Origin of the sequence: Lentibacillus daqui (assembly GCF_027186265.1) — a bacterium.
Classification (GTDB): Bacteria; Bacillota; Bacilli; order Bacillales; family Amphibacillaceae; genus Lentibacillus_C; species Lentibacillus_C daqui.
Window position 1 is genome coordinate 1,844,696 of the sequence record NZ_CP114176.1, and the last position, 57,671, is coordinate 1,902,366.

The 57,671-nt window shown below is 40.3% G+C and carries 63 protein-coding genes and 1 other RNA gene (2 of these 64 running past the window's edge); 44 read left to right on the plus strand and 20 right to left on the minus strand.

All coding sequences use genetic code 11. The features are described from left to right. Positions 1–337: the start of a YitT family protein gene (locus tag O2S85_RS09340; RefSeq protein WP_269412375.1), read on the minus strand. 536 nt of this gene lie to the left of the window's left edge; 337 of the gene's 873 nt are visible here — the first part of the coding sequence; it begins with the start codon at positions 335–337; the stop codon falls past the left edge of the window. 176 nt (positions 338–513) lie between these two features. On the opposite strand from O2S85_RS09340, the gene O2S85_RS09345 reads away from it, so the two are divergent. From O2S85_RS09345 to nth, 12 genes are all read left to right on the plus strand, one after another. Further along, positions 514–852 (plus strand): nucleotide pyrophosphohydrolase, encoded by a 339-nt coding sequence (locus tag O2S85_RS09345; protein WP_269412376.1) that lies wholly within the window; start codon positions 514–516, stop codon positions 850–852. A 20-nt stretch (positions 853–872) separates the two neighbouring features. Then, positions 873–1,670 (plus strand): 4-hydroxy-tetrahydrodipicolinate reductase, encoded by a 798-nt coding sequence (gene dapB / locus O2S85_RS09350; RefSeq protein WP_269412377.1) that lies wholly within the window; start codon positions 873–875, stop codon positions 1,668–1,670. 9 nt (positions 1,671–1,679) lie between these two features. Beyond that, complete coding sequence (gene mgsA / locus O2S85_RS09355) at positions 1,680–2,096, plus strand: methylglyoxal synthase (protein ID WP_269412378.1); 417 nt, start codon at positions 1,680–1,682, stop codon at positions 2,094–2,096. After that, positions 2,093–3,250 (plus strand): N-acetyl-alpha-D-glucosaminyl L-malate synthase BshA, encoded by a 1,158-nt coding sequence (gene bshA, locus O2S85_RS09360; protein WP_269412379.1) that lies wholly within the window; start codon positions 2,093–2,095, stop codon positions 3,248–3,250. Before mgsA ends, bshA begins: the two co-directional genes overlap by 4 nt. Further along, positions 3,174–4,433: a CCA tRNA nucleotidyltransferase gene (locus tag O2S85_RS09365; RefSeq protein ID WP_269412380.1), complete on the plus strand. Its 1,260-nt coding sequence runs from the start codon at positions 3,174–3,176 to the stop codon at positions 4,431–4,433. Before bshA ends, O2S85_RS09365 begins: the two co-directional genes overlap by 77 nt. Next, complete coding sequence (locus O2S85_RS09370) at positions 4,409–5,386, plus strand: biotin--[acetyl-CoA-carboxylase] ligase (RefSeq protein ID WP_269412381.1); 978 nt, start codon at positions 4,409–4,411, stop codon at positions 5,384–5,386. Before O2S85_RS09365 ends, O2S85_RS09370 begins: the two co-directional genes overlap by 25 nt. A gap of 139 nt (positions 5,387–5,525) precedes the next feature. Beyond that, positions 5,526–8,327, plus strand: coding sequence for an ATP-dependent DNA helicase DinG (gene dinG, locus O2S85_RS09375; RefSeq protein ID WP_269412382.1), 2,802 nt, complete (start codon positions 5,526–5,528; stop codon positions 8,325–8,327). A 446-nt stretch (positions 8,328–8,773) separates the two neighbouring features. Beyond that, positions 8,774–9,319 (plus strand): cell wall elongation regulator TseB-like domain-containing protein, encoded by a 546-nt coding sequence (locus O2S85_RS09380; RefSeq protein WP_269412383.1) that lies wholly within the window; start codon positions 8,774–8,776, stop codon positions 9,317–9,319. Between the two features lie 14 nt (positions 9,320–9,333). Beyond that, positions 9,334–10,518: a pyridoxal phosphate-dependent aminotransferase gene (locus tag O2S85_RS09385; protein WP_269412384.1), complete on the plus strand. Its 1,185-nt coding sequence runs from the start codon at positions 9,334–9,336 to the stop codon at positions 10,516–10,518. Positions 10,519–10,522: 4 nt separating this feature from the next. After that, the gene (asnS, locus tag O2S85_RS09390) at positions 10,523–11,815 is read left to right on the plus strand and encodes an asparagine--tRNA ligase (protein ID WP_269412385.1); all 1,293 of its coding nucleotides are present in this window, start codon (positions 10,523–10,525) and stop codon (positions 11,813–11,815) included. 121 nt (positions 11,816–11,936) lie between these two features. Beyond that, entirely contained in the window at positions 11,937–12,617 is a 681-nt protein-coding gene (locus O2S85_RS09395) for a DnaD domain-containing protein (RefSeq protein WP_269412386.1), read from the plus strand. 1 nt (position 12,618) lies between these two features. Continuing rightward, positions 12,619–13,266 carry an endonuclease III gene (gene nth / locus O2S85_RS09400; RefSeq protein ID WP_269412387.1) on the plus strand — a complete coding sequence of 216 codons (648 nt, stop codon included), beginning with the start codon at positions 12,619–12,621 and terminating at the stop codon, positions 13,264–13,266. A gap of 46 nt (positions 13,267–13,312) precedes the next feature. Here nth and O2S85_RS09405 read toward each other — a convergent pair whose 3' ends face one another. Together O2S85_RS09405 and recU are read right to left on the minus strand one after the other, a co-directional pair. Continuing rightward, positions 13,313–16,162, minus strand: a complete 2,850-nt coding sequence (locus O2S85_RS09405) for a PBP1A family penicillin-binding protein (RefSeq protein WP_269412388.1) — start codon at positions 16,160–16,162, stop codon at positions 13,313–13,315. 17 nt (positions 16,163–16,179) lie between these two features. Beyond that, positions 16,180–16,770 carry a Holliday junction resolvase RecU gene (gene recU, locus O2S85_RS09410; RefSeq protein ID WP_269412536.1) on the minus strand — a complete coding sequence of 197 codons (591 nt, stop codon included), beginning with the start codon at positions 16,768–16,770 and terminating at the stop codon, positions 16,180–16,182. 709 nt (positions 16,771–17,479) lie between these two features. Here recU and O2S85_RS09415 point away from each other — a divergent pair. From O2S85_RS09415 to O2S85_RS09440, 6 genes are all read left to right on the plus strand, one after another. Next, positions 17,480–17,695 (plus strand): hypothetical protein, encoded by a 216-nt coding sequence (locus O2S85_RS09415; protein ID WP_269412389.1) that lies wholly within the window; start codon positions 17,480–17,482, stop codon positions 17,693–17,695. A 173-nt stretch (positions 17,696–17,868) separates the two neighbouring features. Next, positions 17,869–18,219, plus strand: a complete 351-nt coding sequence (locus O2S85_RS09420; RefSeq protein ID WP_269412390.1) for a DUF1798 family protein — start codon at positions 17,869–17,871, stop codon at positions 18,217–18,219. 310 nt (positions 18,220–18,529) lie between these two features. Then, entirely contained in the window at positions 18,530–18,934 is a 405-nt protein-coding gene (locus O2S85_RS09425) for a cytidine deaminase (protein ID WP_269412391.1), read from the plus strand. A gap of 288 nt (positions 18,935–19,222) precedes the next feature. After that, positions 19,223–19,528 carry a cell division regulator GpsB gene (gene gpsB, locus O2S85_RS09430; RefSeq protein WP_269412392.1) on the plus strand — a complete coding sequence of 102 codons (306 nt, stop codon included), beginning with the start codon at positions 19,223–19,225 and terminating at the stop codon, positions 19,526–19,528. Between the two features lie 99 nt (positions 19,529–19,627). Continuing rightward, positions 19,628–20,004: RNase P RNA component class B (rnpB, locus tag O2S85_RS09435), an RNA gene on the plus strand. A gap of 150 nt (positions 20,005–20,154) precedes the next feature. After that, positions 20,155–21,282, plus strand: a complete 1,128-nt coding sequence (locus O2S85_RS09440) for a THUMP domain-containing class I SAM-dependent RNA methyltransferase (protein ID WP_269412393.1) — start codon at positions 20,155–20,157, stop codon at positions 21,280–21,282. 238 nt (positions 21,283–21,520) lie between these two features. Here the strand turns inward: O2S85_RS09440 and O2S85_RS09445 are convergent, their stop codons facing one another. From O2S85_RS09445 to O2S85_RS09455, 3 genes are read right to left on the minus strand one after another with little or no spacing between them, the layout of a single operon-like run. After that, entirely contained in the window at positions 21,521–23,170 is a 1,650-nt protein-coding gene (locus O2S85_RS09445; RefSeq protein WP_269412394.1) for a b(o/a)3-type cytochrome-c oxidase subunit 1, read from the minus strand. Then, positions 23,170–23,652 (minus strand): cytochrome c oxidase subunit II, encoded by a 483-nt coding sequence (locus O2S85_RS09450; RefSeq protein ID WP_269412537.1) that lies wholly within the window; start codon positions 23,650–23,652, stop codon positions 23,170–23,172. Before O2S85_RS09450 ends, O2S85_RS09445 begins: the two co-directional genes overlap by 1 nt. 39 nt (positions 23,653–23,691) lie before the next feature. After that, complete coding sequence (locus O2S85_RS09455; protein ID WP_269412395.1) at positions 23,692–23,841, minus strand: cytochrome c oxidase subunit 2A; 150 nt, start codon at positions 23,839–23,841, stop codon at positions 23,692–23,694. A 261-nt stretch (positions 23,842–24,102) separates the two neighbouring features. Between O2S85_RS09455 and O2S85_RS09460 the strand changes: the two genes are divergently transcribed. Together O2S85_RS09460 and O2S85_RS09465 are read left to right on the plus strand one after the other, a co-directional pair. Then, a complete protein-coding gene (locus O2S85_RS09460) occupies positions 24,103–25,191 on the plus strand; it encodes a type III polyketide synthase (protein WP_269412396.1) in 1,089 nt (362 codons plus the stop codon). Next, a complete protein-coding gene (locus O2S85_RS09465; protein WP_269412397.1) occupies positions 25,188–25,694 on the plus strand; it encodes an isoprenylcysteine carboxyl methyltransferase family protein in 507 nt (168 codons plus the stop codon). Before O2S85_RS09460 ends, O2S85_RS09465 begins: the two co-directional genes overlap by 4 nt. A 121-nt stretch (positions 25,695–25,815) precedes the next feature. Here the strand turns inward: O2S85_RS09465 and O2S85_RS09470 are convergent, their stop codons facing one another. Then, positions 25,816–26,016, minus strand: a complete 201-nt coding sequence (locus tag O2S85_RS09470) for a cold-shock protein (protein WP_088050414.1) — start codon at positions 26,014–26,016, stop codon at positions 25,816–25,818. 335 nt (positions 26,017–26,351) lie between these two features. On the opposite strand from O2S85_RS09470, the gene O2S85_RS09475 reads away from it, so the two are divergent. Then, entirely contained in the window at positions 26,352–28,028 is a 1,677-nt protein-coding gene (locus O2S85_RS09475; RefSeq protein WP_269412398.1) for a formate--tetrahydrofolate ligase, read from the plus strand. Positions 28,029–28,160: 132 nt separating this feature from the next. Here O2S85_RS09475 and O2S85_RS09480 read toward each other — a convergent pair whose 3' ends face one another. Next, positions 28,161–28,526 (minus strand): DUF2512 family protein, encoded by a 366-nt coding sequence (locus tag O2S85_RS09480; RefSeq protein ID WP_269412399.1) that lies wholly within the window; start codon positions 28,524–28,526, stop codon positions 28,161–28,163. A gap of 241 nt (positions 28,527–28,767) precedes the next feature. On the opposite strand from O2S85_RS09480, the gene O2S85_RS09485 reads away from it, so the two are divergent. The 11 genes from O2S85_RS09485 (at position 28,768) to O2S85_RS09535 (ending at position 35,823) form a co-directional block, all read left to right on the plus strand. After that, positions 28,768–29,724 (plus strand): thymidylate synthase, encoded by a 957-nt coding sequence (locus O2S85_RS09485; RefSeq protein ID WP_269412400.1) that lies wholly within the window; start codon positions 28,768–28,770, stop codon positions 29,722–29,724. Positions 29,725–29,754: 30 nt separating this feature from the next. Further along, a complete protein-coding gene (locus O2S85_RS09490; RefSeq protein WP_269412401.1) occupies positions 29,755–30,246 on the plus strand; it encodes a dihydrofolate reductase in 492 nt (163 codons plus the stop codon). Between the two features lie 9 nt (positions 30,247–30,255). Then, a complete protein-coding gene (gene mobA / locus O2S85_RS09495) occupies positions 30,256–30,831 on the plus strand; it encodes a molybdenum cofactor guanylyltransferase (protein ID WP_269412402.1) in 576 nt (191 codons plus the stop codon). 99 nt (positions 30,832–30,930) lie between these two features. Beyond that, the gene (gene tatA / locus O2S85_RS09500) at positions 30,931–31,137 is read left to right on the plus strand and encodes a twin-arginine translocase TatA/TatE family subunit (protein WP_269412403.1); all 207 of its coding nucleotides are present in this window, start codon (positions 30,931–30,933) and stop codon (positions 31,135–31,137) included. A gap of 20 nt (positions 31,138–31,157) precedes the next feature. Beyond that, positions 31,158–31,334 (plus strand): twin-arginine translocase TatA/TatE family subunit, encoded by a 177-nt coding sequence (locus O2S85_RS09505; protein WP_269412404.1) that lies wholly within the window; start codon positions 31,158–31,160, stop codon positions 31,332–31,334. An 86-nt stretch (positions 31,335–31,420) separates the two neighbouring features. Then, the gene (tatC, locus tag O2S85_RS09510; protein ID WP_269412405.1) at positions 31,421–32,185 is read left to right on the plus strand and encodes a twin-arginine translocase subunit TatC; all 765 of its coding nucleotides are present in this window, start codon (positions 31,421–31,423) and stop codon (positions 32,183–32,185) included. Positions 32,186–32,202: 17 nt separating this feature from the next. After that, entirely contained in the window at positions 32,203–32,415 is a 213-nt protein-coding gene (locus O2S85_RS09515; RefSeq protein WP_269409116.1) for a YozE family protein, read from the plus strand. Positions 32,416–32,911: 496 nt separating this feature from the next. Beyond that, positions 32,912–33,415: a VrrA/YqfQ family protein gene (gene vrrA, locus O2S85_RS09520; protein ID WP_269412538.1), complete on the plus strand. Its 504-nt coding sequence runs from the start codon at positions 32,912–32,914 to the stop codon at positions 33,413–33,415. Between the two features lie 375 nt (positions 33,416–33,790). Next, a complete protein-coding gene (gene msrB, locus O2S85_RS09525; protein ID WP_269409117.1) occupies positions 33,791–34,750 on the plus strand; it encodes a peptide-methionine (R)-S-oxide reductase MsrB in 960 nt (319 codons plus the stop codon). Positions 34,751–34,804: 54 nt separating this feature from the next. Continuing rightward, the gene (locus tag O2S85_RS09530; protein WP_269409118.1) at positions 34,805–35,011 is read left to right on the plus strand and encodes a DUF6501 family protein; all 207 of its coding nucleotides are present in this window, start codon (positions 34,805–34,807) and stop codon (positions 35,009–35,011) included. 254 nt (positions 35,012–35,265) lie between these two features. Next, positions 35,266–35,823 carry a histidine phosphatase family protein gene (locus O2S85_RS09535; protein ID WP_269409119.1) on the plus strand — a complete coding sequence of 186 codons (558 nt, stop codon included), beginning with the start codon at positions 35,266–35,268 and terminating at the stop codon, positions 35,821–35,823. A gap of 40 nt (positions 35,824–35,863) precedes the next feature. Here the strand turns inward: O2S85_RS09535 and O2S85_RS09540 are convergent, their stop codons facing one another. Continuing rightward, complete coding sequence (locus O2S85_RS09540) at positions 35,864–37,060, minus strand: M14 family metallopeptidase (RefSeq protein ID WP_269409120.1); 1,197 nt, start codon at positions 37,058–37,060, stop codon at positions 35,864–35,866. A 212-nt stretch (positions 37,061–37,272) separates the two neighbouring features. Here O2S85_RS09540 and fdxA point away from each other — a divergent pair, with 212 nt between their 5' ends. Further along, entirely contained in the window at positions 37,273–37,512 is a 240-nt protein-coding gene (fdxA, locus tag O2S85_RS09545; protein ID WP_269409121.1) for a 4Fe-4S ferredoxin, read from the plus strand. 111 nt (positions 37,513–37,623) lie between these two features. On the opposite strand, the gene O2S85_RS09550 is transcribed toward fdxA, so the two are convergent. Beyond that, entirely contained in the window at positions 37,624–37,899 is a 276-nt protein-coding gene (locus O2S85_RS09550) for an acylphosphatase (RefSeq protein ID WP_269409122.1), read from the minus strand. Positions 37,900–38,418: 519 nt separating this feature from the next. On the opposite strand from O2S85_RS09550, the gene O2S85_RS09555 reads away from it, so the two are divergent. The 7 genes from O2S85_RS09555 to narI all read left to right on the plus strand — a co-directional run bounded on the left by O2S85_RS09555 (position 38,419) and on the right by narI (position 46,136). Then, positions 38,419–38,835, plus strand: a complete 417-nt coding sequence (locus tag O2S85_RS09555; RefSeq protein ID WP_269409123.1) for a hemerythrin domain-containing protein — start codon at positions 38,419–38,421, stop codon at positions 38,833–38,835. A gap of 2 nt (positions 38,836–38,837) precedes the next feature. Beyond that, the gene (locus O2S85_RS09560) at positions 38,838–39,179 is read left to right on the plus strand and encodes a hypothetical protein (RefSeq protein ID WP_269409124.1); all 342 of its coding nucleotides are present in this window, start codon (positions 38,838–38,840) and stop codon (positions 39,177–39,179) included. A 41-nt stretch (positions 39,180–39,220) separates the two neighbouring features. After that, positions 39,221–39,490, plus strand: coding sequence for a hypothetical protein (locus O2S85_RS09565; protein ID WP_269409125.1), 270 nt, complete (start codon positions 39,221–39,223; stop codon positions 39,488–39,490). A 6-nt stretch (positions 39,491–39,496) separates the two neighbouring features. Further along, positions 39,497–43,177 (plus strand): nitrate reductase subunit alpha, encoded by a 3,681-nt coding sequence (locus O2S85_RS09570; RefSeq protein WP_269409126.1) that lies wholly within the window; start codon positions 39,497–39,499, stop codon positions 43,175–43,177. After that, positions 43,167–44,726 (plus strand): nitrate reductase subunit beta, encoded by a 1,560-nt coding sequence (narH, locus tag O2S85_RS09575; protein ID WP_269409127.1) that lies wholly within the window; start codon positions 43,167–43,169, stop codon positions 44,724–44,726. The genes O2S85_RS09570 and narH overlap by 11 nt, the downstream gene beginning before the upstream one ends. Before the next feature lie 4 nt (positions 44,727–44,730). Beyond that, a complete protein-coding gene (gene narJ, locus O2S85_RS09580) occupies positions 44,731–45,333 on the plus strand; it encodes a nitrate reductase molybdenum cofactor assembly chaperone (RefSeq protein ID WP_269409128.1) in 603 nt (200 codons plus the stop codon). A 101-nt stretch (positions 45,334–45,434) separates the two neighbouring features. Further along, complete coding sequence (narI, locus tag O2S85_RS09585) at positions 45,435–46,136, plus strand: respiratory nitrate reductase subunit gamma (RefSeq protein WP_269409129.1); 702 nt, start codon at positions 45,435–45,437, stop codon at positions 46,134–46,136. A 484-nt stretch (positions 46,137–46,620) separates the two neighbouring features. Here the strand turns inward: narI and O2S85_RS09590 are convergent, their stop codons facing one another. The 6 genes from O2S85_RS09590 to O2S85_RS09615 all read right to left on the minus strand — a co-directional run bounded on the left by O2S85_RS09590 (position 46,621) and on the right by O2S85_RS09615 (position 53,009). Continuing rightward, complete coding sequence (locus tag O2S85_RS09590) at positions 46,621–48,156, minus strand: solute symporter family protein (RefSeq protein WP_269409130.1); 1,536 nt, start codon at positions 48,154–48,156, stop codon at positions 46,621–46,623. After that, positions 48,153–48,503 (minus strand): DUF485 domain-containing protein, encoded by a 351-nt coding sequence (locus O2S85_RS09595; protein WP_269409131.1) that lies wholly within the window; start codon positions 48,501–48,503, stop codon positions 48,153–48,155. The genes O2S85_RS09590 and O2S85_RS09595 overlap by 4 nt, the downstream gene beginning before the upstream one ends. Positions 48,504–48,655: 152 nt before the next feature. Beyond that, positions 48,656–49,423, minus strand: coding sequence for a LytR/AlgR family response regulator transcription factor (locus tag O2S85_RS09600; RefSeq protein WP_269409132.1), 768 nt, complete (start codon positions 49,421–49,423; stop codon positions 48,656–48,658). Beyond that, on the minus strand, positions 49,420–51,177 hold the full coding sequence (locus O2S85_RS09605) for a LytS/YhcK type 5TM receptor domain-containing protein (RefSeq protein ID WP_269409133.1): 1,758 nt from the start codon (positions 51,175–51,177) through the stop codon (positions 49,420–49,422). The genes O2S85_RS09600 and O2S85_RS09605 overlap by 4 nt, the downstream gene beginning before the upstream one ends. A gap of 3 nt (positions 51,178–51,180) precedes the next feature. Further along, positions 51,181–52,716 carry a solute symporter family protein gene (locus O2S85_RS09610; protein ID WP_269409134.1) on the minus strand — a complete coding sequence of 512 codons (1,536 nt, stop codon included), beginning with the start codon at positions 52,714–52,716 and terminating at the stop codon, positions 51,181–51,183. Beyond that, positions 52,713–53,009 carry a DUF485 domain-containing protein gene (locus O2S85_RS09615; RefSeq protein WP_269409135.1) on the minus strand — a complete coding sequence of 99 codons (297 nt, stop codon included), beginning with the start codon at positions 53,007–53,009 and terminating at the stop codon, positions 52,713–52,715. Before O2S85_RS09615 ends, O2S85_RS09610 begins: the two co-directional genes overlap by 4 nt. Before the next feature lie 232 nt (positions 53,010–53,241). Here O2S85_RS09615 and O2S85_RS09620 point away from each other — a divergent pair, with 232 nt between their 5' ends. Next, positions 53,242–53,817, plus strand: coding sequence for a Uma2 family endonuclease (locus O2S85_RS09620; protein ID WP_269409136.1), 576 nt, complete (start codon positions 53,242–53,244; stop codon positions 53,815–53,817). A gap of 16 nt (positions 53,818–53,833) precedes the next feature. Here O2S85_RS09620 and O2S85_RS09625 read toward each other — a convergent pair whose 3' ends face one another. The 3 genes from O2S85_RS09625 to O2S85_RS18790 are packed head-to-tail and all read right to left on the minus strand — an operon-like array spanning position 53,834 to position 55,524. Continuing rightward, the gene (locus O2S85_RS09625) at positions 53,834–54,685 is read right to left on the minus strand and encodes a deoxyribonuclease IV (protein WP_269409137.1); all 852 of its coding nucleotides are present in this window, start codon (positions 54,683–54,685) and stop codon (positions 53,834–53,836) included. A 33-nt stretch (positions 54,686–54,718) separates the two neighbouring features. Further along, positions 54,719–55,201 (minus strand): zinc finger domain-containing protein, encoded by a 483-nt coding sequence (locus tag O2S85_RS18785; protein WP_369419358.1) that lies wholly within the window; start codon positions 55,199–55,201, stop codon positions 54,719–54,721. Positions 55,202–55,233: 32 nt separating this feature from the next. Continuing rightward, complete coding sequence (locus tag O2S85_RS18790) at positions 55,234–55,524, minus strand: DNA-formamidopyrimidine glycosylase family protein (protein WP_369419359.1); 291 nt, start codon at positions 55,522–55,524, stop codon at positions 55,234–55,236. Between the two features lie 175 nt (positions 55,525–55,699). On the opposite strand from O2S85_RS18790, the gene O2S85_RS09635 reads away from it, so the two are divergent. The 3 genes from O2S85_RS09635 to O2S85_RS09645 all read left to right on the plus strand — a co-directional run bounded on the left by O2S85_RS09635 (position 55,700) and on the right by O2S85_RS09645 (position 56,940). Then, positions 55,700–56,149, plus strand: coding sequence for a DUF2512 family protein (locus O2S85_RS09635; protein ID WP_269409138.1), 450 nt, complete (start codon positions 55,700–55,702; stop codon positions 56,147–56,149). A gap of 160 nt (positions 56,150–56,309) precedes the next feature. Next, positions 56,310–56,411 (plus strand): YjcZ family sporulation protein, encoded by a 102-nt coding sequence (locus O2S85_RS09640; protein WP_269409139.1) that lies wholly within the window; start codon positions 56,310–56,312, stop codon positions 56,409–56,411. Between the two features lie 253 nt (positions 56,412–56,664). Beyond that, the gene (locus O2S85_RS09645) at positions 56,665–56,940 is read left to right on the plus strand and encodes a YqhV family protein (RefSeq protein ID WP_369419360.1); all 276 of its coding nucleotides are present in this window, start codon (positions 56,665–56,667) and stop codon (positions 56,938–56,940) included. A gap of 21 nt (positions 56,941–56,961) precedes the next feature. Here the strand turns inward: O2S85_RS09645 and O2S85_RS09650 are convergent, their stop codons facing one another. Next, positions 56,962–57,671: the 3' portion of an ATP-binding cassette domain-containing protein gene (locus O2S85_RS09650; protein WP_439649391.1), read on the minus strand. The gene runs 46 nt beyond the window's last position; 710 of the gene's 756 nt are visible here — the last part of the coding sequence; its start codon lies off the right edge, out of view; it ends in the stop codon at positions 56,962–56,964.

A 57,671-nucleotide genomic window follows, 5' to 3' on the forward strand; every position in this document is an offset into this window, starting at 1 on the left:
AAAGGGCTGCTAATGTCATATCATTTTGAAGGTGAACAGCAAAAGGATGAATCTGAAATATGCTTAGGAATAGTGAAACTGCTACAGTTCCAATAATTGTATATAAAAATGTGTTCCTGCCAAGAAACCTCCACCCGATAAGAAATACAGGGACATTCAATACTAGGTTCATGATAGCCGGGTCCCAATTCCACAAAAAATAAAAAAGTAATGTTACTCCGGTAAACCCGCCTTCACTCAGGTTGTTTTGCATATTAAAATGGACAATGCCAAATGCGTAAATTGCCGAACCAACCAAAATTAACAAGATATTTTTCAATCTTAGCCCGAAAATCATCGAAAAACCTCCCATCTATAGCCTTCTAACAAAAAACGATCCCATACTTTTTTATTATAGTTAAATTCTGCCTCTTGAACAAACTTCAGTGTACGAAATAAATAATTTGTCAAATCCGCACCTTTTAGCTAACATAAATAGAGATGAATCTATATTAAAGGAGTGCGGCAATATACATGTCTTCGGAAACTGTTTTTACCACAAAGGAAATTCAAAAACGAGTGGATTCCTACATATCGCAATTTAAAGAAGGCTATTTCTCGCCATTAGGGTTGCTGGCGCGTCTTACTGAGGAAGTTGGCGAGATGGCGCGGGAAGTAAACCATTACTATGGAGAAAAGCCGAAAAAAACCACGGAACAAGAAAAAACAATGGAAGAAGAACTTGGTGATGTTATATTTGTGTTGACGTGTTTTGCAAATTCACTGGGGATTGACTTGTCCGAAGCATTTGAACGGTCGATCAGTAAAATCGAAACCAGAGATAAGGATCGCTGGACTAAAAAAGAGAACTAAATGACACAGGAGGGGAATTGATGAGTATAAAAGTAGTTATTGCAGGGCCAAGAGGAAGAATGGGATCGGAAGCCGTTCAAATGGTGCTACAGGAGGAAGCATTTGAGTTAGTTGCTTGTATTGACCGGATAAATGGTGGAAAACAGGTGAAGGATGTCGAGGGAATGCCAGATTTGACGACACCTATTTTTGAGCAGGCAGGTATGTGTTTTGATCAGGTTGAGGCAGATGTATTTGTTGATTTAACAGTACCAAACGCAGCATTTGAACATGCTAAACAGGCTTTGAATCATCTTGTACGTCCTGTTATCGGCACATCTGGTCTTACCGATGAACAAATTGACATTTTATCACAAATTTCCAGAGAGGTGAATACCGGCTGTCTGATCGCCCCCAATTTTGCTATCGGTGCCGTTTTAATGATGCAATTCGCGAAAATGGCGGCAAAACACTTTCCAGATGTAGAAATTATCGAAAAGCATCATGATCAGAAGCTGGATGCGCCATCTGGATCCGCGATCAAAACAGCACAACTGATTTCTGAAACAAGACAGGAAAAACAACAAGGTCATCCGGACGAAACGGAAACGATGACAGGAGCACGTGGGGCAACGAAGGACGGGATGCATATCCATAGTGTCCGTTTACCTGGGCTCATCGCCCATCAAGAGGTGATATTCGGTGGATCAGGGCAGTCACTGACCATTAAACATGATTCGTTTAACCGAGCATCTTTCATGGATGGTGTTCGTTATTCCATTCATCAGGTCACGAACCTAAATGAATTGGTTTATGGATTGGAAAACATTTTAGAGTAGGTGACCAATATGAATATTGCTTTAATTGCCCATGACAAAAAGAAACAAGATATGATCCGTTTTAGTATTGCCTATCAAAATATCCTATGTAAACATACCCTGTATGCGACAGGGACAACAGGTAAATTGATCAGTGAAGCAACCGGCATGTCTGTCCACCGGTTCCAATCCGGTCCTCTTGGCGGGGATCAGCAAATCGGGGCAATGATCGCCAGTAATGACATGGATGTGGTGATATTTTTCCGTGACCCGCTCACTGCGCAACCGCATGAACCTGATGTTAGCGCGCTAATGCGTTTGTGTGACGTGCATTTAATTCCGTTAGCAACCAATATCGCCGCGGCGGAAATTACGATCTTTGCCCTGGAACGCGGTGATTTTCACTGGCGGGAGATTGTCCGACAGAAGAAGGAACCAAAATCATGAAAAAGATAGGCATTACTTGTTATCCAACAGTAGGGGGTTCGGGGATCATTGCAACGGAACTAGGCATGTTGCTCGCTGAAGCAGGAAACGAGATTCATTTTATTACATCAAGTTTACCGTTTCGCCTTGATCACGTTCATCCCAGAATTTACTATCACGAAGTTGAACTTAATCACTATCCGGTATTTCAATATCCACCATATGATCTGGCACTTGCCAGCAAAATGGCCGAAGTCATCGATCAGGAAAAATTGGATATATTACATGTGCACTACGCGATGCCACACGCCATTTGTGCACTGCTGGCGAAACAAATCGCAAATCGTGATGTGAAAATCGTGACAACATTACACGGGACTGATATTACCGTTTTGGGAATCGATCGCACATTCAAGAATATGATCAAGCATGGAATTGAAGGATCTGATGCGGTAACTGCGGTCTCCCATAGTTTGGTCAGACAGACGATTGATATGCTGGGTGTGCATAAGGACATTTCGGTTATTTATAATTTCGTTAATGAACAGGAATACCATAAACGAAAATCAATGAATGTTAGACAACAATACGGGATTGAACCTGATGAAAAAGTGTTAATACACATCTCCAATTTCCGTAAAGTCAAACGAGTTCCAGATGTGATTCGTACATTCCATATAATTCAAAAGCACGTGAAATCAAAATTATTGCTGGTTGGTGATGGGCCTGAGTACTCCGATTGTCGACAATTGGTTGATCAATTACATCTGCAGGATCAGGTTTTGTTTCTTGGCAAACAAAAAAACGTTAGTGAACTGTTGTCGATCTCTGATTTAAAGCTGCTATTATCGGAAAAAGAAAGCTTTGGCCTGGTTTTATTAGAGGCAATGTCATGCGAGGTACCTGCCATTGGTACGAACGTTGGCGGCATACCGGAAGTAATTACACATGGTGAAACAGGTTATATTGTTGAACCAGGGGATTTGGAACAAGCTGCAGTATACGCGATTTCGCTATTGCAGGATGAATCCATGTTACAGGATTTTTCTGTAAAAGCACTCAACCGTGCGCGGACGGTATTTCATTCGCGTAAAATCGTTGACGAATACACCAGGTTATATGATCGTATCCTGGCAAATGAAAATGGTGATCAGTATGCAGACAAGCCCATTTAAAGAAGCCAAACCAATACTCAAACGGTTAGCAGAACACGGACACCAGGCATATTTTGTTGGTGGCTGTGTTCGGGATATGTTGCTTGACAGAGCAATTGGCGATGTCGATATTGCCACATCAGCCAAACCCGTTGAGGTACAACAGATTTTTGAAAAGGTTATTCCAGTTGGTATTGAGCATGGAACCGTAATTGTTCGCCACCAGCATGAATCGTATGAAGTGACCACCTTTCGTTTGGAAGGAACGTATAGTGATAACCGCCACCCGGATCAGGTTGAATTTATTCAGACGATTGAGCAGGATCTACAACGCCGAGATTTCACCATGAATGCATTAGCAATGGATATTGACGGAAATATTATAGATCCATTTAATGGAAAACAAGATCTGAAATATAAGCGAATTTGTACGGTTGGGAAAGCGGCAGAACGGTTTCAGGAAGATCCGTTACGAATGATTCGGGCAGTAAGATTTGTTAGTCAATTGGGGTTTTCGATAGAGCCTGTAACGCAAGCAAACATGATTAAGTTTCAACAACAAATAAAGGGACTTGCTGTTGAGCGAATTACCACTGAAATAGCAAAAATGTTTGCTGGAAAATTTATTCAACAAGGGATTGATTGTTTACGAAGCACGGGAATTTATCGACAGCTTCCTGTCATGGAGAAATACCCGGGGATTCTTTCCTTACTTCCTCCATCCATTCGCCCGTTACATTCGTTTGCTGAAGTGATTGCGTTATTTCATATTGTGAAACCAGCCATAACGATTGATACCTGGGTGAAACATTGGAAGTGTTCGAACAAGCAAAAACAGGAAGCAGTCCAATTGGTGAATGCCTGGCTCCATTATCAATCACTTGGACTTGACCAATGGCTGGTATATCGATTGGATAGGAACTATTTTTCCGGATTTGTCCGGTTGGGGAAAAACCTTAAAAATCCATTTGCAATATCTATAGACGATCTGGAGCGCAAAAGAAAATCTCTTCCAATTACCTCATTAAAAGAATTGGCAGTAAACGGCAATGATATTATCCAGTTGTTTCCAAATAGACAAAAGGGTTCCTGGATCAAGCGTTATTTATCCATTTTAGAGCGTAAAGTAGTGTACGGTACATTAAAAAATAATAAAAATGAATTGAAGGAGTGGATAATATGGAATCCACCCGAAACAAATTAATCAAGTTGCTAGCTGAAAACAAGGACAGTTATATTTCCGGTCAATTATTATCAGAAAAATTATCGATCTCCAGAGCAGCGATTTGGAAACATATGAAGGAATTAGAAAAAGACGGGTACCAAATTGAGGGCAAGTCCAAAAAAGGCTATCGAATTCTAACCTTTCCTGATAAGTTGAGTGAAAACACAATTCAGTGGGGACTTGATACATTTTGGTTGGGAAAAAAAGTGGTACATAAGGAAGTAACCGCGTCGACACAGCATATTGCCCACCAGTTGGCAAGGGAAGGGGCGGATCATGGTACTATTGTTGTTGCCGATGAACAGACAAGCGGGAAAGGCAGAGCGGATCATACATGGCACTCGGCAAAACAAAAGGGAATTTGGATGAGTATTATTTTGCGCCCTGCTATTTTACCGTATCTGGCACCACAACTTACCTTATTGACGGCTACCGTTATCGCGGATGTTCTAACAAATTATCAAATGACTCCAAAGATCAAATGGCCGAATGATCTGTTGTTAAATGGGAAAAAGACTGCCGGTATCCTTACTGAAATGCAAGCGGAACAGGATAAAATACAATACATTGTGATCGGGATCGGTATGAATGTGAACCAATCTGAAGAAGATTTGCCCACAGAAATACAGGATAGAGCAACCTCGCTGTTTTTGGAAAGCCATCAACACTGGAATATTAGACAGCTTATCCAAACGATCCTGCAAACATTTGAACTTGCATATAGCGAATACATGGACAATGGGTTTCCAGATGTAAAACATAAATGGGAGAGTTATGGTTTTAAAATAGGCCAGGCAATTCGGATCAAAACAATGAAGGAATGCTATGATGCAACATTTATGGGCATTGCTGAAGATGGTGCACTATTAACAAAAACCTCCAATGAAAAAATAAAAAAACTGTATTCAGCAGAAATAGATTGGTTTGGATAGTGGAAAACCTCTTTACGTAACTGAGCAAATTCAATAGTTGACGGTATGAAAAATCCTGCTATTATTGAAAAGAGGTTAGCGAGATAAGATTGGAGAAGACTTTTTTAGTTTTCTTTTCGTATCTGAGAAGGTGAAATAAATGGATAAATACGTCGTTATCGATCTGGAAACAACTGGTCATACACCGATACAGAATGATAAAATCATTGAAGTCGGAATTGTCACGATTGAAAACAATGAAATCACAAATACTTTTTCGACCTTTTTCAATCCGGAACGCAAAATTCCGACATTTATAACAAACTTAACGGGAATATCGGATGATGATGTTGCAGAAGCACCGATATTTAAAGATAAAGCGGATGAGATAGCCAATATGTTTGCAGATGGTTACTTGATAGCACATAATGTACCGTTTGATTTAGGCTTCTTGAATGAAGAATTGGCTGCACAAAACAAACCAAGGTTAACCAATCCAGTACTTGATACGGTGGAGCTTGCGCGTATCTTGTATCCACAAGCACCAAGCTTTAAATTAGGTCAAATCAGTCATTATCTGAACATTTATCATGATGATCCACATCGGGCTTTATCTGATGCATATGTGACGGCAAAATTATTTTTGAAACTGAAGCAAAAACTTGAATCATTACCTTATGAAACCATCGATGGGTTGTTGAAATTAGAAAAAACGCTAAAATCGGATATTTATCCGTTATTGTATAAACAGCATAAAAAGTTAGCATTTTCAACTGAAATTGACGATGATATAATGATTTTTCAAGGATTGGCATTCAAGAAGTTTTCCGACAAAAAAAGTGAACAAACCAAAGTCAATGTTTCTTTTGGGGAGTATCTGGACGCAATATACGAAGAAAACGGTACACTCCCATTGCAAATGGAGCATTATGAAAAAAGAGCTGAACAACGGGAAATGTCTGAGGCTATTTTTGATGCTTTTCAATCACACAAGCACGCACTAATGGAGGCGGAGACAGGAACAGGGAAATCGTTGGCATATCTGCTCCCTGCTGTTTATGAAGCAGTGAATCAGAAACAACGTATTGTCATAAGTACCTATACAACACAATTACAGTCACAGTTGCTCGATGAAGAGATCCCGCTAATTCAGCAACTGGTTCCTTTTCCTTTTAAGGTAGCACTCCTAAAGGGAAAAAGACACTACATAAGCCTTGAAAAATTCGCGCATGAGATGTCTTTGGAACAAACGGATAATTATGATGTCACCCTAACCAAAGCAATGATCCTTGTTTGGCTGACGGAAACCAATTCTGGAGACATAGACGAGATTCAATTGCCTTCAAGTGGGTATTTATTTTTTAAGCGTGTTTGTGTAGATGCAGAAGGTTATGCTGACCCTGCTTCACCATGGTTCCAAAAATCTTTTTATCAGCATGCAAGAAGACAGGCGCAAAAGGCGAACCTGATCATTACCAATCATTCGTTGTTATGTACCGATATATTTAACGATTATCAATTTCTTCCGAGTTACGATAAAGCGATCATTGATGAAGCACATCACTTTGAAGAAACGGCTTCCAAACATTATGGTCTAAAGCTTGATTATGCTAGTATTCATTATCGTTTAAATCAGATTGGTTCAACTGAAGAGAATAATTGGCTCGGAGGATTGCTGGCTCAATACCCTGTCGATCCAAATGAATCATTTTTGCTGAACTGGAATACCATTTTTCAGCAGACAAAGTATGAGGTGGATGATTTATTTCGCTTTTTGTTTCAATATGTTCTGGATCAGCAGCGAAAACAAAAATCATACAGTGATATTGGGAGGATCCAATACCGCTTTGAAAACGGAAAAGAACAAGCTGGACATTGGAAAGTAGTAAAAGAAATGACAACCAGATTGACCTTTTATTTCCGTGACTTAATTCATATATTGGCACAATTGGAGCAAATGATTGAATCCCGGGAAGGACTGGATAAAAACGATAAAGAGGCGATCCAATCTGTGATGGAAACCATTCAGCATTTGATTGATCAGCTTGAACAATTGTTTTTACTTGAAGATGACAGTCAGGATGTCAAATGGATCGAAATCGATGCAAATGGAGCGAAGAATGCTGTTTATTTGTATAGTGAGCCGGTTGCGATCGCCGGGTCGCTGGCCAAGGATTTTTTTGACCGGAAACAAAGTGTTGTGTTAACAAGTGCGACATTGACGATGAAGCAATCTTTTTCATTTATCCAAAATCGGTTGGGATTAACAGACGAGCGGTTAATCACTAAAAAAATTCAGTCTCCGTTTGCTTATGGAGATCAGGTACAACTAATGGTTCCGAATGATTTTCCTGATGTACGGATGGGAAATAGCGAGGATTATATTTATTCCGTATGTGAGTCGATCCTGTCACTGGCAGAAATTACCCAGGGCAGGATGCTTGTCCTGTTTACGTCCTATGACATGCTTAGAAAATCATACAATGTATTAAAAGAAACCATGGATTTATCAACATTCATGTTAATTGCGCAGGGTATATCCAGTGGAAGCAGATCAAGATTAAAGAAAAACTTTGTTCATTATGATCGAACCATTTTGCTTGGTACCAGCTCATTTTGGGAAGGTGTTGACATTCCTGGTGAGGATTTATCATGCCTTGTTATTGTCCGACTTCCATTTGAGCCACCGGATCATCCAATTGTTCAGGCGAAATCTGACCGTTTAAAAAATGATGGCAAGAATGCATTTATGGAACTTTCTTTACCAAATGCTGTGATTCGATTTAAACAAGGGTTTGGCCGTCTCATCCGCTCGGCAAATGATCGAGGGATTGTTTTTGTTTGTGATGCTCGTTTAATCAAAGCCAGATACGGTAAATATTTTACTGATTCCATCCCGGATGTACCAATTACATTTGATTCGACCATAAACTTAATTGAAAAAGCGAATGAGTGGTTTTAATATAAGATAACGACCAAAAGCTGGGCATGGCTTTTTCACTAAAAAAATGCTGATGCAAGGGCACATGCATCAGCAAAGATAAAAGGTATGGGCAAGGGAAATTTTTGTTGAAATAAATACAAACAAACACAAGCTTGTTATACTGAATAAGGAAATCCTTGATATTTATCTTCAACCGTACCATTATTTTTAGCTTGTTTTACGTTACTATGTGTAGCAAATATTGATAATAGAGGATGTTCAAAAAGTCCGGTAAAAATCACGCTTCAGGATAAGGGGATCTTCTGCTAAAGTCACCCACGTCCTGTAGGTAATGCAGAAGTCACCACATCCTGTAGAAGCTTTGGAGGGAACGCGATTGCAGGGGATCAGGATAACAGCAAAGGATTCAAAAGAACTGGTAATAAATTGTCGACCAATTATTATTAAAGGAAGGCTTGCTTTAGATGATAACAAGATATACGAAAGTTAAGCCTTATTCACATGCTGGTGTACCGACCTGGCTAAAGTGGGTTGTTATTATTGTATGTCTTGTTATTCTTATTAGTTTGATCTATTTCACCTATTTGTATCATACGATTTTGCAGGATAAAACAGACGGATTTGCGGAAACACAAGCTTATGTGCTGAAGAATACGAACATAACTGAAATTGAGGACATTACCCGTTTTCAAGCTGATCAGGGCTATACGATCGTTTTGGGTAAGGCCAAGGATCAAAAGGAGCAATACGTGTTTGTTCCGGAAAAAAAAGGTGCAAAAACGGTTGTCATTGATGCGAAAAAGACAAAAGAGAAACAGGACATCATTAACCAGTGGCAGAAGCAATGCGATCAATGTAAATTAGTTAAAGTTACCCCGGCAATGATTGATGAAAAGCCATTGTGGGAAGTCACATATTGGCAGGGTTCAGACAACTATATAATGGATTATTTATCGATTTACGATGGAGATCGATTTGAACAGATTCGCTTAAAAAGTATGTTTAATTAGAGGAAGGTGACAACATGGACTTAGCAAACCGGGTAAAAACAATAACACCATCATCAACATTGGCGATTACGGCAAAAGCAAAAGCATTAAAAGCCCAAGGGCACGATGTCATTGGCTTAGGAGCCGGTGAACCGGATTTTAATACACCAGAATATATTCTTGATGCGGCTGAAAAAGCAATGCGTGAAGGTTTTACCAAATATACTCCTTCAGGCGGAACAGCAGCGCTTAAGGATGCCATCATTAATAAATTTGCCAAGGACAATAAACTAACTTATCAATCGCAGCAAATTATCGTGACAACCGGGGCGAAACATGCGCTTTATACGTTATTTCAAGTATTATTAAACCCGGATGATGAAGTAATTGTCCCGGCTCCGTATTGGGTAAGCTATCCGGAACAGATTAAATTGGCCGCTGGTAAACCGGTGATTGTTGAGGCGAAGGAGAGTAATGATTTTAAAATAACTCCTGATCAACTGAAGGCAGCATTAACCGAAAAAACAAAGGCCATCGTCATTAACTCACCTAGCAATCCAACGGGAACGGTTTACAATAAAGATGAATTGAAAGCAATTGGTGAAATTTGTCTAAAACATGACATACTAATTGTTTCCGATGAAATTTACGAGAAATTGATTTATACAAGGAATGAACATGTTTCCATCGCGCAGTTGTCGGATGCATTGAAACAGCAAACGATTATCATCAATGGCGTGTCCAAATCACATGCCATGACCGGATGGCGCATTGGCTATGCGGCCGGGGATGAACAAATCATTAAAGCAATGACAAATCTTGCTTCCCACTCAACATCTAATCCAACGTCAATTGCTCAATATGCAGCGCTTGCAGCGTATACAGGCAATGATTCGACAACTAAAGAAATGAGAAAAATATTTCAGGAACGACTTAATACCTGTTACCGTTTATTAACTGAGATACCGGGCATTACTTGTAATAAGCCAAAGGGAGCCTTTTATTTATTTCCAAATGTAAAAGATGCTGTTGCAAGGAATGGCTTTGCAACAACGGACGAGTGGGTAACTGCATTATTGGAAGAAGAAAAAGTCGCTCTCGTCCCGGGATCCGGATTTGGTGCCGATGAAAATGTGCGTTTATCTTATGCAACTTCACTTGAATTATTAACAGATGCAATGACAAGAATCAATCGTTTTGTTCATCGCCATAGGAGGTAATTTTTTGAAAACAACAATCGCAGAAGTACCAGAACATGAAGGGCAAACTGTTACCATTGGTGCATGGCTTGCCAATAAGCGCTCAAGCGGAAAAATCGCTTTTTTACAGCTTCGTGATGGCACAGGTTTTATTCAAGGTGTCGTCGTAAAAAATGATGTAACGGAAGAAGTATTTCAGTTAGCTAAAACAATGACACAAGAAACATCGATGTATATTACTGGGAAAATTGTTGAAGATAAACGTTCGCCGTTCGGTTATGAAATGCAGGTCGAGCAGATTGAAGTGATCCATGAGGCAATGGATTACCCGATTACACCAAAAGAACACGGGACGGAGTTTTTAATGGATCACCGACACCTGTGGTTGCGTTCCAAACGACAGCATGCAGTAATGAAAATCCGAAATGAAATCATTCGTGCGACGTATCAGTTTTTTAATGAAAATGGCTATGTTAAAATCGATCCGCCAATTTTAACTGGTTCATCAGCTGAAGGGACAACCGAACTGTTCCATACAAAATATTTTGATGAGGAAGCATATCTTTCCCAAAGTGGACAGCTCTATATGGAAGCCGCAGCCATGGCATTTGGAAAAGTGTTTTCATTTGGACCGACTTTCCGGGCAGAAAAATCAAAAACAAGAAGGCATTTAATTGAATTCTGGATGATTGAACCGGAAATGGCCTTTGTTGACCATGAAGAAAGCTTAGAGATTCAGGAACAGTATGTAAGTTTTGTTGTGCAATCGGTGCTAACCAATTGCAAACTGGAGTTAGCGACACTTGAACGCGATACTTCGAAACTGGAAGCGATCAAGGCACCATTTCCAAGGATCTCATATGATAAAGCTGTTGAACTGCTAAAAGAAAAAGGCTTTGATGATATCGAATGGGGGGAGGATTTCGGAGCCCCGCATGAAACAGCAATTGCCGAAAGCTTTAATAAGCCAGTATTCATTACCAATTATCCAAAAGATATTAAAGCCTTCTATATGAAACCAGATCCAAATCGGGAAGAGGTTGTATTATGCGCCGATTTGATTGCACCTGAAGGTTATGGTGAAATCATCGGCGGGTCGCAGCGTATCGATGATTTGGCATTAATGGAGCAGCGTTATAAAGAACATAACTTGACCGGTGACGCGTATGAATGGTATTTGGAGCTACGTAAATATGGTAGTGTGCCACATTCGGGCTTTGGGCTTGGACTGGAACGAACAGTGGCATGGCTTGCCGGAGTTGATCATGTACGTGAAACCATCCCATTCCCACGTCTGCTAAATAGGCTCTATCCATAAAGAAAGACGCAAATATATTGACCGCTGCGACGTTGTTTTAAAAATCCCTTGTTCATACAGGGGATTTTTAAAATGGGCACAATAGGTTTGCTTTGCTATACTATGTATGGGGTGCATGATAATGGAGAGATCGATTCAAATTCAACAAATTTTACTGAACCAGCTGCAAATTCCGACTAGACTGTTAACCAATTACAAGTCGCTAGGGCTTAACGAAACAGAGGTAATGCTCCTTTTACAAATTTACCGTTTCATTTTTGATGAGAATGACTTTCCAACACCTGCAGAGTTAACATCATTTTTAACAATAAGTGAACAAGAATGCTCTGCCATGTTGCGAAAACTGATTCAAAAAGGTTTTTTGTCGATTGAACAAACGAAAGACGAGCAGGGAATTTGGAGTGAAATTTATTCGTTGGATCCACTTTGGGAAAAAATATTCTCAACAACAAAATCCGAAAAAGAGCCTGAAGAGGGTACGATATTTATTTTGTTTGAACAGGAATTTGGTCGTCCGCTTTCCCCTTTTGAAATTGAAACAGTGAATGTTTGGCTGGATGAGGACAGGCTTAGCATATCATTAATTAAAGCAGCATTAAGAGAAGCTGTTTTAATGGGGAAACTAAACTTTAAATATATTGACCGTATTTTGCGAGAGTGGAAAAAGAAGGGGATTCACACCGTTGAACAGGCGAGGGAAGCTACGCAATCATTTCATGACAAACAAATCCATAGCCAAACAAAAACAGCAACAAAACGGGATACATCCTTTTATTATAACTGGTTAGAGGGGGAAGAGTAACTTGCTATCCAAAAAACAGGTACAGTATTGTCTGGATGTCATGCGTGAGATGTTCCCTGAGGCAAAATGTGAATTAAACCATGATAATCCGTTTGAACTGGTTATTGCCGTGTTACTTTCCGCACAATGTACCGATACATTGGTGAATAAAGTAACAAAGGAATTATTTCAAAAATATAAGGAACCTGAGGATTATTTAGCCGTTTCATTAGAGGAATTACAACAGGATATTCGCTCGATCGGACTTTATCGTAACAAGGCAAAAAACATTCGCAAACTTTGTCAAATGTTAATTGATGACTATAATGGTGAGGTTCCAAGAACAAGGGAAGAACTGATGAAGCTGGCCGGGGTAGGGAGAAAAACTGCGAATGTGGTGGCATCAGTTGCCTTTAATGAGCCAGCCATTGCTGTTGACACACATGTGGAACGAGTAGCGAAACGATTGGCGATTTGCCGTTGGAAAGATTCTGTGTTGGAAGTAGAACATACTTTAATGCGAAAGGTTCCAAAAGAGGAATGGAGCCAAACCCATCACCGAATGATATTTTTCGGCCGTTACCATTGCCGTGCCAAAAACCCCAATTGCCCCGAATGTCCATTGTTGGATATTTGCAGAGAAGGGCAGAAACGGATGAAAAACAAATAAAAGAAGAGGCAACTCATGCTTGAGCTGCCTCTTCTTTTTATTGTCTCTATTCGTCTGTCTGGTTATCTCCATCGCTTTGATCCTGGTCTTGTTCCTCATCTTGATTTTGGTCGTTCTCATCTTGATGATCATTATTATCTTCATCGTCTTGAGGCTGATCTTGTTCCTCAGTTTGTCCTTGTTCTTCCTGGTCATCACTCTGTTGATCCGTATTATCATCTGCTTGATTGTCTTCATCAGCAGGTGAGTCATTTTCTTCGCCAGGAATGGTAACAGTTGTACGCTGGGTATCTCCTCGTTCACCCTCTGTGTCGCCATTTTTTCCAATCGGTGTTACCGCGATAGTGTATGTTGATCCTTCCTTGGCATTGTCAATCTTGATTCCATTTGAGTTGACTGTTTGCTGCTGTGATGCTCCATTATCAGATGTGACATTTACCTCAAATGCAGCAGCAGGCCCGTCATACTTCCATGACACATCAATGGTGCCATTATTATACGATGCGTTTAATCCGCTAACTGGCTTCATATCTTCATTCTTATCTTCGTCATCATCATTATCATCACCGCCAGGCACTTTTACCGTGGTTGTTTTCGCATCACTTGTTTCATCACCACTAACAGCGACAACTTGGATTTTATATTCGCTGCCTGGATCAACCTTGGAGATCTCCATTGATTTATCTTTTGTTGTAGATAATTCTTTCATATCCCCACCATCGACACTGGCACTTACTCGGTAGGAAACATCCTTGTCCCCATTATAGTCCCAATTAATCTTGATCTTCTTGCCATCATTACCGTAGTTTGCGGCTAAGTTACTGACTGGATCAAGCTTATCAAATTTCACGGATTGCTTTGATGGTTCGTTTCCTTTAACAAATAATTCGGTAATGACTTGCGAATCCGGTGTATTGCTGCTTGGTAATCGTGCAGGGTTTGATCCATTTTCCACACCCATCTCGACCACGGAGTTTGGCTGCTTAAAGTCTTTTGTATCGATGTTTTTCGAGATATAGGACATTGTATCCTTAAATATTGCAAGTGGAACCTTTGTATCAGAAATACCAATATTATCGTTATCATAACCAGTCCATATGGATATCGTATAATTGGTTGAATAACCCGTAAACCAGGAATCTGGACTGCCTTCCACATCTGTTTTGTTAGTAGTTCCGGTTTTACCGGCAACAGGAAGCCCGGGAATATTAGCCATTTCACCTGTACCACTGGACATGACGGTTTTTAACATATCTGTAATCATGTATGCAGTATAATCGGATATGACTGGTTTTTGTTTCGGTTTAAGCTTAACAGTCCGTCCATTTGGATATTCCACTTTTGTAACCGAATAAGAGTCGCTTGATACACCTTCATTGGCAAAGGCACGAAAGGCGGTTGCAATTTCAAGTGGGTTGGTTGTAAATGATCCACCGCCAATGGCATCTCCAACGGTCATATTGTTATCACCAAAATCGAGCCCTAAATCTTCGCCGAATTTTTGTGCTTTCGTATTACCGATTTCCTCGGCTGTTTTCAGGGCGGGAACATTTAAGGACTCCGCCAACGCCTTACGCATCGTAATCCAGCCTTGATATTGACCATTCCAGTTACCAGCTTTTTTATCTGTACCGGGATATTGGTATGGCTTGTCATCATTGATCTGGTGATAGGTTGACCAGTTTTCATTTTCAATCGCTGGGCCGTATGCCAAAACTGGTTTCATCGTTGAACCACCTTGACGGTTGATTTGAAGCGCGTAGTTAAACCCATCGTTTTCAAGTCCCCGGCCGCCACCGATGGCACGAATGGCCCCGTTTTGTGTATCCAATACTACCGCTCCGGCTTGTAGATCAACCATTTCATGGGTATTTGGATCTTCCACTTTTTCCGGATAATTAATCGGATTGTTATCGTCATCCGATAGCAGCAATTCAACATGTTCCTGAATATCCGGATCGAGTGTTGTGTAAATCTTAAGCCCATCGGTATAAATATCAGCATTCAGTTTATCTTTCACTTCTTTGCGCACTTTTTGTAAAAATGCTTCATAAGGTGTTTTGGATTCTGGCACCTTATCGGTTAATAGGGACTTTATATCTGTGTCTAGCGCCTTGTCAGCCTGTTCTTTCGTTATTTTTCCGTGCTTGACCATCAAGTGTAGTACTGTTTTCATCCGATCCTTTGTTAAGTCCGGGTGCTGTTTTGGGTTATATGCAGTAGGTCGTTGTGGCAGCCCGGCTAAAATGGCCGCTTCAGGCAATGTCAAATCTTTCAAATCAGTTTTTCCAAAATAAATTTGCGAGGCTTTTGCAACCCCATAAGCACCACTGCCGTAATATACTTTGTTCAAATACATTTCCAATATTTCTTCCTTGGAATATTTCCGCTCTATCTTTAAGGCAAGCCACATTTCCTGTACTTTTAAACCGATTTTTTTCTCATGAGATAAAAAAGATTTTTCCGCCAATTGTTGTGTAAGCGTACTGGCTCCCTGTGAACCAAAGCCATTTGTAATGTTGCCAACCACTGCACCGCCAACCCGTTTTAGATCAATTCCGTGATGCTTGAAAAAACGGGCGTCCTCTGTGGCTGTAACAGCATCTATTAATACTTGCGGAAGATCGTCATAACTAACCCTGGTCCGTTTTTCCGACCCCATATCAGCAAATAAGTCTCCATTTTTATCATAAATTTTTGAGGAGAAGGCATCCTGCAGTTTTGCTGCATCCAGTTTGGGTGCTGTAGCAATAAAGTATGTGAATGTGCCTCCAATGCCAATGACCATGGCCAAAACAATAATACCGACGATGAGAAATATTCGTTTCCACAATGGTTTCTTTTTTGTCTTTTTTTGCTTTCTTCTAGCTATACGAGATTGGCCATTATCTGCCATTACTTATTCCTCCATCTCTAAAAATAAAGCCTGTCGATTATCTGCAAATAGTCCACCCGTTTTTGCAAATGAAAAGGGATATAATACCCATCTTCTTTGACGGCTTCATAGGGAATCGATTGTCGCCCACCATTACATTTGGTGTTCCAGAATGAAAAAAGCTTTTCCGCTTGTAAATAATAAGTTTCATTCAAAATGGCAAATCGGATAATCAAAAAACAAATTCCGCCATGCTCGACAATCGATTGCATATGTTTGATTTGATGATCGTGAATATTCGCTAGTGGAAACCGTGTTTTATGCTTTGTTTCCTTTGCTTCAAAATCGACATATTTTCCGCGATATAAGCCATTATAATCAGTAGTTGATGCCTGTTTGAAATATCCTTCTGTTATAACCGCTGCACTTCTTTTGGGATAATGTACATCAACAATTTGAACTGGCGTTGGCTTTTTATGAATAACTGCTTTATTGGACTGCAAATAATATGAATTCGTGACGTTTATATCTTCTTCGAGTGTCATTCCCCGATTACCAAAACTTTCTTTTTTGTTTGTACCAATCTGTTGATTTGGGGTACTGTATTTTCTCCCATTCGGATAATGCATCATATCCCCCCTTGCACATAGGTATCATATCAAAAAAGTATAGGGCTTGATAACTATTAATACATTATTGGCCGTTGCATCAATTCTAAAACAAGGGTTGTATCTCTCGTTATGATTCATGCAAACAAGTGATGCGAGATCACCTTTATTATACAATAAAGTACAGAAAAGAACATGATTAACGGATATTCTTCAAATAAAATACATCATTGCTTGTACAGGAGGCACGGACTTCTGCGTTGCCCACAGGACATGGGTGGTTTAAGCAGAAAATCCTTATACTATTCGTATGTCTTGTGGGAAATAAGGGGGGAATAGATGGAAGCAGAGGGCTGCCCTTCTTTACGATTAGGAAAAAGGAGTAGGGGAACAAAATCGGCATAAAGCCGATTTTGTTACGTGGATGGTCGATTTGGTCCATCCAGTTTCTTATTACCATACCCACGTTGTTCCTTTTTTTGTTTATCTGCGGCTTGTTTCCGCTGTTCTTTTTTCATCATCATGCCTCCTTGTTATATCCGCCTCCGGCGCAAGAGGTACTGCCTCTTAACCTGCTACCTCCGCCATTCCTTAGCATGTCTAATTTGATAAAAAAAATCAGTTCCGCAACTATTTTTAGCTCATTTCTTCTAGTTTTGTCGAACAGGAAGGTCATTTCCCTTCTTTCGCGAATTAAGTTAATACCATAACTAAACAAGGAGTGAAGGACATGACCAGTACTGCCCGAAATCTTTATTATCAAAATGATGGAATGAAAACAGCTGATTTTAATCATTCTTTGCAGCACCTTTCCGATCAAATAAGGTTGATCGAACAAAAGTTGACGATGAGAGTGGACGAAAATATCTCATATATGTATCACTTCCAGCATACGATGATTGAAAAAATCCAAACCAATATTGATTTAGTGAATCCCGGACGGTAACCATTTTACGGACTGGTCCCCGCAAAAATATCTTGACAGAATATTTCTTAGTTCAGCGTACCTACAATTCTGCCAGCTCTACTTATGGCAATTGTAAATTTCGTGAAATTGATCCGTATCAATGATAAAGTAAAGGTGAGAGAAAGATGAAATATTGAGGAGCAGGGATTACTTTGACAGATTTGAAACAGCAAACAGAACTACTGAAAGAACATTTGGATCAACTTAAGAAACGATATGAAAAAAGTCAGCCACCCGAAGATAAGCGTGATAAAGCTTTTTTTCTATTTGTTAAAGAAACAACTGAGCCAATTTATGGGATGCTTGCAACATGGGAACAAACAGCCCTCCAAGCAGTAAAGAACCGAACCCTTAACATTCATCCACACCAGATAACATCAACAAGGGAAAACATGGAATTATTATTAATGCACAGTTTTTTTGTTGATGTAAAACGAAAACGATATATGGAGTTGAACAAATCCGTTCATTATATTTTTGATCAAGTATTGCGGGATCTGTAAGTTGAATGCGGAAAATAACACTGTATAAGTGCGTGTTCAAAAAGGAGGATAAAAACGACCGAGAAGTTCTAGGCGGCGTAGCTTTGAGCACCGGAGTGTACATAAAAGGTACATGAGGAGCGGAAAAGCAAGCCAACGAACTTCTTCAAAGGAAGGCCGACTAAAAACGGGCTTGCGCTCAGGCGTCGGCATACCCCTTTTGCAGGGGCACGTCATTTTTACCGGACTTTTTGAACATCCTCTATAAGCTTTACAATCGGTGAATTGTTACGTATAATAACATTCAACTTTGAAAGGGGCTGCGTGTGCAATGGAAGGAATAAAATTGGTTGACAAGGCAAAAGCAATAAGGGATAAAGCCTATGTTCCTTATTCAAATTTCCCGGTTGGAGCGGCACTATTAACCAAATCAGGGAAAATATATACCGGTTGTAACATCGAAAACGCAGCATACCCTGTGACATGTTGTGCGGAGCGAGTTGCGATTTTTAAAGCCATTGCTGATGGGGAAAGAGAGTTTAAGGAAATGGCTGTAGTAGCCGATACGCCAAGACCTGTGCCTCCATGTGGTTCCTGTCGCCAAGTGATGAGCGAGTTTTTCGACCAGTCAATGCTTATTTCGTTGGCTAATTTACACAATGAAACAAAAACCATTACGGTTAAAGACTTATTACCGTTCTCATTTCAACCTGAAGATATGACCAACGCGGAATAATAACGCATAAAACCAGTGCAAAAGGTTGTTTTTTAAAAATATTTCGCTCTATTCTGCCGTTATCAGGAAAACTTCAGGATTCTTACTGTGATAAGCCAACATTGGCAAGCAGGGAGGTTGTGCAATACAATGCCTGGCGCGGCAACATCGAGCCTCATGTGTTTACAGACGCAGTTTATCGGCTGTTAATTCTGGTCGCTTTTCGCTTTTGCACAATAAAAATTGACATTTGCGTGTTTATTTGAAAAAATATAAGTGTGTATTTTGTCCAAAATATGGGGTGATGAAATGAACTCAAATCGTATTCAACTTACTGGGAAAGAGATTCTTGAAAAAAACTTTAAGACAGCGATGCGCGGCTATAATCAAGAGGAGGTAGATGAATTCCTCGACACAATTATACAAGATTATGATGCCTTTCAACAAGAAATCGAACGGCTTGAACAAGAAAATGAGCGATTACAACAGCAAACAGATCAACCGAAAACGCGGACGCAAACACCGAACCATCAAGTTAACTACGATATTCTCAAGCGTGTGTCGAATTTGGAAAAGGCAGTGTTTGGTAAAAAATATGTAGAGTCGGAAGGGTAAAATGTCAAAAAAGATATGGTAATTTGATTTTTCGAGATGTCTTTTTTTACCAGTGCAATCAAACAATAAATATGGTATAATCCTAATAATTGATATTGAATACTGACGTAATCGCTGCATAACACATGCAGAGGAAAGTCCATGCTCACACAAACTGCGATGTTTGTAGTGTTCGTGCTTGACGAAATCATAAGTCAAGGTAACCATTACGGTTAACGGCAGGGGAAATTCCTAAGTCAATCAGATATGGAATGCGATCCTTGAAAGTGCCACAGTGACGTAGTCTGAGTGGAAACACTTGGAATGGAACGAGGTAAACCCCACGAGTGAGCAACCCAAATAATGGTAGGGGCATCCTTGATTAGGGAAATGAACCGAAAAAGGGACAAGTCTTTGGCTTGCAGATAGATGATTACGCCCAATGTACGAGGCTGACCACCGTTTGAGTACAAGGGAACAGAACATGGCTTATGACGTATTCAATGGTCAAGGAAATCAAACCTTTCTATTGCGTAATTGCTTTAGGTAAGGTTTTTTTATTTTATCATAGGACTATCTTTTTCATTTCTTTGATAGTTTTGGTAAACTTAATGGTATCTACATAAAGGAAACGAGGACGTAAAAGAATGCAACAACAAGTAAATTTAATCGCTACCGCAGCAATGGGACTGGAGTCTGTTGTTGCAAGTGAAGTAAAAAAACTTGGCTATGAGGTAGCAGTTGAAAACGGGAAAGTACAATTTAAAGCACCTGTTTCCGCCATCCCACGGTGTAATTTATGGTTGCGCACAGCGGATCGGGTACGACTGCTTGTGGGGGAGTTTGCGGCAACAACATTTGATGAGTTGTTTGAAAAGACAAAGGCATTGCCGTGGGAAGATTTTATCACGGAGGATGGAAAATTCCCGGTAGCTGGCAAATCTTTTAAATCTGTATTGCATAGTGTTCCAGATTGTCAAGCCATCGTCAAAAAAGCTATTGCTGAACGGCTCAAATTGAAATACGGACTTGCAACCAACATGCCAGAAACCGGTGCACCATACAAAATTGAGATCGCCATCCACAAAGATACCGCAACGCTAACCATCGATACGTCCGGAACAGGCTTGCATAAGCGTGGATACCGGGTAGGACAGGGCGAGGCTCCTTTAAAGGAAACCATGGCCGCAGCTCTTGTCAAATTAACGAATTGGTATCCTGACAAGCCATTTATTGACCCATTTTGCGGCTCAGGTACTATACCAATCGAAGCCGCATTAATCGGCCAAAATATCGCTCCAGGTTTCAACCGTGAATTTGCTTGTGAGCAGTGGGGATTTATTAACCAGAATGATTGGGTTCGAGCATTTGAAGAAGCAGAAGATCTGGCAAATTATGATCAAAAGCTGGATATTACCGGTTCTGATATTGATCATAACATGGTGAAAATCAGCAAAGATAATGCAACAGAAGCTGGATTGGGTGACTTAATTTCATGGAAACAAATGCAAGTGAAAGATCTTTTTATCCGAAAAAAAGACGGTTATCTTGTTGGTAACCCGCCGTATGGGCAGCGAATCGGAGATAAGGATTCCATCGCCCGAATATACAAGGATCTTGGCATGGTTATGAACAGTCATCCAAGCTGGAGCGTCTATATACTGACTGCTTTTGAGGATTTTGAAAAACATTACGGTAAAAAGGCAACAAAAAAGCGCAAACTATTTAATGGGTTTATCCGTACAGATTATTACCAATACTTTGCGAGCCGCTAGAGAGAAACAGACCAAAAATAAAAGAGAGGGTGCTGATTTCCTCTCTTTTAGTACCAAATCCTTATTCAACTAATCGTATATATAATTCGTTTGTAAACGCGATCCTGGTCAAAACCTTGTCCCATCGGAAATTGCTCAACTAAATTGTTATTTTGATCCAGGAAATACGTAAATGTGGAATGAATGATATCACCTGTACCCGGATCCCGATATAGGAAACCAAGTGATATCTCTTTTTTTACCAGAACTTATACCCGGGCGATCCTGGTGGTGCGTTCTGAATAATATCGATGAATGGAATCGTGTATGCAAAAAGAATCAATGCGCACGTTACGCCGATCCATAACTTCCAGTTTTCCAAAATCTTCGGAGTTGGACTTGCGGCATCGGCAACAGTCGCGACCGGAAATTCTTCTTTTCCTTTCGGTGCAAAGAATGCCAGATTGATAAAAATAACCAACATAATAATCATCCCGATAAATAAGATGGATCCACCAATGGCTTGGGCAATTTGATATGCGCCAAATCCTGCTGTATCCGCATTACCTGCATATTCGGAATATGCTGATCGGCGTGGTCCCCCGAGTAAACCTTCCCAGTGCATGGCCCCGGACATAATTGCCATACCGACTGACCAAAATATGGTTTGGATAATCCCCAGTTTATTCATTTTGGCGGTTAATTTTCGGCCAGTAATCGAAGGGATGAGCCAATAAGCAATCCCGAAAAATGTTAAAATAACCGATGTTGCTGCTGTCAAATGAAAATGTCCGGTTACCCAAATGGTATTATGGATGACTTGATTCATCTGATTGGATGCGTTAATAATTCCACCTGTCCCTGCAGGAATGAACCAAACCATACCAATGAATGGTGCCAAGAAACGAACGTCTTTCCATGGCATTTTTTTAAGCCACCCAAACAGGCCTTTTGCCCCTAATTCCCGTCCGCGCATTTCAAAGGAAGCAAAAACTGAGAACGCAGTCATCAACGAAGGAATTACCACCATAAATGTCAGAACCACTTGCAAGTATTTCCAAAACGGATCGATACCAGGTTCGGTCAACTGATGGTGAAAACCAACCGGAATCGAGAATAATAATAGCAGGATAAAGGTCAAACGCGCTAACGAGTCCGAGAATATTTTCCCGCCAATAATTTTTGGGATAATGGCATACCAGCACATGTAAGCGGGCAATAGCCAAAAATAAACAAGCGGATGGCCGAAATACCAGAACAATGTCCGGCTTACCAGTACGTCAATCGTATCTGTAAACCCTAGTGACCATGGGATAAATTGAATTAACGCGGCTGCCGCAACCCCAAGTGTTGCGATCTGCCATAACAACATCGTCACGACACCCATGTAACTTAATAGTGGTGTCCGTTTACCACGATTTTCTTTTCGCCATCGTGCATGACGATGAAAGATTATAAATCCCTCAATCCAGCTTCCGATAATAACCAATACAAGGCCAATGTAAAAAGCGGGATGCGCCTGCAATGGAGCATAAAACGTATAAAGTACCGAAGCTTCATTTAATAAAATAACTGTTGCCGTACAGCAAACTCCGATGACCATCATAAAGAAACCAATCCAGGCCAATTTTCGCTCATTCAAGCTATATGCGCCCGCTGTCTTGCTTTGCGTTGCAATTACAAAACCTATAATAAAGAAAGTTGTCAGTACAAGTCCTAATATGACTCCATGTAATGTTAGAATCTGATAATAGTCAATTCCAGCTGGTAATGTTACTTTTCCCGATCGAACCAGAGTTTGAAGCAATCCTGCTGTAGCGCCAATCAATAACGCTGAAAAAGCGACAAACATATGGGCCATCGTTAATCTGGCATCAGGTGCTGTAATACTTCTGATTGATTTGATCATTATTCCATCACCTCAATTGTTGCGGTCATATAATGGTGTCCCGTACCGCAATATTCGTTACAGAGCAGTGTGTATTTTCCGGGTTTATCAAACGTATTGGTGTAAGTGCTGATATATCCCGGTTCGAGCATCATGTTTACGTTTGTGCCGACTAATTCAAATCCGTGGACAACGTCTTTCGTAGTGACATTAAAATGAACTGTCGATCCTTTGGGGATTTGTACCAGCTTTTCATTATTGCCGACGTCATAATTAAATGCAGAGGCAACAATGGTAAGCTCGTATTCATTGTCACCAATTTGCTTCAGTCCAGGTTTATTAAATGGCGCTTTTTCATCAACTTTTTCCGGATCAATGGTAACAGCATAGCTTGGGGGTTGATTACCCAAATAAAATGCACTAATGCCAATGGTAATAAGAAAAATGAGTAATGTTGCTGTTCCGAATAAAAGCCAGATTTTTTCATATTTGTGCATATCCATGGTATTTATCGACTCCTTTCTCGACATGTAACCTTCCTTCTAACGGGACTGAAATACTATCCAAACGCCAATCCAGGACACAATAATGAATGCACCCAACAGCATTACGGATGTAAAGGTACCTTTTAAAGAGCTGTTTTCGTCGGTTTTGAGTTTCTCAACCTTTTTTTGCTGTAGCTGATTTGTCATTGCTAATCCCTCCTTGTAGCTTCATAGTGAACCGTTACCATTATTTTCACGAAAAGGTGGATTACTTTCTGTGACAAACATCACAAATAAGTCAAAAGTCACAAAACTGACACGTAGCTGGAAGAAAAAGAGACCTTATTCAAGGAATTTGTCATAATTTCATTAAAACAACACAACCTATAAATAAGACCTTTATGTTACAAAATTGATACATTTGGTCGTATTTTGGTATTAAGTTGATAGAGGATAAAAGGTGATTGGATGACATATATTTGTTCGGCAGGTGTTGGCGTTCCCGATTATGAGATGAACCAACAGGAAATTAAAGAACTCGTTGGCGGACTATTCCCCTATACGGAAAAACAACTGGAAAGGTTACTTCCTGTATTTGATCATGCAGCAATCGCGAAACGGCAATTTGTCGTTCCAAAAGATTGGTTTCTTCATCAGCACTCATTTCAGGAAAAAAATAAATTATATCAAACGCTCGCTACTCGTCATGCATTACGGGCCATTGATCATTGTTTGACAAACCGGCAATTTGCTAAACAGGATATTCCCTATCAGGCCATTGATATGATCATTTTTGTCTCCAGTACAGGTATTGCGACACCATCGCTGGATGCTCACCTGTTGAATGAACGACCATTTCGTGAGGATGTGGAGCGAATGCCATTATGGGGGCTGGGTTGTGCAGGCGGTGCGATCGGGTTATCCCGTGCAGCTGATTTCCTGACCGCCCATCCCAAAAAAACAGTGCTTGTTATAGGTGCAGAATTATGCAGTCTCACTTTTCAAAAGGATGATCATAAGAAGAGTAATTTGGTTGGTACTGCCTTATTTAGTGACGGAGTTGGGGCTGTATTTTTATGTGGTGAGCAGTCAAAATATTGCTCCAATCGGACAAAAATATTACCACGAATCACCCGTAAAGGTACGTTCACTAAAAAGGATAGCTTATCCATCATGGGATGGGATATTACCAATAATGGCATGGAAGTCATTTTCTCAAAGAGCATTCCCAACCTTGTAAAAACGCTTTGGAAGGATCATATTGAGTCATTTCTTAGTGGAGCCGGCCTGGAAGAACAAAAGATTCACTCATTCATAGCTCATCCAGGCGGAAAAAAAGTGTTGCAGGCAATGGAGGAAACACTACATATCCCGACTGAAAAGTTAATACATTCATACAATGTATTGCGTGATCACGGGAATATGTCATCAGGTACTGTTTTTTATGTTTTGTATGAATGGATGAAAGAGGTGTTTCAGGGGAAAGAGCAAAGCATTTTGTCAGCCCTGGGACCTGGCTTTAGTTCGGAACTATTATTATTGGAGTGGAATGAATGACAATATGGATGAGTGTTTTAATTGGTGTAATCATCTGTCAGCGGCTGGTTGAGCTTTATATTGCAAAGCGAAATGAAAAATGGATGAAGGCACGTGGCGGTATTGAACGGGGCAAGAAACATTATAAATGGTTTATCGTACTGCATGTACTATTTTTCTTGTCCATTATTGCAGAAGTAAGTGCGAATCCTGCACCAAGACAATTAAATTATTTTCTATTTATAATATTTATCGCCACGCAAATGGGAAGGATTTGGTGTATTTATACACTTGGGAGGTTTTGGAATACAAAAATCATTGTCCTGCCAAGAGTCTCCCTTATAAAAAAGGGTCCATATAAGTATATGAAGCATCCAAATTATCTTATTGTGCTGATTGAGTTATTTGTTATTCCATTGTTACTTGGAGCTTATTTTTCCGCCATTTTATTTCCAATGTTGCACCTGGGGCTGTTAAGATTACGCGTACCACAGGAAGATCGGGCATTAACAAAAGTAACATGAAAGAAAAAGTGCAAGTGCTTATGGAGGGTAACCGAAAAGTCCGTTATTTAAATAAGAAATAAGCACACTAATAATAAATAAAAGCGGTAATCGATGTACGATTACCGCTTTATATATGAATTTATTTCTTCACTACATTTGCTGCTTGTGGGCCGCGTTCACCTTCAACAATTTCAAAAGACACTTCTTGTCCTTCTTCAAGTGTTTTGAATCCTTCTTCTTGAATGGCAGAATAGTGTACAAATACATCATTTCCGTCTTCAATTTGAATGAAACCATAACCCTTTTCTGCGTTGAACCATTTTACTACTCCGTTTTCCATTGTATTTTGTCCTCCCTAAAACTTTCACGCAAAAGCATGTATACACATCCCTTAAAACGTGTTGATAATACAAAGTCCAGATGATATAGAAAAACAGCCACTATAGAAGAGCAGGATCATAATTGCATCCACTTCTATAGAAGCTGTCTGTCATTCATGATTCCATACATCTTCTTTGCTTGTGTAAATAATAGCTTATTTTAATTGCTCCGTCAAGCATAAGACAAAAAAATTCCATGTTTTTTCGAAACTTTTCGGCTATATTTTTAACTCATTTCCAGATATAATGAAGATACTTGGAAAATGGCAGTTAACTTTTAGGTGGAAAGGATGTCATGGACGTGAAAACCGATATTGAAATTGCTCAAGAAGCAAAACTAAAACCGATTAGGGACATTGCACAACGCTTACAGCTTACGGATGAAGACTGGGAACCATATGGGCATACCAAAGCAAAACTGTCGGATAACCTGCTGACAAAGCTGGGGAATAATCCGGATGGGAAGATCATTTTAGTTACATCAATCAATCCAACACAGGCGGGGGAAGGAAAATCCACTGTAACAGTTGGATTGGGTCAAGCGTTGGATAAAATTGGAGAAAAAGCGATCATTGCATTACGTGAGCCTTCTTTAGGTCCTGTCATGGGAATGAAAGGGGGGGCAGCAGGAGGTGGCTATTCTCAAGTTCTCCCCATGGAAGAAATCAATTTGCACTTTACCGGTGATTTGCATGCCATCACAAGTGCCAATAATGCGTTGGCAGCATTAATCGATAACCATATTCAACGGGGAAATGATTTACGGATTGATCCGCGTCGAGTTGAATGGAAACGGGTTATAGACATGAATGATCGTGTTCTGAGACAAATCGTTGTTGGACTGGGTGGACCAAAACAGGGTATCCCACGTGAAGATGGATTTACGATTACAGTTGCTTCCGAGATAATGGCCATTCTTTGTCTGGCAACTGGTTTGGATGATCTAAAAGAACGAATATCCCGCATTGTTATTGGATATACGTATGAAGAAGAGCCGGTAACGGTGAAGGATCTAAAGGTCGAGGGTGCGCTGACATTATTATTGAAAGACGCGATAAAACCAAATCTTGTCCAAACAACCGAAAATACACCAGCAATTATCCATGGTGGTCCATTTGCCAATATTGCTCACGGATGCAATAGCCTCATGGCGACCAAAACAGCAGCCAAATTGGCGGATTATGTAGTAACCGAGGCGGGTTTTGGTGCCGATCTTGGTGCAGAGAAATTTTTAGATATTAAAACACGTGCGGGGGATTTTGAACCAAGCGCTGTTGTCATTGTCGCCACAGTCCGGGCTTTAAAAATGCATGGCGGTATGAAAAAAGACCAATTGACCGAAGAAAATCTTGATGCATTAAAGAATGGAATGGCTAATCTGGAAAAACATATCGAGTCGATTGAATCATTTGGATTGCCATATATAATAGCCATTAATAAATTCTCTACGGATACGGAAAGAGAAACCTCTTTTATTGAATCATGGTGTCATGAAAGAGGAATCGATGTTGCTTTGACAGATGTATGGGCCAAGGGTGGAGATGGTGGAATCGGGTTGGCAAAAAAAATCGTTCAGAAAACAAGCACTACCACATCCCATTTTCAGCGGATTTACGAACCTGAGGAGTCACTAAAGACCAAGATACGAAAGATTGCCCAGACTGTCTATGGTGCGGATGACATTGAATTATCCCCTAAAGCGGCCGAACAGCTACAGTATTATGAACAACAAGGATGGAGCAATTTATCCATTTGTATGGCGAAGACGCAATATTCGCTATCCGATGATCCCTCGCTGGTGGGTAGACCAAGGGGATTTACGCTGACTATTCGGGAAATGCGTGCAGCGATTGGGGCCGGCTTTATTGTGGTATTAACAGGAACAATGATGACCATGCCGGGATTACCTGCGCATCCAGCAGCACTGGATATGGACGTCACAGTAGATGGCCGGATTACGGGACTGTTTTAATGGAACAACAGAAGCAGTTGATTAAAAATGAACGTAAGAGGTAATACACCTGAACGAGTTTCAGTTTCGTTGTTTCAGTTTCGTTTAAAAAACAGATCGGGCACTGCATAGCCCGATCTGTTTATAGTCTAATTAATCAGTAAGAGGTTCTTCTTTATCTACACGACCGGATCCCAAAAGCCAGTAATGCTGGAATATTTCGGTTATGCCAATAATAATGCCGGTTAACACTGCTCCCCAAAAGGTAACATGGGTTCCATTAAAAAGCATCGCTCCAAAATAAACGACTAATGTAGTCACAACAAAATCAATGGCCGTACTTACCCAGTTAGTATTTTTACGGAGCATACCAACTTCCATGTAGTAACCGATAACTGCCAATACTACACCAATGATAATCGGCTGATACCAAGCGGCAAAATTGACATTGGGAAAAATCCATGAAGCGAGAATGACACCGATTGGACAGACAATTAATTTTACAATAAAACCACTCATTTTTATCCCACCTTTTTTGCTTAATATAACTAGTGTTTGTCATATGATGCAGATTATGTACAAAGGCGGAAGAGCCCGGTTAGCGGTGTATGTGCTGGAGATGGACGGGGCTCATTTCCTAAGAATGAACAATTAACGCAAAATAAATTTCAATAATTTACTTACTTTCACTCGTGGGTTACAATGGGAGAAGACAAAATTGATTTTATTGATCAGTTTATCGGCAAGGAGAGAAATAAGCGTGATAAAAAATGAACAAGCATACTTGGATCTATGCAGGACGGTACTAAATACCGGTACAAAAAAAGCAGATCGCACCAATACTGGCACTTTTTCGATATTTGGACATCAGATGCGTTTTGATTTAAGGGAAGGCTTTCCACTTTTAACAACAAAAAAGGTGCCGTTTCGTTTAATCGCTAGTGAATTACTTTGGTTTATTAATGGAGATACAAATATTCGCTACTTACTTGAAAATAATAACAATATCTGGAATGAATGGGCTTTTAAAAAATGGGTTGAGAGCGATGATTATGATGGACCGGATATGACCGACTTTGGTAATCGTTCCCAAAAGGATCCAGAATTTAATGAACAATATCAGGAGCAAATGTCTCAATTCAAATCCAATATGCTTACTGATGATATGTTTGCCGAAAAATATGGTGACCTTGGATCGGTTTATGGTAAGCAATGGCGTGCATGGAAAATGTCAAACCAAAAAACAATTGATCAGTTGAAAAACGTAATCGAATCGATTAAAAACAACCCTGATTCCCGCCGCCATATTGTTACTGCCTGGAATCCGGAAGATGTTCCGACAATGGCTTTACCACCATGTCACACTTTATTTCAATTTTATGTAGCGGATGGTGAACTTTCCTGCCAGCTGTACCAACGAAGTGCCGACATCTTCTTGGGATTGCCGTTTAATATTGCCAGCTATGCACTGTTAACCCATCTGATTGCCTTAGAATGTAATTTGGAGGTCGGTGAGTTTATTCATACGCTTGGTGATGCGCATATTTATACGAATCACGTGGAACAGGTAAAGATTCAGCTTAATCGGGAGCTTAGATCACTCCCTGAACTCAAATTAAATCCGGATAAGAAATCCATTTTTGACTTCCAACCAGCTGATTTTGAACTCGTGAACTATCATCCACATCCGACCATCAAGGCACCAATTGCCGTATAAAGAAACGAAAGGGAAAGGGGGAGGTTTTTGATGATCTCATTACTTGTTGCGATGGATCGCAAGCAAGTCATTGGTTCTGATAATGGTTTACCGTGGCATTTACCAAAGGACCTTCGTTTTTTTAAAGAATTGACAACCGGGCATACGATTGTTATGGGACGGAAAACTTTTGAATCAATTGGCAAAGCATTACCCAACCGCAAAAACTATGTTATAACCAGTCATAGTGAAAATGAATTTCCCGAGGATGTCTCTGTCCTGCGTGATTTGGCAACGATAAAAAACTGGAATGACCAGCACCCGGATGAGGAGTTCTTTGTGATTGGCGGAGGCACTATTTTTGAACAGATTATCAATGATGCCGATCGGATGTATATCACTTATATTGATGAAGTGTTCGATGGAGACATACATTTTCCAATTTTTACAATGGATAAATGGTCGTTAACCTCGAAAATTAAAGGGGAAAAAGATGAGAAAAATCCGTATGACTATTATTTTTTGCAATATGATCGCAGGTAAGTGTGGTTTATGAAATATTGTGGCGTTATTTTAGCTGGCGGAAAATCGCTTAGAATGGGGCAAACAAAGTCGTTACTGCCATTACGAGATGAACCAGTTGTTTCACATATTGTAAGGGAAATAAAAAAATGTGTTGACGAGGTTGTCATCGTTGCTAATGATCCATCAGCATATACATTTCTGCAAGTACCAATCGTCAAGGATCGATACACTGGGGCAGGTCCGTTGGCGGGAATGGAAGCAGCATTTCATCGGGATGCAGATGTCTTTGTCGTTTCCGCTTGTGATACCCCGTTTATCAATCATCAGGTCTATATGCAGCTAATGGGATGTCTGAACGGAAATGATGCAGTAATTCCGAAATATGGTGAGCGAATCCATCCATTGGCCGGAATTTATAAAAAATCTGTCTTACCGGTGGTACAGCAACAATTGGAGAACAATGTTCGTAAAGTTGATCGTATGTTTGATTTTCTTCAGGTCGCCTATGTGAATGATTTTGGAATAATATCTGATGATATACTTGAGAAGCATTTTTTTAATATGAATCATCCTGCACAATATGACTGGGCAAAGCAGGTATGAGTTGTCCGTTTGGGAAGACCGTGTTAAACTGGATATGTTACATAATGATTTTAAAATCTATGGAATTAGCGGTATAATGATTACAAAGAGGTGGACGTTATGTTTGCAAATATAGGATTCCCTGGGCTTATATTAATTTTAATTATTGCATTGGTTATTTTTGGACCTAAAAAACTTCCCGAAATTGGCAAGGCAGCCGGTCATTCATTGCGGGAGTTTAAAGATTCTGCTCGTGAACTGACTAGTGATGTAACTGATGAGGTAAAAGAAACAAAAGAAATAATCAGCGGAAAAGAAACGAAATAAATCATTCGGAGTGATCTATCATGTTTAGCAACATTGGGATTCCAGGATTAATTTTAATATTGATTGTTGCATTAGTCATTTTTGGCCCATCGAAACTTCCGGAAATCGGTAAGGCATTTGGAAGCTCACTAAAAGAGTTTAAGAATGCAACAAAAGATATTGTCTCTGATGATGAAAAAAAGGATAACGACAAGTAATTCACTGTATTAAATTTCAGGCTAGAAGGTGTAGGGGGTAAACCTTACATCTTCTTTTTGCCTTAAACTGCAAGGAGCGTAAATCCATGTCTGAAGATCAACAATCCACAATGTCAAATGAAAAAGAAATGAATGTTACTGGTCATTTATCCGAGTTGAGAAATCGGCTAATCGTTACAGCGGTATTTTTTGTGCTGTTTTTTATCTTGGGCTTCATTTATGTGAAGGATATTTATGGCTTCTTTGTAAATGATTTACCTTTCGAGTTGAATGTAATCAGCCCTGGTGAGATTATCTGGATTTATTTTACAATGGCAGGGCTTATTGCCGTCATCGGAACCATACCCGTTATGCTTTTCCAGATTTGGTTGTTCGTGAAACCTGGATTAACACCTGTTGAGCGCAAAGCCTCTGCTTTATACATACCCGCAGCGTTTTTATTATTTATTGCAGGGCTTGTGTTTGGATACATTATATTTGTCAAGCTGATCTTGCCATTTTTACTCTCATTAAATGATGGAATGTTTAATGAACTGTTTACAGTCGATAAGTATTTTAAATTTCTCTTGCGTGTAACGATACCATTTGCCATTTTGTTTGAGATACCTATTATCTCCATGTTTTTGACCAGGATTGGTGTTCTTACACCGGATTTCATGGTAAAAACGCGAAAGTATGCCTATTTTATTTTAGTTATTATCGGGGCAGCTGTAACGCCACCTGACTTTGTATTACAGATAGTTGTGGCCATACCGCTAATTTTGCTATACGAAATCAGTATTTACTTCTCAAAAATTGTATATCGGAAAAAGTTACGCAAGCATCAGGAATTTATGGATCAGGATGACTAGGAACAGGGAGGGAAAACATGCGAACTTTTTATCACTATATGATGACCTATCGGGGCAAAAAGCAGCCAGATGAAAAAAGCAAGCTGGCGGATTGGATATTTTACGATCATGATTTCCCTAAACAGTCTACCAGTTATGCTGAAATTAGTGACTATCTAGAGTGGAACAGTCCATTTCCCAATGCGTTAATGGTGTTTGATGAGTTATGGGAATTATATCAGTCAAAGTAACATTCCACATTTCAGGTATGCCAACGTTTGTAAAAGATTGGTATGCTTTTATGCAAAATTTAAACAAACGTTTGATCAATTTTTAAATGTAACCGGACGATTGTATACGTCATATATTCCTGATTATTCGTCTCTATTTCGCAAAACTTTTCATATTGTAACAGAGGTTTGTTATAATTTGCGGTTACCCGGGAAATATTGATTTTGCATTAACCGGCAGCAGAATCATTGCGCCAGTGGTGATCGGGTATTGGTCGTCTAAAAAAGCTTTTACGAACAAAAATCGTAAAGGCTTTATTTAGTTGCAGCTGCCTACACTCTTCACACATAAATACGTACAATAATTTAGATACTATATACGAAAAGAGGGATAACAATGGCATTCCCATTTCAACAGACACCGCCTAATTTCCCGCCAAATCAAATGTCAATGTTTCGAGGTCTCCGAGGTCCGGTAAATCGTGCCCCAGGAAATATGATGTTTCCAACAAGAGCAATGCCACCTGCAGCACCGCGGGGTAATTTCATGCAAAACATCCTCGGAAGATTTATGGGATCAGGGGGAGGGGGCATGCAGCAAGCCGCATCAATACCAACGCAGGCTGCCGCAAGTGGTGGCGGTCTTACGAATACACTAAATAATGTGCAACAAGTATTAAAAGTGATGCAACAGACCGCGCCAATGGTTCAAGAGTATGGGCCAATGGTTAAAAATTTGCCCGCTATGTTCCGTATGATGAAAGCTTTTAAGGATTCAGACGGTGATGCTGCTGATAATGATGATAATGAATCAGTGGAAGGAAGCGGACAGCCAGAAGAAAAACAAACAAAGGAAACTGATGAACAAGAAAAAAGCAATAGCAAAAGCCCTAATAGATCGAAAAGTGAAAAAAACACTTCAACCAGAGATGACGGGGAAACAACAGTGTACGACAAGAAAAAGACAACTTCTAAAAGGACGACAAATGATGGCCAATCAAAACCGATGTTGTTCATTTAAAGTGTGTGTTCAAAAAGGAGGATAAAAAGGACCGAGAAGTTCTAGGCGGCGTAGCTTTGAGCACCGGAGTGTACATAAAAGGTACATGAGGAGCGGAAAAGCAAGCCAACGAGCTTCTTCAAAGGAAGGCCGACTAAAAACGGGCTTGCGCTCAGGCGTCGGCATACCCCTTTTGCAGGGGCATGTCATTTTTACCGGACTTTTTGAACATCCTCTTAAAGGGGAATATTAAAAGGGAGCTTCTGCTAAAATCGTCCACGCCCTATGACAACGCAAAACTGTCAGCATTTCTTGTGCATGCCAAGCACAATACTTGATTTTTCCTTAAAAAAACGAAAAAATGAAGGCAATCATTAAAAATGGAGGTAACTGATCATGGCAGCTAATGAAGAACTCGCTACATTTGCGGGCGGTTGTTTTTGGTGCATGGTGGAACCGTTTGATGAACGACCAGGTATTAAAAAAGTGGTCTCCGGATATACTGGCGGGACAACAGAAAATCCAACCTATGAAGAGGTTTGCACGCATACTACCGGACATGTGGAAGCCGTACAAATCACATTTGATCCAGCTATCATGCCATACGAACAATTGGTAGAAACATTTTGGCAACAAATTGATCCCACAGATGCTGGCGGACAATTTAATGATCGCGGGGAATCATATCAAACAGCAATCTTTTATCATAATCCAAAGCAAAAAGAAATAGCTGAAGCATCAAAACAAAAATTAGCAGAAAGCGGGAAATTCTCTCGTCCGATTGTTACACCAATTCTTCCCGCTAAGCCTTTTTACCCTGCCGAGGAAGAACATCAACATTATTATAAGACACATTCTTTTCATTATAATTTATATAAAAAAGGTTCTGGCAGGGCTGATTTCATTAAACGAAATTGGCAAAACTCATATGACAAAAGTAAACTTAAGGAGCAATTAACACCAATCCAGTATCATGTTACACAGGAAAACGGAACTGAACGGCCGTTCCAAAACGAATATTGGGATAATAAAAAAGACGGCATTTACGTTGATATTGTTTCCGGTGAGGTATTATTTTCATCCAAAGATCAATTTGATGCAGGATGTGGTTGGCCAAGCTTTACAAAACCAATTGATAAATATCACGTAAAAGAAAATACGGATACATCACATGGAATGATTCGTACTGAAGTAAGAAGTAAGGAAGCGGATTCCCATCTTGGCCATGTTTTTGATGATGGTCCAAAAGAGCATGGAGGATTGCGTTATTGCATGAACTCTGCAGCAATGCGTTTTATCCCGAAAGAAAAAATGGATGAAGAAGGTTACGGGCAATATACACACCTATTTTCTTAACAATAATTCTATTATGTAAACAAACAAAATGATGTACTGGAGAGAGTTGCCGAAATGATTCATTTAAATTGGGAAAACAACGAAACAATGAAACAAATTAAGTGTGTACACACAGATGCGAAAAAATTCATTGTTCATCGTAAATTGACACCAGGGAAGGTGTATGATGTAAAGAATGAAACGGATGAATTTTACTTTATCATTGATAACAGCGATCGTATTGGCGGATATTTAAAAACGTATTTCAAAGAGGAAAAATAACAGGATTGTTCCTGTTATTTTTTATATTCAAAAGCGGAAGTTGCGTCCGATAAATCAACATCGACTCAGTGGAAATGTTTATTTTTTAAATTGTGTATACTTTTGTCATTTCCTGTCAATAATTAGCATAATAGCGAAACTACTGGGGAAACATTTCACTTTATCTTTTCTATTTTTTGCAGTTAGTGTTATAATTTTATTTAATTAATAGTATCACCGTTAAAAAATTATTGTCACATAAAGGACTGAATAGATTGAAAAAAATATTCTTGGTTCGTCATTGTGCGGCTGACGGTCAGCATAAAGATTCCCCGTTAACATACGAAGGGTTACGGCAAGCGCAATTACTTTCTACATTTTTTAAAAACCAGCGTATTAAATTCGACAAAATTATTTCAAGTCCTTACTTGCGTGCAATAGAAAGTATTAAACCATATGCTGAACAGGTTAATGCTAGAATTGAAGTGAATGAAAATTTGCGGGAACGAATCTTAAGTGAACAACCGATTGATGATTGGCTAGGTATACTCGAACGATCATTTTCAGATCTTGATTTTGCGTTGCCTGGTGGTGAATCCGGTAACGATGCCATAAACCGGGCAAATTCTGTTTTGGATACCATTTACGCTGACGATGCTTTGCAAAATGTTATTATTGTCAGCCATGGTAACTTAATTGCATTATTGCTAAAACAGTTTGATCATTCCTATGGCTTTGAACAATGGAAGAAACTAAGAAATCCGGATGTTTATGTGATTCATACTGATCAAAAAGCAAAAACAGTGGAATGTTTATGGAATGGTAATGAATGAAGTACACCAGATTCGGCGGGGAATGGATTATGCCCCGCTTTTACACAGGCAAGTATAAGTTGGCCAACAGAATTCCCAGACTTTCCCGATAAATAACAGTAAATTGTTCGATGGGTAACGGGTTTACCCCACAACCAAGTTCAATTGTAAAACCGGGATTTTGAAACGCTTGAATAAACCAATCTTTAAATCCTGCATAGTTATCCAAAACATGAACCGGGCGATAGCCGCTTACTCGTGCATACTCATCCGCCTGACACGCTGAATGTTTAGGTTCCAGTCCTAAAAATCCCCAATATATTTCCCGTCCTTGTGTATGAAACGCCATCACTCGTGAAAAATTTCTTGTTTTAACAAGCTCGGCCATTGCGATTGATTCCGGTTCAGACAGAGGGGCAGTTCCTGGAAAATCCCTCGGACCTGGTACCTTTGGTTTTCTTTGTGCTTCCTTTTCCCATAATGCAGGGTATTGCTTGTTAAGATCAACACCCAAAATATTTGCTTTCCAGCTGGAGAAATCCGCATTCTGATCGTTTAGTTGGCATACGTCAGCTTGATATGATCCGGCAGCAGTTGAACCATTTAAGACAAGATTCACGCCATCAGGATTTACCATTGGAACAATTGACAGACAAGTATTAATATATTGAGATAACATATAAACATCAAGGATCGAAGTATTATTTGTAAGTGACAGTGCATATTGATTTACAAATTTCATAATAACCGAAGTAGTGATCCATTCATTGGCATGAAACGACCCATTGATATGTATATGTTTATCTCCCATACCAATTTGCAGTTCAACAATATCTTTGCCCATAACAGAATGGCCAATCGATTGACCAATGATGAATGGGTAAACGGTTATCAGCTGGTTGATCGTTTCCACCAGTTGTTCATATGTATATGGCTCACCATCAGGTACAATTAGCTCATTAATGCGTTCTGGAATGTATATCCGTTGTCCAGTTTGAATATGACAATTTTTTACAAATGGGTTCACTAATAATATTGCATCCATTGGGAGATGATAATGATTGGCAATCTCCCATAATGTATCTGTTTCAGCTACTATATATTCACGTAAACGGTAACCAGGAATTTGCAAACTTGCCCCAGCCTCAATTGAATCTGATGTCAGCTTGGGGTTTGATTTTTCAATTAAAACGGCTGGAATACCAAATAGTTGGCTAAAATACCATAATGAATCATTGCGTCGTACCGTAACTTCCATTCAATTTCCTCCTCTGACTAGAGATATCCAGCAATCAGTATCTCTACTTTTCCTATTATTAATCCTATGACAAAACAGACAAAAAGATGAATTTCAGCGAAAATCTTGAAAGAATCAGGGTTGTTCGTTACTATATTAGTATACAAATTTTACTTTACTTTATGGATGAATTTGTACATATAGAGAAAAGGTATTGAAAGGAGGATTTTCACGTGGCATTTGTGATTACTTCACCTTGTTTGAATGAAAAATCAGGCGAGTGTGTGGAAGTATGTCCTGTTGACTGTATAGAAGAAGGTAAAGATATGTTTTATATTGATCCCGATATCTGTATCGATTGCGGTGCATGTGAAGCAGTATGTCCTGTCGAGGCAATTTATATGGAAGATGAAATACCAGAAGAAGAAACGAAATACATTGAATTAAATCGGCAATTTTTTGAAGACCGGTAAGTACCCCAGCCGCTGGAAGTTGGAGCCGGGTGAGGGAATAAAGCTATGAATTTTATACTGCCTTAACTAGTAGATAAAGCCACTATGGGGTACATGGTGGCTTTATCTATATTATTGTTTGATTGAAAAACCGGTAAAATCTTGTTCGGTTGCTGATGTTGATTCAACTTGTATCTGATCAACACGAATAAATGGACTAAATCCAGACTTCATATCCTCCAAATATTGTTCGATATTTGTATGATCTCCGGCAATTTCCATCTCCACTGTGCCATCTTCCTTATTTCGCACCCATCCAACCAGTTTATGCTGTACCGCTGATTGTTTTGCTGCGTAACGAAATCCAACACCTTGAACGCGACCACTTACGATTACGTGAATTGCCATTGTTTTATATATCCCCCTTATAATTATCGTTCTGTCTATATATTACTTAACCATAAACAGATAAAATAAAACACAATGGAGCGATTTCTTTATCACCATTAACCGGCAGTAATACCCCCATTGATTGAAGTTTCACTTTATAAAAAACACGGTGATTAGGGATTAAAAGGTTTTCATATTGGTAATGCTCATAGTAACAATATAGGATCAAATGTACAGTAATAATTGGCGAAAAGATGCTGAAACCTGCGTGCAGCCAAGATGGTGGAACAAGTAATTTGTATGCGGTATCAAAACCAATGTAACATCACTTTTTAAGCTTGTACTACTGGAAAAAGTGTCAAAAAAGCAACAACGTGACAATTCTCACATTAATTTGATTACGTATTGTTATAAGATTTTTACCATGTTATGCTACATTTGTATTAAGGAAAAAGAAAAGTACTGTTATAGTTTGAATCAACTTTTGACTAATACAGTTCTTTTATTCAGTTTAAGTAAAAAATAGGAAGTGATGAGATGTCAGGGCCTGCTTTAAAGCATGTGGACAGTCACGCGGCTATCCATGAAGCCGCATTAAATGAAGCAGCAGAGTTAACGGAATTACTCGACAAGCTTGTAAAAGACGGGCATGTCGAAAAAGCTTTGGAAGTGGCATTTGTTACCGTGGAACATTGGGAAACTCGTACACTAAGGCACGCCGATTCTGAGGAAGAAGGATTATATAAAGAACTTGCTGAAGCTGATCCGTCCTTAAAAGATTCGATTGTAGAATTAACACGTGATCATAATCTGTTAAGACTGCTAGTTGCAGAAATCAGAACATTACTTGATCAAGGGACGGTCAACGATTACATTGTGCAACGATTTCAAGCATTAATTATTGTTGATGAGCTTCATAATCGATCAGAAGAGAAGATTTTACCTGATCATTGACCATGTCATTATTGGAGGTGGAAACATTGACATCAGAAAATGAAAAAACTCCGAAAGAAAGATCATTAAGGATTTGTTTTCCAAAGTTATACAGACAAATTGTTACAAAACTGGAAGACTTTCATATTCACCCATATGATCTGCAAATAAATATAAAAGAGAAAAAGGGGAGTTACCAATTAATTCTTCATTATGGGAAAGGATACTCCCACACTGTGTCGCAACATTTTACAGCTGTGCAACTGAACGAAATGGACCCGGGTATTATTGATTTCGTTCTGCAAAACGTGGATGCGATTAAGGAAGTAATGGTTGCCGATTACTTTAAAATGATGAAAGTGTAAACCACTGGGGTATCCGATATTTGTAGAAAGGAAGATTGTCAATGTTTATGTTTGAAGAGGATGCCAATCTTGTTCAAGACCGTGAAGATTTGATTGCTGTACTTCGAATGCGGTTTGGGAATATACAACCAGGTGTAGTGGATGCTGTTTATAAGATCAGTGATATGAACACTCTGGAGCGCTTGATCCTGGTTGCAGCAAATGCACCGGAATTAAAAATATTTCTCGAGGAGTTGGAAGAAGGATCCGGCACATTTAAATTGTTGGGGGAACGCTTTAATCCAATTGATTCATTACATGAAGAAGGGTGATTTCCGTTGAGAAAAACAAAAAATAAGCTACTGGATTCATTAAAACATATTAAACGCGGTGAGCAAATCAATCAGAATTGGACAGAGGAAAGTCCGCGACCACACGCCTGGGAAGACATATATCGCAGACGCTGGCAGCATGATAAGGTTGTTCGATCCACACATGGTGTTAACTGTACCGGTTCATGCAGCTGGAAAATTTATGTTAAAGACGGGATTATCACATCGGAAACGCAGCAAACAGATTATCCAACTACCGGCGATGATTTTCCGGAATATGAACCAAGGGGCTGTCCGCGAGGGGCAAGTTTTTCCTGGTATACATACAGTCCTATTCGCGTGAAATACCCGTATGTTCGTGGTGATTTATATGAACTGTGGAAGAAAGAACGTGCAAATGGTCTTGATCCTGTTCAGGCCTGGGAAAATATTGTGACCGATCCAAATAAACGCGCGCAATACGTTGATGCCCGTGGTAAAGGCGGATTCGTTCGGGCGACATGGAGGGAAATGTGCGAAATCATTGCCAGTTCCTCGATCCACACTATTAAAAAGTATGGTCCTGATCGTATTGCTGGATTTAGTCCAATCCCAGCCATGTCTATGGTTAGTTATTCCGCCGGTTCACGTTTTCTATCTTTGCTAGGTGGTACGATTTTAAGTTTCTATGACTGGTATGCAGACTTACCGCCAGCATCACCGCAAGTTTGGGGGGAGCAAACCGATGTTCCTGAAAGTGCGGACTGGTATAATTCCAAGTATTTTATTATTTGGGGAACCAATTTACCACAAACCCGTACACCTGATGCGCACTTCATGGTGGAGGCCCGGTATAACGGTACAAAGGTTGTTGGTGTCAGCCCTGATTATGCGGAATATGAAAAATTTGCCGATATATGGCTGCCGGCACGGGCGGGAACCGATGCAGCACTTGCTATGGCAATGACCCATGTCATCTTAAAGGAATTTTATGTGGAAAATGAGACTCCATACTTTAATTCTTATGTGAAAAAGTACACAGACTTGCCATTCCTGGTAACGATTAATGAAGACTCCCGGAGTGGAAGATTTTTACGCGCGTCAGATATTGATTTGCGCGTAACACCTGATTTGGCTGAGTGGAAAACGGTTGTCTGGGATGAAACAACGGACCAAATGGAAATTCCTAATGGCAGTCAAGGTTACCGTTGGGATAATGGAAACAAGTGGAACTTGGAATTGGAGAAAGACGATGGATCAGTGATTGACCCAAAACTGAGTTTTATCAATGAATCCGATGAAACCGTTCTGGTGAAATTCCCTTACTTTGCTGAAGAAACTGGTAATGTCGTAGAACGCGGTGTTCCGGTTAAATACGTTCAGGATAAACAAGGAAACACGATTAAAGTAGCAACCGTTTATGATCTGATGATGGCACATACCGGCGTAAACCGTAATCTACCTGGTGATTATCCAGTTGATTACAATGATTCAAAACCTTATACACCTGCCTGGCAGGAAAGCATCACCGGTGTCAACAAAAACCACGTGATTAAAGTAGCGAAAGAGTTTGCTGATAATGCTGCAAGAACCAAAGGAAAATCCATGATTGCCATGGGTGGCGGAACTAATCATTGGTATCACAGTGACCAAATCTATCGGGCTATTCTCAACTTAGTTCTTCTAACCGGTTCACAAGGCGTAAACGGTGGTGGCTGGGCACATTATGTAGGACAGGAAAAGGTACGTCCGCAAGAAGGCTGGCAGCAAGTGGCTTTTGCCAACGACTGGCTAAAACCGCAACGTCTGCAAAACGGAACATCATATTTCTACTTTCATACTGACCAATACCGTTATGAAACGAAAACGAATCAAGATGGCTATCCGTGGAAAAGCAAATATAATCAAATGCATCCAGCAGATATGAATGCACTCTCGGCCAGGCTTGGATGGCTGCCATCATATCCGCAATTCACACAGAACTCAATCGATATTGTGAAGGAAAGTCGTGAGCGGGGAGCGAAAACGGAGCAAGAAATTATTACCGATGTTGTCGAACAAATCAAGGCGGATAACCTGGAGTGGGCGATTGAGAATCCGGATGACCCAAGAAATTTCCCGCGTGTCTTCTTTAATTGGCGCTCCAATTTACTTGGCGACAGTGGGAAAGGTCACGAATTTTTTGTCAAGCACCTGGTTGGCGGTGATAACCAGGTCATGGCCGAACCGGAAAATTCCTGGCAACCTGAAGAGGTCAAGATCACTGGTGACGAGGCTCCTACTGGTAAAGCAGATCTATTAATCAGCGTTGATTTCCGGATGACGAGCTCAGGTCTATTTTCCGATATTGTCCTGCCAGCGGCAACTTGGTATGAAAAATTTGATATTAGCAGTACGGATATGCATCCGTTCATTCATCCATTTAATGCGGCCATTAACCCGCCTTGGAAAACGAAAAGTGATTGGAACACCTTCCGAGAAATTATCAAGGTATTTTCCGAACTCGCCGAAAAGCATCTGCCAAAAACAGAGGAATTGGTAACCACACCATTAGGGCACGATTCAGAAGGAGAAATTGCCCAGGCTTTTGGCGAAATCAAAGATTGGCGAAATGGAGAGGTTGAAGCAATCCCAGGCAAGACCATGCCCGGAATGAAAGTTGTCGAACGGGATTACCCAAACCTTTATCATCAATGGACGACAATTGGGCCGCTCATTAAACAGGGGTACGGTGGAAAAGGTGTAACAATCCCTGGTGAGGAAGTTTATGAAGAACTAGGATCTCGGCTTGGTAAATCGAAACGAGAAGGAATTGGAAAAGACCATCCAGATTTATATACCGATAAACAAGCGATTAATGCCATTCTGTTAATGTCTGGCGCAAGTAACGGGAAACGGGCAGTTGCCGGGTGGAAGTCATTGGAGGCTAAAACCGGGCAAAAACTTGAAGAGATTTCCAAGGGTCGTGAAGAAGAAGACTATACGCTTGATGCGATCACTGCACAACCACGGACGGCTATATCTACACCGGTATGGAGTGGTATGGAAAAAGATAACAGACGCTATTCACCATTTACAGTGAATACGGAATACAACATTCCATGGCGTACATTGACTGGACGGCAATCGTTTTACCTTGACCATGAAATGATGCGCGATTTTGGCGAAGGATTGCCATTATATTTACCACCATTGAGCTATGGACCATTCCTTAAGAACGAAAAAGGTGTGGCTGAAGACGGTCAATCGTTAACGGTAAGGTATTTGACCCCGCATCAAAAATGGGGCATTCATACGATGTTTACCGATACCACCAATATGTCGACTTTGTTTAGAGGGTGGCAAGTGCTCTGGATGAATGAAGAGGACGCTAAATCCATCGGGCTTGTCGATAATGATTTTGTTGAGGTATATAACCGTAATGGTGCGATTGCGGCAAGGGTTATATTAACCTACCGTATCCCAAGAGGCATGATTTATATGTATCATGCACAAGACCGTACGCTTGGTGTACCGGCGACATCCATCAATAAAAAACGTGGCGGTACTCATAACAGTGTTACCCGGATCACCTTGAAGCCAACCCATATGGTCGGTGGATATTCGCAGCTAAGTTATGGTTTTAACTACTATGGACCTACAGGACACCAGCGGGATACGATTGCGGTTATCAGGAAATTGAAGGAGGTTGATTGGCTTGAGAATTAAAGCGCAAGTTGCGATGGTGATGCACCTTGATAAATGTATTGGCTGCCATACCTGTTCGGTCACTTGTAAAAATACCTGGACAAACCGCCCGGGTACGGAATATATGTGGTTCAATAATGTCGAAACCCGACCGGGCCTTGGCTATCCAAAACGTTGGGAGGATTCTGACCATTATAAAGGTGGCTGGGTGCTAAAAAATGGGAAATTAAAATTGAAAGCAGGAGGACCAATCTCCAAACTCCTGAATATTTTTTACAACCCGGACATGGCCAACATGGATGATTACTATGAACCTTGGACATATGATTATCAAAATCTGATTGAAAGTCCCAAAAGAGAGAATCTGCCGGTTGGACGTCCGCAATCAATGATAACTGGTGAATTTATCGACAAGCCGGAATGGGGGCCGAACTGGGATGATGATCTTGCTGGTGGATCGGATGTCATTTCCCAAGATCCAATGGTTGAAAAGCTGCAGGAACACATCTCAATGGAATATGAAAAAACTTTTATGATGTATTTGCCGCGTATTTGCGAACACTGCCTTAACCCATCCTGTGTTGCATCGTGTCCATCAGGGGCTTTATACAAGCGGGATGAAGATGGAATCGTGCTGGTTGACCAGGAGGAATGCCGAGGCTGGCGTTTCTGTATGAGCGGCTGTCCATATCACAAGGTGTATTACAATTGGAACACCCATAAAGCGGAAAAATGTAATTTCTGCTATCCACGTACCGAAGCAGGACTGCCTACGATCTGTTCGGAAACATGTGTAGGAAGAATTCGTTATATTGGTGTTGTATTGTATGATGCTGACAAAGTAAAGGAAGCTGCATCCGTTGAAGATCCAAAAGACCTTTACGAAGCACAACTATCCGTATTTTTGGACCCATTTGACCCAGAGGTTATTGAAGAAGCACAAAAAGCCGGAATTAATGATGAATGGATCGAAGGCGCCCAAAAATCACCGGTTTACAAAATGGCACTGAAATGGAAGATTGCATTACCTTTACACCCGGAATACCGGACACTGCCAATGGTGTGGTATGTACCGCCGTTAAGCCCAATCATGAATCACATCACTAATGAAGATGAATTGAGTACAGATGGTTACATTCCGGCTGTAAACCAAATGCGGATCCCAATGGAGTATTTGGCATCGATTTTAGCGGCAGGGGATACCAAGGTGATCAGAAAAGTTCTGCTTAAACTGACGGCCATGCGTGTACATATGCGTGGTAAAACGGTTGGCGGAATCGATGAGTTTAGACAAAGTGAGTTGTTAAAGGAAGCGAATACGAACCCTGAGGAAATTGAGGACATGGCTCGTTTACTAGGTGTCGCCAAGTATAGTGAACGCTTTGTTATCCCGACAGGACGAAGGGAAATGGATGATGATCTTTACTATGAACAGGGTGCCTGCAGTTTGGAAGAGCTCGCACCACCAGAAGGAATGGTCATACCCTCCGTCAGCAAACAGGAACAGGGTGTTTATCGTTCAGAGAATCGGGAAAGAATTGTCATGCGCTCAACCAGCAAAGGAGACTAAGTGTATGGAACAACAAGATCGAGCACTTTTAGTCATTGCATCGCGTCTTTTAACATATCCGGAAGATGATTTCTTTGATCAGGCACGGGATATAACGGAATGTATGGAAGAAACGATGATGGGATTGCCAATGTTTAAGGAATTGGAGAAGGCTTTAAAACCGTTCTACAAATATCGTGTACCAGAATTGCAACAAGTATATGTTGCCACATTTGATTTAAAAGCAAAACAAGGATTATATTTGACAGCACATGAATTAGGCGACAGCAACAAACGTGGTGCAGCTTTAATTAAATTACAAAAGATTATCAACAAGGCTGGATTTGAGCGGGTGGATGACGAATTAGCCGATTATATGCCGATGTTGTTTGAATTTCTTGCAACAGCACCTGACAGCCCGGATAATGAGCGGCTGATCAAGAGACTTGCAGCAGCAATACAACGGATTATGAACCATATGCCTGAAGAAAGTCCATATTACCCTGTGCTTGCGGTGCTGATGACATTTATTTTCCCGCAGCCGACTAAAGAGGAAATTGAAAAATTGGAGTTTGAACGGGAAGAGGCTGATTTGGAAGAACTACCATATCCCATTATGTATCACTAGTAAACAAAATAATGAATCTTATCAAGCGAAGGAGTGCGGCGGTGTTGGGAGGAATCAGCCATCGCACACTGGAGCACAGAATTAAAAGGGAGGAACACCATATGAGTGAACTATTTTGGTGGGTCATTTTTCCATACATTACTGGATTGATCATGATTTTCGGCCTTCTTTACCGTTTCGCTTTCCGACAGTTGACTTGGGCAGCACCGTCAACGGAGTTTTTTGAAAAGAAATGGCTGCGGATCGGCTCGCCGCTTTTCCATTGGGGAATTGTGCTGGCCTTTATCGGACATGTGATGGGTATGATTATTCCGAGGGGATTTTATCTTTCATTGGGGATATCTGATGAATTATACCATCTCGGAGCAATCATCGGCGGGGGAATAGCAGGCCTAATGGTGGTTGTTGGGCTTATCATTTTACTCATTCGAAAAATAATTATTGATCCTGTGCGCATACATGCTACATTTGCTGACTTTTTTTCAATCATAGCTCTGCTGATTGTGGCTGGAATGGGTGCGTATATGACGATAATTTATAATACAACAGTTGTGGAATATGAATACCGGACAACCATCGGACCGTGGTTCAGAAGCTTATTTACATTCCAACCAAAATATCATTTGATGGCGTCTGTGCCGTTTGTTTTCAAGGTGCATATCCTTGCTGCGTTTGCCTTGTTTGCGTCCATACCATTTACCAGATTGGTACACTTTTACAGTTTGCCGATCAAATATGCAAACCGTGCGCCACAGCAATATCGATCACGCGCTCGATACCAGAACAGACGTCCAATTGATTGATATCAAAAAAGAACCAGGTAATCTGGTTCTTTTTTGTGAAAAAGGCTTCAAGACAACACACATGATAGTTTGCAAGGCTTTGAACTGAGATAACAATTAATACCGTATTTAAAGTCGACGAACTTGGTTATAATAGTCGTATTAGGAGCCGTTACAGACATTAGCGATGCAAACAAAAATGATTAGTGTAAATAAGGTCTAAGTTTGTGAAATAATCATTCGTTAAATTGATGAATAAAGTTTGATGCAAATCTAATTTTATTTTATCTCACTATCAAGAGAATACTTAACCATTGAGACAAACAATATATTACTTCCTATAATATATATTATGTAAACTAGAAAAAATAAATAAAAGAAGGGGTTAAATTTCAACCCTAAATAGACTTCCCTAATGATTTTGTTTTTCTTTTTACTTTTTCCTTCCTCCTAAGACATTTTTATGCGTTTTGATATTATTACGCAACTATCATCATTTCAAGAATCAAGCCCGTTCCCGATAGCCGGTATTTGCTTTTACTTTTACTTCTGCATAACGGACTGGATCAGATTCTTTGGATAACAATGTGCCAACATATCCACCCAGGAAACCTAATGGTACAGATACCAATGCTGGATTATCCAGCGGGAATATTGGATTTCCGACAAATAATGCCGCACCTTCCACTGGTGAAAACACACTTGGGCTCATCGAAACGAGTACTAAAGCAGAAATCAAACCGGACAAAATGGCAGTAACCGCTCCTGTTGTGTTAAATCGTTTCCAATAAACTGTATATAAAATAACTGGCAAGTTAGCACTGGCCGCCATACAAAATGCTAATGAAACAAGGAAAGCAACATTCAGGTATTGCGTGAATAATGCCAAAATAATAGATAAGACGGACACGCCCAATGCTGCATAACGGGCTGCGAGCATCTGCTGTTTTTCGGTTGCTTTCCCCTTTTTGTAAATTTCCCCGTACAAATCATGTGCAAATGCAGAAGCTCCGGAAAGAACCAAACCGGCTACAACTGCGAGTATCGTCGCAAAAGCTACTGCTGAAATAAAGGCAAACAAAAGCTCGCCACCAAGTACCTGTGCCAACAATGGTGCAGCCATATTTCCGCCTGGATTGGCAGCAATGATTTTAGAATCACCAACGAATGCAGCCGCTCCAAAGCCAAGAAACAATGTCAATATATAAAAAATACCGATAATCCATGTCGCTGATACAACAGAACTTCTAGCCGACTTGGCATCTTTTACGGTAAAAAAGCGCATCAGGATATGTGGCAGCCCTGCTGTGCCAAGTACTAATGCAAGCATCAAGGAAATTGTGCTGAGCGGCTGTGTATATTGCAACCCGGGTTCTAAATAAGCAGCTCCGTGGCTCGTTGCCGTTTTCACCTCGGAGAACATGGTACCGATGTTGAAATTGTATTCCCATAGTACAAGAAAAGAAATAATCACCATACCCGCCATCAATAGTACAGCTTTGGTGATTTGTACCCAGCTTGTTGCAATCATACCGCCGAATAACACGTATATCGTCATCATAACTCCAACAATCAATACCGCAATCCAATAATCAATACCGAACAAAAGTTGAATCAATGCACCTGCTCCAACAAGCTGAGCAATCATGTAAAAAATCGAAATGGTTATGGTGCTCAATGCTGCTGCTCCACGCACTTTTTTTGCATCAAAACGTGAGTTGATCATATCGGCCAGCGTGTATTTCCCTAAATTGCGCAATGGCTCGGCTACCAAAAACATGACGACCAGATACGCAATTAAAAAGCCAATACTATAAAAAAATCCATCAAAACCATTCAATGCAATGGCGCCGGCGATACCAAGAAATGATGCCGCCGACAAATAGTCTCCGGAAATGGCAATACCGTTTTGCCAGCCTTTCAGTCCGCCGCCAGCCGTATAAAAATCACCTGTTGTTTTGGTATGCTTAGCAGCAAAATAAGTGATGACCAACGTCAATAGCACAATTGCCAAAAATAAGGTGATGACTGTAGGGCTCATCGGCTGTCTCCTCCTTGCTCCAATTGGTTATCAATAATTGCATTCGCTTGTTTATCCAATGCCCCAGCTTTTTTCATATAAACAATGCATAAAATAAAAGTCATGGCGAATTGTGCGAATGCAAAAAGCCACACCCATGAAATATCACCGATTGCCGGCTTATTCAAAAACGTCGTGTAAGAAGTACAGATTGGCAATAGAAAGTAAAATACCAAGAAGAAAATAGTGTACGGCAAAATAAACTTTTTCCGATTCGCCATAAAGCTCTGGAATTCCTCGCTCTTTTCTACCTTCACGTAATCTGGTTTTTCAGGAAAATCCTGTTTCAACACCTTACTTTCACTCAAATTTCCCAACCCCTTGTTTTTTATCATTAAATTCTCTTTCTCCTTTTGTAACCGCTTACTAATTATTATAATTGGTTTGAAATGTCAGGAACTCGCTTTTGCACCAATGGTTACAGATTATGATTGAATGGCATTTATCCGTGGATGAATGGTTATCCCTGCATCTCCAGCAACTGAAATAACTCCTTTCTTGCTGCTCTGCTGACAGGAATCTTCGTTTTCGATATGTCTGACAGCGTGACGTTGCTTGTTCCATTAAACCAAGGAGTGATTTCCTGAATATAATTGATGTTAACCAAATAACTACGATGCGTCCGGAAAAAGTTAAAACCTTGTAATTTCTTTTCCAATTCTTGTAATGTCAACTTACCGACAATGACTTTATCCTTCGTGTGAATTTCCAATGCCCGCTGACTTGGGCTGGGTACAGCATAATAAATCATCTCCGGCGTTAATACAACAGTTTTTTCACCATCATCCACAAGCAATTTATTTGTTCGGGACGGTACTGCGGGACTGGCATGAGGCACTTCTTGCAGGATACGCTGCGAAAGCTTTTGACGAATACGCTGCAGTGCCTTGTCAAACCGTGTTTCGTCAAAGGGTTTTAGCAAATAATCGACAGCTTCTATTTCAAATGCCTGTAACGCATATTCATCATATGCTGTGGTCAAGACAAATAGTGGTATTTCATGCTTTGCTTGCCCGATAATTCTCTTTGCCGCTTCCATACCGGAAAACTGGGGCATATGGACATCCAGAAAAATAACATCCGGTGCATATGCTTCATAAAGTGCGATTAATTGCTGTCCATTTTCCGCACACGGACATAGTACAATATCCGGCTGTTTTTCCAGTAAATAAAGCAATTCCTCCTGTGCCATTTGTTCATCTTCAGCTATGAGTGCACGGATTTTCATGAAATCTCCTCCCTCACTACATGATTAATTGGTATGTTAAAAAAAACTTCACTGCCTTTATCCGGTAAATTTCGTACCGATAATCTTGCAACCTCCCCCAACAACGTGACCAAACGCTTGTTGACATTGTACAGGCCTGTTCCGTGATTGGCATTCTGCATTAATGGCTTCTTCGTGACTTCCTGTAAAATTTCTCTCTCAAAGCCACAACCATTATCTTTCACACTAATTTGTATATGCCTGTCCCGGGATATAATGCTTACATCAATTCTTGCTCCATGAACCATATCGTGAAGCCCGTGTTGAATGCAGTTTTCCACGAGTGGCTGAATGGTTGCCGGAGGAATCAGTACATCAAGTAAATCTTCTTCATATATAAAACTCACTTGTAAACGGTTCATAAACCTAGCTTGAATAATTTCTAAATATGCTTGGACATGTTCGCATTCCTTCTCCAGTGCAACAAGCGGGGTGGCAACCAATTTTAAGTTAAAACGCATGAATTGAGCCAATTGTACTGTGATATGGCGGGCGCGTTCCGGTTCTTTGCGAAAAGAAGCTGCAATTAAATGCAAGGTGTTGAAAAGAAAATGTGGATTGATCTGTGCCTGCAGGTTTCTTAACTCCGCATCCATCATATGTGTCTTTAATTGATCCGCAGCAAGCATTTTCAATTGATTGCAGAGATATTCACCAAGTCCTGCTGCCAGCGTACGCTCGACCGGACGAATTTGTTGAGCTTTGCGAAAGTAAAAGTAAATGAGTTGTGTCACTTCATTTGCATTAATAATCGGAATAATGATTGCCGATTCCAACTGGCATTTTGGATGATGGCATGGAAGATCCATTTGTGAATCCGCTACTTTCATTTGTTTTTGCAAAATAACTTGTTTTGCCAACTCACTGGTGATCAAATCTCCATGACGATGATGCTCATGTCCGATACCGACATGGGCCAGGACTTGCCGTTGATCCGTAATAGCCACTGCTGCAATATTCAAACGGTCATACAAAAGTTTTGCCAATCCGTTAGCCATCTGAGTTGTATCATCTTTTTTAATAAATGGAAGCGCCTCTTCAGCAATGGAAAAAGCCTGTTTTATCGCTTTAGCGGCCTCATTCTCCTGTTCGCGCAATACTACGGCAATCATCGCCGTGAATATCGCGATAGCAACACTGTTGGACAGTACCAATGGAAGACCGATCATATCTACAATGCCAATGATTTCATCGGATTGCGGATGTAGAATCAATAGCATCTGCATCTGTAGTACCGGTGGGAAAATACCGATAAATAATGCTTTCCATGGCGATATAACCCGTTCGTCGGAAAAAAAGCGCGCTGTCCAGCCTGCCAGCAAACCTGTCAATGGGTTAACTATCCCGTTGGCCAACCACCCTACCCCACCTAAGAACATGAGGTGACCTCCAGCAATCATTCCTGCACCAAAACCGACTACCGGCCCTCCAAGCAAACCGGCAATCACCACCGCCACAAGACTTGAACTGACAATTAATTGGTTGTCAGATACTTGAAAAACAAAATCGTGAATTACGGTGGTACCATCAAGGACAAAACCGGTAATGGTACTGGCAATGCCAAAAACGCCAAACACACATGCATGCACGATAGTCATTTTCCAACTAAACTCCCTGTACAATAAAGACTTGAAACCAGATGTCCGGGTCATGACGAACGCAATGACTAACAATAGACCTAGGCGTTCAAACAGAATGATGGTCATTTCTTTCATCACTCATCTCTCCTTCGCCATTACTCCTGTTTGTGATTGAACAAAAAACTGCTTCCATTGCTGTGCGGGTTCCTCTCTGCCGGAAAAGATACTCCCCAAAATGGAACCCAAAAAACCGATCGGGATTGCAATGATACCAGGGTTATGCATTGGAAATATCGCTTCTTTCAAGATCCAGCCGTCTACAGGATCCATCACATTCGGTCCCAAAATGACCATTGTCAACGAAGCGACAAAGCCGGATGTCATCCCGATCATTGCACCAGTTTCGTTAAAGTGCTTCCAATAGAGAGTGAGCAGCAGAATTGGTAAATTGCTGGAAGCGGCAACAATGAACGTTAATGACACTAAAAAGGTGACATTTATATTTTCCAATTGTAAGGCAAACAAGGTAGAAACCAATCCAATACTAAGTGCTGTCCATCTGGCAGCTATGAGCTGTTCCTTTTCAGTTGATTTACCCTTTTTCCAAATATGATGATAAATGTCGTGTGAAAATGAAGTTGTCGCTGAAATCACCAAACCTGCGACAACGGCAACAATGGTGGTAAAAGCGATCGCTGAAATAAATGCCAACAAAAAGTCACCACCTACTTCCTTTGCCAGAATCGGTGCCGCTAAATTCCCGGTTGCGTCAGCTTTTATTAATTTTTCATATCCCAAGGAGGCAATCGTCCCAAATCCAAGAATAAGTGTCATCACATAAAAAGTGCCAATAATCCAAGTAGCTCCCATTAGTGAACGACGCACCTCCACCGTGTTACGGACTGTAAAAAAACGAATCAATATATGTGGCAAACCAGCAGTGCCCAAAATCAATGCCAATTGCAACGATATCAGTTCCAAAGGATTGGAAAATAATTGTCCGGTCATAAAAAATTGTTCGTGGAGTGGTGTGTGTTCCTTCACGGTTGCAATGATTGCAGGTACATTCCAATCGAAACGGGATAAAACGATAAGTGACAGCAAAAAAGTTCCAGATAAAAGAACAACTGTTTTTACAATTTGTACCCAGGATGTAGCAATCATGCCGCCAAAAACAACGTAAAGGGTCATTAGCCCACCGATAATGACAACTGAAATAGAATAGTCAATATTTAATAGCAACCGAATTAGCAAACCAGAAGCCACCAATTGCGGAATCATATATAATATGGAAATCAAAAATGTACCAATAGCCATTGTCCAACGCATTCGATTGCTGGCAAAACGCGTGCAAATGACATCGCCCAGAGAATACTTTCCCAGATGGTGAACAGGCTCAGCTATGAAGAACATGACAATCAAAAATGAAACTAGGAACCCAATAGAATACAAGAAACCGTCATAGCCATTCAATGCAATGGCACCAACAATTCCCAAAAACGATGCGGCGCTAATGAAATCACCTGCAATCGCCAGGCCATTTTGCCATCCCGTCAAACTGCCTGCCGCTGTATAAAAATGATTGGTCGTATTGCTGCGTTTAGCCGCCCAGTATGTAATAATCAGCGTACAAACGATAATGCAAATGAAAAAAAGAAAATAAGTCAGATTCATTCGACATCCTCCTGTACCAGCTGTATGATTTGTTTATCGAACTGTTTCATTTTGATACAATAAAACCCTGCCAGCAGCCATGTCACAGGAATTTGCAAAAAGGCGTAAAGCCAGCCCCAATTCATCTGAAAAAATGGAGAAGGAGCAGCCATCCAATCGTGAAATAAAGTCAACGACAGCGGTAAGCCAAAATAAAAGATAAATAGCAGGGTAACCACAGGGATAAGCAATTGCCATTTCTTTTTGATCAATTTTTGCAGTTCAACATCCATCTCACATTCCCTGCTTTCCATGTACTTTTCTATTAATTATCTTTATTTTGAATAATAGCGGAATCTTTGTGCAAAGTAAAGTGGAAGTCTAGTAAAAACAAAATTTTCAGGAACACAATCTAGTACCTGGCATATTTTATAATTTTCTAATCCTTAAACGTATTTTTGTCAAAGCCCATCTTAGTGTTTGCTATAAAAATGGATACTTGCTAATATTTAAATAATAATAAAGCAATGAAAGGAGATTCGAAAAATGACACAGTTAGACAAGGACAAAACCTATTCATTGGACGAATTTTTACTATATGTCAAAGAAGAGGAACGCGCAGAATTATATGAAGGCATCCCTGTTTTTATGGCGCCCGCTTCTTTCCAACATGAAAATGTCATTGCGAATATAATGGGAGAGTTCAGGAACGCGATCAAAGGAGGTAATTGTTATGTATTTGGCAGCAATCTTCAAGTAGTTTTGCCATTTAAAAATGAAAAAAAGGGAACAGATGATGTGGTTGTATTGCCAGACATCTCCATTATTTGTGATACAAGCAAACTACGTAATAAACGTTGCTATGGGGCGCCGGATTTGGTTGTCGAAGTATTATCTCCAAGCACAGGACGTAACGATCGCTTGCTCAAGCGTAATTATTATGAAAAAGCGGGTGTAAAAGAGTACTTACTCATTGATTATCAAAATCAATACATTGAAAAATATGTTCTCGATGATGATATGCTTAAGCTAGAAGATATTTATTCCGATGAAAACCAGCCATTCATCTCCACGCGTTTTCCCGATATTACTTTTTCTCTAGACGATATATTTTCTCTTTAAATCTTTCATTATGTCTCTAATAAGTCAATGTTGGGAGCCCCCACCGCTCCTGTAATTGCCGTATCTCAACTTGATGAGGTATCTCCTCCTTGGGGGTTTCCAAAATAAATGGTATGTCTTTGAGCTCGGGAGTTTGAACAAGCTGGTCAAACTGAGATTCTGTAATATACCCATGATCAAAAATATTTGCGTGCCGATCTTTCCCGAGCCCGGTATTATATTTCGAGTTATTAAAATGAATAACCTTGAGATGACTAAAATAATTAAGTGCTTGTCCTTTTTCCAAAACGGCTTCCCAATTATCACCATCCCACAGTCCACTGGCAAATGCGTGACACGTATCAAGGCAGAACCCAATTTGTTCCGGATGTTCACACAAGTTGCGGACCTGGACAAGTTCTTCCAATGTTGTTCCCATCGTTCCCGGTTTTCCACCTGTGTTTTCGAGTAAAATTTTGCTATCGCCATGCCATTTTCGAAGTATCTCGTTAAGCACATCAATCATTAATCGATAGCTTGCCAGCGGGTCATCAAGACTGATTATTTTCCCAAAGTGAACGACCACACCAATAGAGCCACAGGCGTTAGCGATTTCCAGATCGTTGACTAATGATTGCATCACTTCTTTCCTTTTCCGATTATCTCTTGGCGTTAAACTGGTAGGGTATGGCGTATGTGCCACGGATGTCAAATTATTTTTTTTGCAAAAATCCTTGCAAAGCGCTGCATCATCTTGATTGAATGCTTTTACGGACAAGCTCCTTGGGTTTTTGGGAAAGTATTGAAAGGCTAATGCGTTCATAGTCGCCGCTTGTCTCGCCGCACCTAGATAGCCTTCTCTTATCGAAACATGACAACCAAATTTCATAAAAATTCCCTCCTGCGATGAGGTAACTTGCATTTAGTTTTGACATATCGGGCAAAAGAACGTTTTTCGGGATGATATTTTATCTTTAACTATCGGGGTGCTACAGCGTTTACAGGCCTCCCCCTCCCTGTTATAAACATATGTATTGTCAACGTACCCGCCTGTTAATGTATCGTCTTTAAATAGTGGTTGTTCCATGTATCCGCCATACTGGATAGCTCGCTGAAGAATAAACCTGATAGACTGAAATAGCCGGTTTCTTTCCTGATCATTCAGGTCATTAACATGGCGTTCTGGTAACACATGCGCATGCCAGGCAATCTCATCGGAATAACGATTGCCAACTCCCGCCAGAAATTCCTGGTCAACCAATGTTGTTTTTAATTTACCACGTCGTTGTTGCAGTGCCTCTATAAAGGTATCAAGTGAGAAATTCACATCAAGTGGCTCGGGACCAATATCCTTTAACTTCCCTTCCACCTCTGGAGAATAAAGATGAAGATAACCTAATCGCAAACCAATGAAATAAAGATGCTTGTCCCCAAAGGTTAATTGAACTTGCACTGTGCGATCCGGTCTTTCCTCTTCCTTCCCATAAACATGAAGCCACCAAGCATCAAATGCAATAATAGGCAGGAACCATTTTCAAGATGAAATAGCAAGTATTTAGCCCGGCGTTCAATCGCTTCTACCTTTTGATTCAGTACCTTCTGAATAAATTCATCCGAATCCATATTGATCGACTTATTTCGATTAACGATTACTTCAGTGATCTTTTTTCCGACAATTTGTTGCGTTAATAATGTCTTATATGTTTCCATTTCCGGTAATTCCGGCATTGCATCATCACCTCTTATATCTTTAAATAACTAAACCATTATTATCATCTCCAACTTATAGCATTAGATTTTGTTTGCAATGAAATGCTATACATAAGCGAAACTTCCGTGTTGTTTTTAAAAAAATGGACAGGATAAAAATATATCATTCTTAACGAAAGCGGAGGTAGAAAACATGGGACATTTAAAAGTATTGGGTATCAAATTTATCGTGATTTCAATTATCACTTTCTCGACATTCGGCATATTTTTCCAAGCAACATTGACGAATTTATTAATGCTTAGTTTACTTGTAACCGGTATATCTTATCTAGTTGGTGATCTGTTTATCCTTAGAAAATTTGGTAATATCGCTGCCTCAATTGGGGATTTTGCATTATCATTTGTTTCATTCTGGGCATTGGGGAGCTTCGTAATGGGAGCAAGTCTACCCGTTACAATCATTTCGTTAATGGCCGCCTTTTTTACTTCCTTGTGTGAACCATTCATTCATGCTTATATTGTGGAACGTCTTTCAGATGATGACGTGCCTGATCAATTACCAGCCACCAACCAATTACAAACAGAATTTGCCGAAGAAACCGATCCCGAAACACTTCATACAAAAAAAGATCGAGATAATTAAGTTCATAACCTCCTTTTAAACACGCGCATAAAGGAGTTTTTTGTCTAATCCAAATAGTGTTTTGGCACATTTTCATATCCTCATCTATATCTGTCCAATACAACTTTTACAAGCAACCATATGCTATTGTGAAGCCGGATAGAGAAGGGAGGAATTCTAGATGAGTTATGGCGGCGGTGGTGGTGGCTTTGCATTGATTGTCGTGCTCTTTATCTTGCTGATTATCGTTGGTGTCAGCTTTGTCGGTGGCGGAATGTATTAATTACAAGTCCAAATACCCAGTAACAAGCCCCTTTCAGCGTGAAAAAATGAATTGGGAGAACCTGATCAGGATCTCCCGTTTTTTTATTGAACGATGCAACTATTCCGTGTTGCTCTTCTGCTCTGATAAATATGACCAGTATTATTTCCTCCTGCCGTGTTTGAGGTTAAATTATTTTTGAACTTTTCCGATCCTCCAGTCCTTATGTGTACAAGTAGTGCATATAATGAAAAAAGTATGGTTCAGGAGGATAATGATGTTTACCGTTTTGGGAAAAGCTATTGTTGTTATGGCGCTTATCCGAATTTTATCGGGGTGCATGGAGATATTTGCGGCTTATCTAATGATACGATTTAATGAAATTGATAAAGCACTGATTATTAATAGTTCCATCGCTTTGATTGACCCGTTGATTTTGCTCTTGACAACTGCAATTGGTGTTGCGGCCATTGCAGACAGACTATCGATTGGAAAATTTGTTTTTATTATTATCGGTGTTGCGTTTATACTTTACGGGATTAAAAAATGATTCGATAAATCAGCATTTCACCTACATCACAAAATCTTTGGCTTGTTTGTGTTCCATGATTCTTCCTAAAATCTCCTCAATGTACATGGTGAAGGCGGGATGGCTGCGTTGTCTTGGGCGTGGTAAATGGATTACCTGATCCAGACTGATGGTACCATTTTCAATGAGAACAACCCGATCAGCCAGGGACACTGCTTCTTCTACATCATGGGTTACCAAAATGGATGTAAAGTTATTCTTTTTCCATAACGCTTCAATCAGATCTTGCATTTCAATACGGGTAAGGGCATCCAGTGCACCTAATGGTTCGTCAAGCAGCAATAATGATGGGTCATGGACCAATGCCCTTGCCAAGGCTACCCGTTGTTGCTGACCGCCGGAAAGCTTTGCGGGATAATCGTCCATTCGTTCTTCCAAGCCAACTTGTTTTAATGCCTGAACAACCTTTTCTTTTGCATCTTTTGGCAAACCAATACATACGTTATCAAACACTTTCTTCCAGGGGAGCAGACGTCCGTCCTGAAACATGATCCGTGCCTGTTCATTTAAATGATTCAGCTCGTTATCATTAATATAAATAGAACCTTCATTTACCCCTTCCAAACCAGCGATGAGGCGAAGTAATGTACTTTTTCCACATCCACTCTTTCCAACGATTGCGACAAATTCCCCCTTTTTGATGCTGAGATCCAGTCCTTTTAAAACTGGTCGATTAGTATAGCTTTTTTTTA

Coding starts and splice junctions, on each gene's coding strand:
- O2S85_RS09345 (WP_269412376.1), top strand. CDS start 514: ATGTCTTCGGAAACTGTTTTTACCACAAAGGAAATTCAAAAACGAGTG.
- dapB (WP_269412377.1), top strand. CDS start 873: ATGAGTATAAAAGTAGTTATTGCAGGGCCAAGAGGAAGAATGGGATCG.
- mgsA (WP_269412378.1), top strand. CDS start 1,680: ATGAATATTGCTTTAATTGCCCATGACAAAAAGAAACAAGATATGATC.
- bshA (WP_269412379.1), top strand. CDS start 2,093: ATGAAAAAGATAGGCATTACTTGTTATCCAACAGTAGGGGGTTCGGGG.
- O2S85_RS09370 (WP_269412381.1), top strand. CDS start 4,409: ATGGAATCCACCCGAAACAAATTAATCAAGTTGCTAGCTGAAAACAAG.
- dinG (WP_269412382.1), top strand. CDS start 5,526: ATGGATAAATACGTCGTTATCGATCTGGAAACAACTGGTCATACACCG.
- O2S85_RS09380 (WP_269412383.1), top strand. CDS start 8,774: ATGATAACAAGATATACGAAAGTTAAGCCTTATTCACATGCTGGTGTA.
- O2S85_RS09385 (WP_269412384.1), top strand. CDS start 9,334: ATGGACTTAGCAAACCGGGTAAAAACAATAACACCATCATCAACATTG.
- O2S85_RS09395 (WP_269412386.1), top strand. CDS start 11,937: ATGGAGAGATCGATTCAAATTCAACAAATTTTACTGAACCAGCTGCAA.
- O2S85_RS09405 (WP_269412388.1), bottom strand. CDS start 16,162: ATGGCAGATAATGGCCAATCTCGTATAGCTAGAAGAAAGCAAAAAAAG.
- recU (WP_269412536.1), bottom strand. CDS start 16,770: ATGCATTATCCGAATGGGAGAAAATACAGTACCCCAAATCAACAGATT.
- O2S85_RS09415 (WP_269412389.1), top strand. CDS start 17,480: ATGACCAGTACTGCCCGAAATCTTTATTATCAAAATGATGGAATGAAA.
- O2S85_RS09425 (WP_269412391.1), top strand. CDS start 18,530: ATGGAAGGAATAAAATTGGTTGACAAGGCAAAAGCAATAAGGGATAAA.
- gpsB (WP_269412392.1), top strand. CDS start 19,223: ATGAACTCAAATCGTATTCAACTTACTGGGAAAGAGATTCTTGAAAAA.
- O2S85_RS09440 (WP_269412393.1), top strand. CDS start 20,155: ATGCAACAACAAGTAAATTTAATCGCTACCGCAGCAATGGGACTGGAG.
- O2S85_RS09445 (WP_269412394.1), bottom strand. CDS start 23,170: ATGATCAAATCAATCAGAAGTATTACAGCACCTGATGCCAGATTAACG.
- O2S85_RS09450 (WP_269412537.1), bottom strand. CDS start 23,652: ATGGATATGCACAAATATGAAAAAATCTGGCTTTTATTCGGAACAGCA.
- O2S85_RS09455 (WP_269412395.1), bottom strand. CDS start 23,841: ATGACAAATCAGCTACAGCAAAAAAAGGTTGAGAAACTCAAAACCGAC.
- O2S85_RS09460 (WP_269412396.1), top strand. CDS start 24,103: ATGACATATATTTGTTCGGCAGGTGTTGGCGTTCCCGATTATGAGATG.
- O2S85_RS09465 (WP_269412397.1), top strand. CDS start 25,188: ATGACAATATGGATGAGTGTTTTAATTGGTGTAATCATCTGTCAGCGG.
- O2S85_RS09470 (WP_088050414.1), bottom strand. CDS start 26,016: ATGGAAAACGGAGTAGTAAAATGGTTCAACGCAGAAAAGGGTTATGGT.
- O2S85_RS09475 (WP_269412398.1), top strand. CDS start 26,352: ATGGACGTGAAAACCGATATTGAAATTGCTCAAGAAGCAAAACTAAAA.
- O2S85_RS09480 (WP_269412399.1), bottom strand. CDS start 28,526: ATGAGTGGTTTTATTGTAAAATTAATTGTCTGTCCAATCGGTGTCATT.
- O2S85_RS09490 (WP_269412401.1), top strand. CDS start 29,755: ATGATCTCATTACTTGTTGCGATGGATCGCAAGCAAGTCATTGGTTCT.
- mobA (WP_269412402.1), top strand. CDS start 30,256: ATGAAATATTGTGGCGTTATTTTAGCTGGCGGAAAATCGCTTAGAATG.
- tatA (WP_269412403.1), top strand. CDS start 30,931: ATGTTTGCAAATATAGGATTCCCTGGGCTTATATTAATTTTAATTATT.
- O2S85_RS09505 (WP_269412404.1), top strand. CDS start 31,158: ATGTTTAGCAACATTGGGATTCCAGGATTAATTTTAATATTGATTGTT.
- tatC (WP_269412405.1), top strand. CDS start 31,421: ATGTCTGAAGATCAACAATCCACAATGTCAAATGAAAAAGAAATGAAT.
- O2S85_RS09515 (WP_269409116.1), top strand. CDS start 32,203: ATGCGAACTTTTTATCACTATATGATGACCTATCGGGGCAAAAAGCAG.
- vrrA (WP_269412538.1), top strand. CDS start 32,912: ATGCCACCTGCAGCACCGCGGGGTAATTTCATGCAAAACATCCTCGGA.
- msrB (WP_269409117.1), top strand. CDS start 33,791: ATGGCAGCTAATGAAGAACTCGCTACATTTGCGGGCGGTTGTTTTTGG.
- O2S85_RS09530 (WP_269409118.1), top strand. CDS start 34,805: ATGATTCATTTAAATTGGGAAAACAACGAAACAATGAAACAAATTAAG.
- O2S85_RS09540 (WP_269409120.1), bottom strand. CDS start 37,060: ATGGAAGTTACGGTACGACGCAATGATTCATTATGGTATTTTAGCCAA.
- O2S85_RS09550 (WP_269409122.1), bottom strand. CDS start 37,899: ATGGCAATTCACGTAATCGTAAGTGGTCGCGTTCAAGGTGTTGGATTT.
- O2S85_RS09555 (WP_269409123.1), top strand. CDS start 38,419: ATGTCAGGGCCTGCTTTAAAGCATGTGGACAGTCACGCGGCTATCCAT.
- O2S85_RS09560 (WP_269409124.1), top strand. CDS start 38,838: ATGTCATTATTGGAGGTGGAAACATTGACATCAGAAAATGAAAAAACT.
- O2S85_RS09565 (WP_269409125.1), top strand. CDS start 39,221: ATGTTTATGTTTGAAGAGGATGCCAATCTTGTTCAAGACCGTGAAGAT.
- narJ (WP_269409128.1), top strand. CDS start 44,731: ATGGAACAACAAGATCGAGCACTTTTAGTCATTGCATCGCGTCTTTTA.
- narI (WP_269409129.1), top strand. CDS start 45,435: ATGAGTGAACTATTTTGGTGGGTCATTTTTCCATACATTACTGGATTG.
- O2S85_RS09590 (WP_269409130.1), bottom strand. CDS start 48,156: ATGAGCCCTACAGTCATCACCTTATTTTTGGCAATTGTGCTATTGACG.
- O2S85_RS09600 (WP_269409132.1), bottom strand. CDS start 49,423: ATGAAAATCCGTGCACTCATAGCTGAAGATGAACAAATGGCACAGGAG.
- O2S85_RS09605 (WP_269409133.1), bottom strand. CDS start 51,177: ATGAAAGAAATGACCATCATTCTGTTTGAACGCCTAGGTCTATTGTTA.
- O2S85_RS09610 (WP_269409134.1), bottom strand. CDS start 52,716: ATGAATCTGACTTATTTTCTTTTTTTCATTTGCATTATCGTTTGTACG.
- O2S85_RS09615 (WP_269409135.1), bottom strand. CDS start 53,009: ATGGAAAGCAGGGAATGTGAGATGGATGTTGAACTGCAAAAATTGATC.
- O2S85_RS09620 (WP_269409136.1), top strand. CDS start 53,242: ATGACACAGTTAGACAAGGACAAAACCTATTCATTGGACGAATTTTTA.
- O2S85_RS09625 (WP_269409137.1), bottom strand. CDS start 54,685: ATGAAATTTGGTTGTCATGTTTCGATAAGAGAAGGCTATCTAGGTGCG.
- O2S85_RS18790 (WP_369419359.1), bottom strand. CDS start 55,524: ATGCCGGAATTACCGGAAATGGAAACATATAAGACATTATTAACGCAA.
- O2S85_RS09635 (WP_269409138.1), top strand. CDS start 55,700: ATGGGACATTTAAAAGTATTGGGTATCAAATTTATCGTGATTTCAATT.
- O2S85_RS09640 (WP_269409139.1), top strand. CDS start 56,310: ATGAGTTATGGCGGCGGTGGTGGTGGCTTTGCATTGATTGTCGTGCTC.
- O2S85_RS09645 (WP_369419360.1), top strand. CDS start 56,665: ATGATGTTTACCGTTTTGGGAAAAGCTATTGTTGTTATGGCGCTTATC.